Here is a 57671-nt window from a genome sequence, read left to right on the forward strand (position 1 = left end):
CGTGGCGGGCGTGCTCCTGTTGCTCGCGCGAGCCGGGTTCGCCGTCACCGACACGCACGTCACCCTGCACTTCCGGCCGCTGCCGCCACGGCGCATCGCGCGTCAGCGCATCACCGGCGTCCGACTCGTCGAGGCGGACGCCCGCACCTACGGCGGCGTCGGCCTGCGGATCGGTCGCGGCGTGCGCGCACTGATCCTCACCCCCGGACTCGGGATCGAGCTCACCGACGACCGCGGCCGCGTCACCTTCGTGCGCACCCGCCGGCCCGAAGACGCCTTGCGTGCGCTGGCGGGACGGCAGGTCCGGCCGGGAGGCTCGGGGCACGTCGAGCGCGAGCGCCTCGGCTGAGCGCACGGCCGGGTCCACTGCGCGGGCCGGGTGCGCAGGCCCGTTGCGGGCCGTCGCGGGCCGGGCGCCGGCCGTCGCGGGCCGGGCGCGGGCCGTCGCGGGCCGGGCGCGGGCCGGGCGCGGGCCGGGAATTCTGCGGGCACGCGGCGGCTTATACACGCCACTGCCGAATCTGGTCAAGCCAGGACTGGACAGCACGACTCGGCGCGAACTATGATGGCAGTTCGCGCTCCCTGGCATCCGTGTCGTCATATTGCGGTCGACGCAGAGTTCTGAGTTGGACAAGCTCAACTCGCCCTGGTGCAGCCGGACCCGTATATGGCGGCGGGTCCCGCTCACGGAGATCATCCCACACGTGCACCGACGTTCCGCGTCAGGCACGCGTCGGCGTGGTCGCAGGGCATGAACTCGCGGGGATCGCCGAGCGATCATCTACTCACCTACATGCTGCTCGTCAGTATCGGCCCGACGGGGCCTACGGAGGTCACACCCTTGGCTGCTGCGCCCAACGCATCCACCAACCCCAAGAACGGTCGCAACCACTCGCGACTCTCGTTCGCCAAGATCACGGACACCCTCACGGTTCCTGATCTGCTCGCACTCCAGACGGAGAGCTTCGACTGGCTCGTCGGCAACGACGTCTGGAAGGCCCGTCTCGCAGAGGGACAGGAGCAGGGTCGCACCGACCTCGCCCTGCACTCCGGGTTGGAGGAGATCTTCGAGGAGATCTCCCCGATCGAGGACCTCGGCGAGACCATGCAGCTCTCGTTCACGGCGCCCGAGCTCGAGGACCCCAAGTACTCGATCGACGACTGCAAGGAGCGCGGCAAGACCTACGCCGCTCCGCTGTACGTCAACGCCGAGTTCATGAACCACATGACGGGTGAGATCAAGACGCAGACGGTCTTCATGGGCGACTTCCCGCTCATGACCGAACGCGGCACGTTCATCATCAACGGCACCGAGCGCGTCGTCGTGTCGCAGCTCGTCCGTTCGCCCGGCGTGTACTTCGAGCGCCAGCAGGAGAAGACGTCCGACAAGGACATCTACTCCGCTCGCGTCATCCCCTCGCGTGGTGCGTGGCTCGAGTTCGAGATCGACAAGCGCGACCAGGTGGGCGTGCGCATCGACCGCAAGCGCAAGCAGTCGGTCACGGTCTTCCTCAAGGCGCTGGGTCTGACCAGCGAGGAGATCATGGAGGAGTTCCAGGGCTTCGCCTCGATCGAGTCGACCCTCGAGAAGGACGCCATCCTCACGAAGGAAGAGGCGCTCAAGGACATCTACCGCAAGCTGCGCCCGGGCGAGCAGGTCGCTGCCGAGGCCGCGCGTGCGCTGCTCGACAACTTCTACTTCAACTCGAAGCGTTACGACCTGGCGAAGGTGGGCCGTTACAAGGTCAACCGCAAGCTCGGGATCGACGCCCCGCTGTCCGACTCGGTGCTGACCGTCAAGGACATCGTCGCGACGATCAAGTACCTCGTGTCCCTGCACGCCGAGAAGACCACGCTGAACGGCGTGCGTGACGGCGAGCCGGTGCAGCTGCGCCTCGACGTGGACGACATCGACCACTTCGGCAACCGTCGCATCCGCGCCGTCGGCGAGCTCATCCAGAACCAGGTCCGCACGGGTCTGTCCCGCATGGAGCGCGTCGTCCGCGAGCGCATGACCACGCAGGACATCGAGGCGATCACGCCCCAGACGCTCATCAACGTGCGCCCGGTCGTCGCCGCGATCAAGGAGTTCTTCGGAACGTCCCAGCTGTCGCAGTTCATGGACCAGAACAACCCGCTCGCGGGCCTGACGCACAAGCGTCGTCTCTCGGCCCTCGGCCCGGGTGGTCTGTCCCGTGAGCGTGCCGGCGTCGAGGTCCGTGACGTCCACCCGTCGCACTACGGCCGCATGTGCCCGATCGAGACCCCGGAAGGCCCGAACATCGGCCTGATCGGCTCGCTCGCGTCGTTCGGTCGGATCAACTCGTTCGGCTTCATCGAGACCCCGTACCGTCGCGTCGTGGGCGGCGAGGTCACGAAGACCATCGACTACCTGACCGCCTCGGAAGAGGACGAGTTCGTCGTCGCGCAGGCCAACGCCCCGCTGACCGACTCGTTCCACTTCGCCGACGACAAGGTCCTCGTCCGCAAGAAGGGTGGCGAGGTCGAACTCGTCGCCAAGGGCGAGGTCGACTACATGGACGTCTCGCCGCGCCAGATGGTGTCGGTCGCGACGTCGCTCATCCCGTTCCTCGAGCACGACGACGCGAACCGCGCCCTCATGGGTGCGAACATGCAGCGTCAGGCCGTCCCGCTGCTCCGTTCCGAGTCGCCGCTCGTCGGCACCGGCATGGAGGGCTACACCGCGATCGACGCCGGTGACGTCGTCACCGCCGACAAGGCCGGTGTCGTCTCCGAGGTCTCGGCCGACGCCGTGACCCTGCAGCTCGACGAGGGTGGCACGCAGACCTTCTACCTGCGCAAGTTCGACCGCTCCAACCAGGGCACGAGCTACAACCACCGCGTGGTCGTCTCGGCCGGCGAGCGTGTGGAGCAGGGCGAGGTCATCGCCGACGGTCCCGCGACGGAGAACGGCGAGCTCGCGCTCGGCAAGAACCTCCTCGTCGCGTTCATGCCGTGGGAGGGCTACAACTACGAGGACGCGATGATCCTGTCGCAGAACCTCATCAAGGACGACACGCTCTCCTCGATCCACATCGAGGAGTACGAGGTCGACGCCCGCGACACGAAGCTCGGCAAGGAGGAGATCACCCGTGACCTCCCCAACGTCAGCCCGGACCTGCTGGCCGACCTCGACGAGCGCGGCATCATCCGTATCGGTGCCGAGGTCCGCCCCGGCGACATCCTGGTCGGCAAGGTCACGCCGAAGGGCGAGACCGAGCTCTCCGCTGAAGAGCGCCTCCTCCGCGCCATCTTCAACGAGAAGTCGCGCGAAGTCCGCGACACCTCGCTGAAGGTGCCCCACGGTGAAGAGGGCACGATCATCGGCGTCAAGGTGTTCGACTCGCAGGACGGCGACGACGAACTCGGCTCTGGTGTCAACCAGCGCGTGGTCGTCTACATCGCCCAGAAGCGCAAGATCACCGCGGGTGACAAGCTCGCCGGTCGTCACGGCAACAAGGGCGTCATCTCGACCATCCTCCCGGTCGAGGACATGCCCTTCCTCGCCGACGGCACCCCGGTCGACATCGTCCTGAACCCGCTCGGCGTCCCCGGCCGCATGAACTTCGGCCAGGTCCTCGAGATCCACCTCGGTTGGCTCGCCAAGCAGGGCTGGAACGTCGAGGGCATCCAGGAGTGGGCATCGGCCCTCCCCGAGGCAGCGCACAGCGCCGCTCCGGGCACGAAGGTCGCCACCCCGGTGTTCGACGGTGCGTACGAGCGCGAGATCGAGGGCCTCCTCGACTCGACCCTCCCGAACCGCGACGGCGAGCGCCTGATCGGCTCGTCCGGCAAGGCGCAGCTCTTCGACGGACGCTCCGGCGAGCCGTTCCCCGAGCCCGTCTCGGTCGGCTACATGTACATCCTCAAGCTGCACCACCTGGTCGACGACAAGATCCACGCTCGTTCGACGGGGCCGTACTCGATGATCACGCAGCAGCCGCTGGGTGGTAAGGCGCAGTTCGGTGGCCAGCGATTCGGTGAGATGGAGGTGTGGGCGCTCGAGGCGTACGGCGCCGCCTACGCCCTCCAGGAGCTCCTGACGATCAAGTCCGACGACATCCTCGGCCGCGTGAAGGTCTACGAGGCGATCGTCAAGGGCGAGAACATCCAGGAACCCGGCATCCCCGAGTCCTTCAAGGTCCTCATGAAGGAGATGCAGTCGCTCTGCCTGAACGTCGAGGTCCTCTCGGCCGACGGCCAGGCGGTCAGCCTGCGCGACAACGATGACGAGGTCTTCCGCGCTGCGGAGGAGCTGGGCATCAACATCTCCTCGCGGTTCGAGTCGTCGTCCGTCGACGACATCTGATCCCGCCCGTACATCGAAGCCTGAATCAAGCAAGAGAGAAGAACATTGCTCGAAGCAACTTCCTTTGACGCCATTCGGATCGGCCTCGCGACCGCCGAGGACATCCGTCAGTGGTCGTACGGCGAGGTCAAGAAGCCGGAGACCATCAACTACCGCACCCTGAAGCCCGAGAAGGACGGTCTGTTCGGCGAGCAGATCTTCGGTCCTTCCCGTGACTGGGAGTGCGCCTGCGGCAAGTACAAGCGTGTCCGGTTCAAGGGCATCGTCTGCGAGCGCTGCGGCGTCGAGGTCACCAAGTCCTCGGTCCGTCGTGAGCGCATGGGCCACATCGAGCTCGCTGCCCCCGTCACGCACATCTGGTACTTCAAGGGCGTCCCGTCGCGCCTCGGGTACCTCCTCGACATGGCGCCGAAGGACCTCGAGAAGGTCATCTACTTCGCGGCGTACATGATCATCGACATCGATGAAGAGGGCCGTCACGCGGACATGCCGGGCCTCGAGAACGAGATGCGTCTCGAGATCAAGACCCTCGAGGGCCAGCGCGACTCGATCATCGCCGACCGCCTCAAGAAGCTCGAGGACGACCTCGCAGCGCTTGAGGAAGAGGGTGCGAAGGCCGACGTCAAGCGCCGTACCAAGGACACCGCCGAGAAGGAGATGTCCCAGGTCCGCAAGTCGTTCGACGAGGACATCACCCGTCTCGAGCGTGTGTGGGAGGACTTCCGCAACCTCAAGGTGGGCGACCTCAAGCCCGAGGACGCCGTCTTCCACGAGCTCCAGGACCGGTTCGGGATCTACTTCGACGCCTACATGGGCGCCGAGGCGATCAAGCTCCGGCTCGAGGCGTTCGACCTGGCCGCCGAGGCCGAGGCGCTGCGTCTGCAGATCGCCGAGGGCAAGGGCCAGAAGAAGATCCGCGCGATCAAGCGTCTGCGCGTCGTCAGCTCCTTCCTCGCCACCGGCAACTCGCCGGCAGCGATGGTGCTCGGCGTCGTGCCGGTCATCCCGCCGGAACTGCGCCCGATGGTGCAGCTCGACGGTGGCCGTTTCGCCACGTCGGACCTCAACGACCTCTACCGTCGTGTGATCAACCGCAACAACCGTCTCCGCCGCCTGCTCGACCTCGGTGCCCCCGAGATCATCGTGAACAACGAGAAGCGCATGCTGCAGGAAGCCGTCGACGCGCTGTTCGACAACGGTCGTCGTGGACGTCCTGTCACGGGTACCGGCAACCGCGCCCTGAAGTCCCTGAGCGACATGCTCAAGGGCAAGCAGGGTCGTTTCCGCCAGAACCTGCTCGGCAAGCGCGTCGACTACTCGGGCCGTTCGGTCATCATCGTCGGCCCGCAGCTGAAGCTGCACCAGTGTGGTCTGCCCAAGCAGATGGCGCTCGAGCTCTTCAAGCCGTTCGTGATCAAGCGCCTGATCGACCTGTCGCACGCGCAGAACATCAAGTCGGCCAAGCGCATGGTCGAGCGTTCGCGTCCGCAGGTGTGGGACGTGCTCGAGGAGATCATCCGCGAGCGCCCCGTGCTGCTGAACCGTGCGCCGACGCTGCACCGTCTGGGCATCCAGGCGTTCGAGCCGCAGCTCGTCGAGGGCAAGGCCATCCAGCTCCACCCGCTCGTGTGTGCTGCGTTCAACGCGGACTTCGACGGTGACCAGATGGCCGTGCACCTGCCGCTGTCGGTGGAGGCCCAGGCCGAGGCCCGCATCCTGATGCTCGCCTCGAACAACATCCTGAAGCCGTCCGACGGCCGTCCGGTGACCCTGCCCGCACAGGACATGATCATCGGTCTGCACCACCTGACGACCGTCCGCGAGGGCGCAGTCGGTGAGGGCCGTGCGTTCTCCTCGGTCGCCGAGGCGATCCTGGCCAACGACCAGCACACGCTGCACCTCAACGCCATGGCGAAGATCCGCATGACGGGTGTCCACTTCGCCGAGGGTGAAGCTCCCGAGGGCTACGAGCAGGGCGACACCGTCCTCCTCGAGACGACCCTGGGCCGTGCGCTCTTCAACGAGACCCTCCCGGCGAACTACCCGTTCGTCCAGAAGGTCACCGACAAGGGCGTGCTGTCCGCGATCGTCAACGACCTCGCTGAGCGGTACTCCAAGACCGAGACGGCCGCTGCGCTGGACCGGATCAAGGACGCCGGCTTCTACTGGGGCACGCGCTCCGGTGTGACCGTCGCCCTGTCGGACGTCGTGACGCCTCCTCGCAAGAAGGAGATCATCGCGGGCTACGAGATCCAGGCCGCCAAGGTGCAGGGCGAGTTCGACAAGGGTCTGATCACCGACTCCGAGCGTCGCGCCGACCTGATCAAGATCTGGACCGAGGCCACCAACGAGATCGCGCAGGAGATGCGGGACAACTTCCCCGTCGACAACACGATCAACCGCATGGTGTCGTCGGGTGCTCGTGGTAACTGGCTGCAGGTCCGCAACATCGCGGGTATGCGTGGTCTGGTGAACAACCCGAAGGGCGAGATCATCGCCCGCCCGATCATCAACTCGTACCGCGAGGGCCTGACCGTGGCGGAGTACTTCATCGCCACCCACGGTGCTCGCAAGGGTCTTGCCGACACCGCGCTCCGTACCGCGGACTCCGGGTACCTCACCCGTCGTCTCGTGGACGTCTCGCAGGACGTCATCATCCGCGAGGACGACTGCGGTACGACCCGTGGCCTCGAGCTGCCGATCGCGACCGTGGACGCCGACGGCAAGCTGGTCCGCGACCCGCGCGTCGAGAACACCGTGTACTCGCGCACCCTGGCCACCGAGGCCGTGGACGCCAAGGGCACGGTCGTCGCCGAGGCTCGCGAGGACGTCGGTGACGTGCTCCTCGAGAAGCTGCTCGCAGCCGGTGTCGAGAGCATCAAGGTGCGCTCGGTCCTGACCTGCGAGTCGGCCGTCGGTGTCTGCGCGAAGTGCTACGGCCGTTCGCTCGCCACCGGCAACCTGGTCGACATCGGTGAGGCAGTCGGCATCATCGCCGCACAGTCCATCGGTGAGCCCGGTACCCAGCTGACGATGCGTACCTTCCACACGGGTGGTTCGGCCTCGGCCGACGACATCACCCAGGGTCTGCCGCGTGTCACGGAGCTCTTCGAGGCCCGTACGCCCAAGGGCGCGTCCCCGATCGCCGAGGCCCCCGGCCGCGTCGTCGTCGAGGACACGGACAAGGGCCGTCGGATCATCCTCACGCCGGACAACGGTGACGAGCCGTTCATCTACCCGGTGCTCAAGCGTGCGACGCTCCTCATCGAGGACAACCAGCACGTCGAGCTCGGCGAGCAGTTCATCGCCGGCACCGTCGACCCGAAGGAAGTCCTCCGGGTCAAGGGTGTCCGAGAGGTCCAGAAGCACCTGGTCAACGGTGTGCAGGACGTCTACGGCTCGCAGGGTGTGCCGATCCACGACAAGCACATCGAGGTCATCGTCCGTCAGATGCTCCGCAAGGTCACCGTCGTCGACCACGGCGACACCGACCTGCTGCCGGGTGAGCTCGTCGACCGGTCGCGCTACAACGCGCTGAACCGTGCGGCGCTGCAGGAGGGTCGCAAGACCGCCTCGGCTCGCCAGGAGGTCATGGGCATCACGAAGGCGTCCCTCGCGACCGAGTCGTGGCTGTCCGCCGCTTCCTTCCAGGAGACCACCCGCGTGCTCACGCAGGCGGCCATGGAGGGCAAGCAGGACCACCTCGTCGGCCTCAAGGAGAACGTCATCATCGGTAAGCTCATCCCCGCCGGGACGGGCCTCAGCCGGTACCGCGACGTGGACGTGAACGCGACGGAAGAAGCGAAGGCAGAGCGGTACCCCAACCGCATCTTCGCGGACGACTCGTCGTTCTCGGACGCCGACCTGAGCTTCGTCGACTTCGACAGCTTCTCGTCGGACGACTTCACGCCGGGCACGTACAACTGAGTCTGATGTGATCCCACGAAGGCCCCGTCTCCGCAAGGAGGCGGGGCCTTCGTCGTGTCGTCACCACGTGACGGACAGGAGGCACGGTGCCAGGCCGCCACGGGCCTCCCGGCCTGCGAGCGGTGGCGTCTAGAGCGCGCGGTCCGCGCCGTTGTCGCGTCCCGATCCGCGACCGGTCTCGTCGACGAGCGAGAACAGGCTGAGGACGTTGCCGTCGGGGTCGCGGACGTCGAACCAGTTCACGGCGCCGTCGACGCACTCGACCGGTCCGATGTCGATCCCGAGCGCGCCGATGCGAGCGTGCTGCGCCCCGACGTCGTCGACGCCGAACCGCACGCTCACCGGGTTCTCCTCGGCGGAGTCGTCCTCGTAGAGCTGGATCCAGATCCCGCCGACCTCGTACTCGGCGACACCGTCCTCGGGCTCGAGGTCCGGTTCGGTGCGCTCGAAGACGGCGCCGTACCAGAGGCAGGACGCCTCGATGTCGGTGACGGGCAGCCCCACGGTCACGCTCGTGATGTCCATGACTCATCATGGTCCCGGTCGGGCCTGCTCGTCGAGGGGTTTCCGTGACGCCCCAGCGCCGAGTGGAGCTGGCTGGATCGTGAGATGGCACTGTGGACGGATGGCGACCCTGCGCGAACGGATCACGGCCCCGGCACACCTCTCGTTCCCCACGGCGATCGGCGGGCTGACGTTCCGGGCCGCCGGGCAGGCCGACGTCGGGGCGATGCACGCCGTCGCGGTCGCGTCGGCGGCTGTCGACGACCCGCACGCCCGTCCCTCCACAGCTGACCTCGAACGGTCGTTGTCCACCGAGGGGCTGGACGTCACCAGGGACACCGTGGTGGGCGTCGATGCTGGAGGGCGTGTGCAGGCCTACGGCATCGTCATCGACGTCCCCTCCCGCGTCACCGCTGCGCGCGCCGTGCTCGACGGGGCGGTCCATCCCGACCTGCGCGGGCAGGGGATCGGACGGCAGGTACTCGCATGGCAGGTCGGCCGGGCCCGCCAGCGCCTGGCGACGCTCGACGTCGACCTGCCGGCGACGCTCGACGTCGGTGGGCGGCAGGGGTCCTCGGTGCTCCGGCTGGCGGCGCACCTCGACTTCGCGCCGGTGCGTACCTGGCTCGACATGCAGGTCGTGTTCGACGACCGCGGACCGGACGCCGGTGCCGTACCCGTCCTGGCGGACGGGCTCGTCCTGCGGCCCGTCACGGAAGACGACATCGAGCCGCTCCGGACGGCCAAGAACGACGCCTTCCGCGATCACTGGGGTTCCCAGCCGATGGTCGCGTCGGACTGGCGGGGGTTCCTCACCTCGGACAAGAGCCGGCTGGACCTGTCGCGGGTCGTCCTCGGTGCCGACGGCTCGGTCGTGGCGTTCACGATCGTCGAGGTGGAGCCCGACGGGTTCACTGCCCGGGGCCGTTCGTACGGGTACGTGCACTGGGTCGGCGTCGTGCGTGCCGCACGGGGGACGGGGCTCGCCCCGATCGTCCTCGATGCCACGCTGCAGGCGATCCGCGCCGACGGGTTGTCCGCTGCGGTGCTGCACGTCGACGCCGAGAACCCGAGCGGAGCCGGGCGCATCTACGAGCGACTCGGGTTCGTCGCCGGCGAGGTCCACGTCACCGCGTCGACGTCGCTCTGACCGTCACGTCGGGTGTCCCGGACCCCAGTTCTGGGTGCATCCGGACCCCCTCCGCCCCCTCTTTCTGGGACTGCGGCCGACGACTGCCGCAGAAGTAGCGTGGTCGAGCGCCACATCCCTGGTGGTGCGCAACCCGACCACGTCTCGCCGCGCGCGAGTCCAAGGAGGCACAGGACTCATGGCGACCCTGTCCGAGATCCTCATCCTGAACGGCGCCCTGCCGATCGAGCACCTCGACTCGATGACGGGCGACGAGGACCTGGACGAGCGCGCGATCCGCGGGCTGGTCGACCAGGGCGTCGTGAGCGAGGCGCAGTTCATCACCGCCCGCGCGGCGTCGAACAACTCCCGCACCGTCCCGTTGACCGACTACCCGGTCGACGGCACCGCGGTCTCGATCCTCCCCGCCGCGCTCTGCCGGCGGCACGGCGTCCTCGGCGTCGGGTTCGAGGGCGAGCTGCTCATCCTCGCGATGGTCAACCCCACCAACGTGCTCGCGATCGACGACGCCCGCGCTGCGTCCGGCCGACCGATCAAGCCGCTCCAGGTCGACGAGCGTGACCTGCTCACCGCGCTCGACCGCTACCTGCGTGCCGACGACGAGCTCAACGACCTGACCTCGTCGCTCGAAGAAGAAGCCTCGGTCAGCTCCTCGGCCCAGGTCGACCTGGCCGACGGTGCCCTCGACGACGTCCCGATCGTCCGCTTCGTGAACCTGCTCGTGTCGCAGGCGATCCAGGACCACGCCTCGGACATCCACATCGAGCCCGGTGAGCACGAGGTCCGGATCCGGTACCGCATCGACGGCGTGCTGCACGAGATGGCCCCGGCGCCGAAGAACATCCAGAACGGCGTCATCAGCCGTCTGAAGATCATGAGCGACATCGACATCGCCGAGCGTCGCAAGCCGCAGGACGGCCGCATGTCGGTCCGCCACGGTGGCCGCCAGATCGACCTCCGTGTGGCGACGCTGCCCACCGTGTGGGGCGAGAAGGTCGTCATGCGGATCCTCGACAACACGAACACGTCGCTGACCCTCAAGGACCTCAACCTCCTCGAGCAGAACTTCCAGGCGTACCAGCGCTCGTACTCGAAGCCGTACGGCATGATCCTGGTCACCGGGCCCACCGGCTCGGGCAAGTCCACGACGCTGTACACGACCCTGAACGCGGTCGCGAAGCCCGAGATCAACGTCATCACGGTCGAGGACCCGGTCGAGTACCGGATGGCCGGCATCAACCAGGTGCAGGTCAACCCGAAGGCGGGGCTGACCTTCGCGTCGGCGCTGCGCTCGATCCTGCGATCCGACCCCGACGTCGTGCTGCTCGGTGAGATCCGCGACCACGAGACCGCCCAGATCGCCATCGAGGCGTCCCTCACCGGGCACCTCGTGCTGTCCACCCTGCACACGAACGACGCCCCCTCGGCCGTGACCCGCCTGACCGAGATGGACATCGAGCCCTTCCTGGTCGGCTCCGCCCTGGACTCCGTCGTGGCCCAGCGTCTGGCGCGACGGCTGTGCGACCGCTGCAAGGCACCCGCCGTGTACGAGGCCGACCAGCTCCGCAGCCTCGGGTTCCTGCGACCCGGCGACGAGGTCCCGGCGTTCTTCGCCCCGATCGGCTGCGCGGTCTGCTCGAACACCGGGTACCGCGGCCGCCTCGCCCTGCACGAGGTCATGACCGTCACCGAGGAGATCGAACGCCTCGCCGTCTCGCGCGCCTCGAGCGCCGAGATCAGCCGTGTCGCCCAGGCGCAGGGGATGCTGACGCTCCGCCAGGACGGCTTCGAGAAGGTCAAGCTCGGTCTCACGAGCGTCGACGAGATCCTGCGCGTGGTCGCGTAGCCACGAGAGAGCGCAGCAGATGACCGACTCCGTGTACGACATCACGCACCCCGGCGACGAGCCCGTCGCCGGCTGGCACCCGGGCAACCCCGGCACCGAGGTGGGCTCCCGCCGTGCAGCACGTCTGGCTGCCGCCGCAGCGTCGGCCCCTCCGGAGCAGGTGTACGACCTCGGGGACGACACCGCCGGATGGCCGGCACCGTCCGGATCGCCCGTCGCCGTGCCCGTCGCGCAGCCGCTCGCCGCGCCGGCGACGCCGCCCGCCGGGGTGCCGTCGTCGATCGCGACCTACGGCTACGCCGAGGCGCCGACGCAGCAGCTGCCCGCGCCGCCTGCGGCCCCGGCACCGACCGCCACGATCGGCGGCGACATCGAGTTCTCGCGCCACGCGCGCGAGGTCGCCGACCCCGACCTCATCACCGCACTCGCCCAGGTCGTGTACCAGGGCGCGTCCGACCTGCACGTCACCGCCGACGCGCCGCCCACCGTCCGCGTCGACGGCTCGCTTCGTCCCGCAGTCCCCGGAGGCGCGTGGTCGCGCGGCAAGGTCATCGCCGCCCTCAAGACGATGCTGTCGGTCGAACAGGCCGGACAGTTCGACCAGGAACAGGAACTCGACTTCGCCTACTCGCTGTCGCCGGAGTACCGCTTCCGCGTGAACTTCTACCAGCAGCGCGGCAACTGGGGCGCGGCCTTCCGCATCATCCCCACCAAGATCAAGACGCTCAAGCAACTCGGCATCCCCGAGCACGTCGGCGACTTCGCCGGCCTGCCCCGCGGACTCGTCCTGGTCACCGGCCCGACCGGTTCCGGCAAGTCCACGACACTCGCCGCCCTCATCGACCTGGTGAACGAGAGCCGTGCCGACCACATCGTGACGGTCGAGGACCCGATCGAGTTCATGCACGAGCACAAGAAGGCGATCATCAACCAGCGCGAGGTCGGTGCCGACACGCACTCCTTCGCCGCCGCGCTGAAGCACGTGCTGCGCCAGGACCCCGACGTCATCCTGATCGGCGAGCTCCGCGACCTCGAGACCATCTCGGTCGCGCTCACCGCAGCCGAGACCGGTCACCTGGTGTTCGCCACCCTGCACACGCAGAGCGCCCCCGGCACGATCGACCGTGTCATCGACGTCTTCCCGCCACACCAGCAGGGCCAGATCCGCACGCAGCTCGCGGCGACCCTGCAGGGCGTCGTCTGCCAGACCCTGGTGGCGAAGGCCAACGGTGTCGGCCGGGTCGTCGCCACCGAGATCATGACGATCACCCCCGCCATCGGCAACCTGATCCGCGAGGGCAAGACCTACCAGATCACGTCCGCCATGCAGGCCGGTCGTGACCTGGGCATGCACACCATGGACCAGGACCTCGCCGAACTGGTCAACGTCGGCACGATCTCGCGCAAGGCCGCGATGGACAAGGTGCACGACGAAGAGGGCTTCGACCGGCTGGTGCAGCGCGTCGAGTCCCCGTCCGACTCCTCGGCAGCCGCGATCGCCGCCAGCGGGATCGACTTCGGCGACAAGTTCTCCGGAGGCTACTGATGTCCCTCGCATTCGACTACCGCGGGCGCGACGGTGCCGGCAAGCTCGTCAAGGGCCGTCTCGACGCCTCGTCCGAAGGAGCGGTCGTCCAGCGGCTCCGGGGCATGGGTGTCTCGCCGATCGCGATCACGGAGTCCAAGGCCGGCACGGGGCTGCAGACCGAGATCAAGATCCCGGGCTTCGACAAGGGCGTCGGTCTCAAGGACCTCGCGATCATGTCGCGCCAGGCCTCGACGATGCTCACCTCGGGACTCTCGCTGCTGCGCGCGCTGTCGATCCTCGCCGACCAGACCGAGAGCAAGAAACTCAAGGAGATCCTCGGCAAGGTCCGCGACGACGTCGAGCGCGGCGTCTCGTTCTCCGACGCGGTGGCGAAGTACCCGGTCGAGTTCCCGCCGATCATGATCAACATGATCCGTGCGGGAGAGACCGGCGGGTTCCTCGACGAGGCCATGGACTCCATCGCCACGAACTTCGAGAAGGAGCACAAGCTCCGCTCGACGATCAAGTCGGCGATGACCTACCCCGTGGTCGTGCTGTGCATGTCACTGGCCGCGGTCGTCATCATGCTCGTGTTCATCGTGCCGATCTTCCAGGGCATGTTCGAGTCGCTCGGCGGGCAGCTCCCGTTGCCGACCCTGATGCTCGTCTACCTGTCCCACGCGATGGTGTACGTCGGACCGTTCCTCGCGGTCGCCGTGGCCGTCGGCTGGTTCTGGTGGCGCGCGAACAAGAACACCGACCGTGTGCGTCGGGTGATCGATCCGCTCCGGATGCGCCTTCCGGTGTTCGGTCAACTCAACCGCAAGATCGTGATGGCCCGGTTCGCGCGCAACCTGTCGAACATGATCGGGGCCGGCGTGCCCATTCTCGAGGCATTGCAGATCGCCGGACAGGTGTCGAACAACTTCGTCGTCGAGCAGGCATTGGGGCGCGTTTCTGAAGCGGTTCGGAAGGGGGAATCAATCGCCGCCCCGCTCGAGCGGGAATCGGTCTTCCCGACGATGGTGACGCAGATGATCGCCGTCGGTGAGGACGCCGGTTCGATGGAATTGATGCTCGAGCGGATCGCGGTCTTCTACGACAACGAGGTCGAGGCATCGACAGAAGCGCTGACCTCGCTGATCGAACCGCTGCTCATCGGGTTCCTCGGGGTGGTGGTCGGAGGCATGATCGTCGCGCTCTACCTGCCGATCTTCGAGATATCGTCGCTCGTCAAGTAGCGAACCACCAACACGGGCCACCCTCCGACGGGGGTGGCCCGTGCTGTTCCACCCCCGGTACTGGGGGTATTTCGCACCCCGGATCACCCCCGTTCTCGGGATTCTGCACCGAACCTCGTGTGAATACGCTCGTCACCGGCGGCCGAGCAAGTGCCGGACACTTTCCCCATCACATTCCCGAAAGAATGGAAACACCATGTACTTCGCTCTCATGGGCAAGCTGAACGCTCGCCGCAAGGGTCTTCTCGAAGAGAACGAGAAGGGCTTCACGCTCATCGAGCTCCTCGTCGTCGTGATCATCATCGGTATCCTCGCTGCGATCGCCATCCCGGTGTACCTGGGCATCACGAACAACGCTAAGGAATCGAGCACAAAGTCGGACATCACCAACTTCAAGACCGCGGTGATCAGCATCCAGTCGACCAGCGGTTCGTTCCCCGCCGCAGGGACGTACAACGGAACCACCGCGCTCACCACGGCGTTGAAGGGTGCCGGGGCGAGCCTCGGCAGCGACACGTCGTCGATCGTCTACACGATCGGCGGCACCACCGCTGCGCCGACGTTCAAGATCGTCGGCACCAGCTCGACCAACAGCACCTTCTGCACGTCGGACACCTCCGGCGTCGTCAGCGGTTCGACCTGCTGACCTGCCGTCCAGCGACGAGCCGTGACGTCCGTCACGGCTCGTCGCGACCACCGCTCCGACAGAGAGGCAGAACGTGTTGCTGCGCATCGTCGACCGCCTCCGGGCGGCTCGTGAGTCCGAAGAGGGCTTCTCGATCATCGAGGTGATGGTCGCGATGACCGTCTTCGCGATGATCGCCGCGGGTGTCGCAGCGGGCATCGTCTCCACGCTCTACCTCACGCAGGACAACCGTTCGCGCGAAGCGGCGCTCAACCTGGCGAACCAGGCGCTGGACGCGGCACGCAGCACGAAGGACGTCTTCACGCTCGACGACGACACGACGCTGCAGTCGGTCGGCAACCAGGCCTATACGATCAAGCAGACCACCAACTGGATCAACTCGGACGGCTCAGACAACTCGTGCGGCGCGGGCTCAGGGGTCCTCGCCTACAAGCGCGTGTCGATCACCGTCTCCTGGACGAGTGGGACGTCGCCGCGCCAGAAGAACGTCGTGCTCGACACCCTGATCTCCCCTTCCGCTGCGGTGTCGAGCGCGAGCGCGTCCACGATCGTGGTCGGGGTCCAGACCGCGACAGGCGGACCGAACTCCGGCGTCGCCGTGACGATCACGCCCGTGTCCGGCGGCGCGACCGGCTTGTCGAACCCGCCAGCGGTGACCGATACGAACGGGTGCAGCTACGCGGTCGGGGTCACTCCGGGAACCTACAAGGTGACGATCGCGAAGGCCGGGAACATCGACAAGGACGGAGCCACCGCCCCGTCGTCGTCGGTGGCGACCACCGCCGGTGGCGTCGGCAACGCGACCTTCCTCTACGACCAGGCGATCACCGTCACGGCCGGTGCGCCGCTGAACCTCAAGGACGGCGTCACAGCGAAGCTGCCGACGTCGCTCCCGATGACCTACCGCTACGACGACACGGTGAAGACGTTCACCACCACGTCCACCGTGCTCTTCCCGTACCAGTGGACCGCGATCGCTGGCGCGTACACCTCGACGTGCAAGGACGTCGACCCGACGGCGTGGCCCACGGCGAGCAATCTGACGACATCGCCGAACATCTTCAACGGGGCCGACGGCTCCACGCCCGGGTACAACCCGACGACCGCGCTCACCGCGACCGCGCGCGCTCCCATGGGGGTGTTCGACGTGAAGATGGGCGGCGTGGACACCGTCCTCGTCGCGACGGTCAAGAACACGGCGGCGGTGACCAACGGCGATCCCGGATGCGCACCGTCGACGACGTACACCTTCACCGGCATGACGCCCTCGGCCGCGACGACGATCGCACTGCCGTTCGGCACGTGGACGCTGCGCGGGACGACCGTACTCGGTGGCGTGCTGAGCAGCAACACGCAGACCATCGCCTCGAACCCGAACGTGTCGAACCTCAAGGTCTCCTCGAGCGGCAACGTCGTGACGCTCGACCCCCGAACGGTGCCGACCTCGTGATCGGCCGGATCCGCCGAGTCCTCGACCGCGCCCGTACCGACCAACGGGGTATCACGCTCGTCGAGCTCATCGTGGGCATGAGTCTCTCGCTCCTCGTGCTGACGATCGCGGGCTCCTTCCTCGTCGCGTCCCAGAAGGCCTCCGTGACGGCGAGCTCGATCAGTCAGAACACGCGAGCTGCGTCGACAGCCATGAACGAGATGGGCCGCATGCTCCGGGCGGCGACGGACAACCCGGTGCCGACCGGCGACGACTCGCAGTTCGCCTTCCAGTACGCCAGCGCGACGTCGATCCGGTTCTTCGCCTACGTGAACCTCGACTCGACGCTCTCCCAGCCAGTCCAGGTCCAGCTGACGCTCGACCCGGCGACGAAGCGGATCACCGAGACGACGTGGAAGGGCACCGCGGTGTCCGGGAACTCCTCGTACTTCTCGTTCCCCCTCGCCCTCGGAGCGACACTGCCGTCGTCTCCGACGTCGAAACGCACGCTGGTGTCCTCAGCAGTGAACAGCGTCGCGTTCTCGTTCACCGACGCGTCGAACAACGTGCTCGGAACGCTGGCGTCGCCGGTCGCGGTGACGGACCTGCCGAACATCCGTTCGGTCAGCGTGACGCTGACGGTCGGGTCGAGTACGACGGACCCGAACGCCGTGACCCTGACCAACAGGGCCAGCATGCCGAACATCGTGATGGGAGCCTCCTCGTGATCCGACTCCTCCACGTGATCCGTTCCCGGGACGACGAGCGGGGTGTCGCCCTCGTCGCCGTCGTGGGGATCGGCATGGTCGTGATGATCCTGGTCGCGACGATGGTCGCGATCGCGACGTCCGGCGCGAGGGTCACCTCGACGGACCGGTCGTGGAACCGGGCCATCGCAGCCGCGTACGCCGGCGTCGCCGACTACCAGTCGCGGCTCAACGCCGACAACACGTACGGCAACTACGGGCAGTCGAGCGCACCGTTCAGCGCCGCGTCGAGCAGTACCTTCAGCAAGGGCACCGGCGGCAACGCGGCGTTCAACTACCAGGCCGGTCAGCAGTGGGTGTCCGTTCCCACCGGAGACGGCTCCGCGGGCGACTCGTCGTTCCGGTATGCCGTCGACAACAGCAAGCTCTCCTCGCAGGGTGTGATCCGGGTGCAGTCGACCGGACGCTCCGGCACGACGACCAGGACCGTCGTTGCCAACGTCCGACCGGACGGGTTCTCGAACTACCTCTACTTCACCAACTTCGAGTCCGGCGACCCGACCGTCACGAACGAGAAGGGCGTCGGGACGCTGCCGTGCACCTCGGTGTACCGACCGGTTGCGACGTCGTCGACCTGCGACCAGATCCAGTTCGGCGGCGGCGACGTGCTCGAGGGGCCGGTGCGCTCGAACGACCAGCTCAAGGTGTGCGGCGCGCAGTTCAAGAGCACGGTCCAGAGCGTCTACGGCGTGAGCAGCAGCGGGTGCACGCTCGGCCGGTACGCCTCGAACCCGACGACGTCGTCGACCTTGACCCCGCCGGCCACGATCGGTGACCTGCGCGACTACACGCGTTCCGACCTGGCCAGCACCACCAGCACCGTCGAGGGAGCCGGCTGCATCTACACCGGGCCGACGAAGATCACGTTCAACGGTGACGGCACGATGACGGTGCGCTCGCCGATGACGATCGCGACGCAGGTCACCGGAGCGACCGCGACACCGGGGGCGCAGATCACCGGTGTGAACAGTGACACGTCGGCAGCCGCGGCCAAGTGCGGTGCGCCCACCGACCTCCGGAGCGCCGGCGGGGCTCGAGTCACGATCCCGAAGAACAACCTGATCTTCGTGCAGAACGAGCCGAGTGCACGTGCGGCCGGGACCACCCCGGACCCGAACTACTGGAAGGGCAACGCCACCCTCAAGAACGTCGCGACGGCGTGTGATGCGACCTCGGCCGCGAGCACCGCGACCACCCTGAAGCCGAACGGCGTCGGTTTCCCGTTCGTCGGATCTTCGGCGAGCAACTCCGAGACCGACCCCACCGCTGGCGGCGGCACGTCCGTGACGGCGCCGTACGGCTGCGATCGCGGCGACGCGTTCGTGCAGGGCACGGTCGACAAGGCGGTCACCATCGCCGCCGAGAACTACCTCTACGTCACCGGTGACATCCGGTACCCGACGACCCGGTCTGCTTCCACCGTCCTCGGGCTGATCGGCCAGCGTGCGGTCTGGGTGTGGAACCCGGTCAACACGAACAACGCGGCCATCCTGTCGAACGATCGCGAGATCGACGCGGCGATCCTCTCGAACACCGGCACGTTCGTCGTGCAGAACTGGACACGGGGTTCGTCGAACGGCCGGGGGACCCTCACGGTCAAGGGATCGATCGCGCAGAACTTCCGCGGTGCGGTCGGTCTGGCGAGCGGGCAGGGCTACACGAAGGCGTACACGTTCGACTCGAGCCTGGCGACCTACACGCCGCCGAAGTTCCCGCAGCCGACCGTGACGACGTACCGCGTCGCCACCCAGGTCGAGTCGAAGACGGCGTACGACTCGAACGGAGCGCCGATCTCGTGATCAGCGCCGTCCCGGCCCTCGCAGCGTTCGTCGCTGCGTTCGGAGCGGTCTTCGGGCTCGCCGTCGGTTCGTTCCTCAACGTCGTCGTCCATCGGGTCCCGGCCGGCATGTCCGTCGTCGCGCCCGCGTCCGCGTGCCCGAAGTGCGGGCGCGCGATCCGGGGGTTCGACAACGTTCCGTTGGTGTCCTGGCTGGTGCTCCGTGGCCGGTGCCGTGACTGCGCCGAACCCATCTCGGTCCGCTACCCGGTCGTCGAGGCATCGACGGCGGTGCTGTTCGTCGCGGTGATCGTCCGGTTCCTGCCGCGGGCCGGTGCGCCCGGTGCGGTCATCGCAGGCCAGACGGTCCTGCTCGTCGCCCTGCTCTTCGTCATGGCGGTGAGCGTCGCGTTGGCGCTCATCGACATCGACACGCACACGTTGCCGAACCGGATCGTCCTGCCGATGTACCCGGTGCTGGTCGTGCTGCTCGCCGCCTCGAGCGTCCTGACCGGCGATTGGGCTGCGATGCTCCGCGGGCTGCTCGGTCTCGTGATCCTCGGTGGCGTGTACCTGGTCCTCGCGATCGCGGCACCACGGGGGATGGGATTCGGGGACGTGAAGCTCGCCGGTGCCCTGGGGCTCCTGCTGGCGTACCTCGGATGGGGACCCCTCGCTGTGGGTGCTTTCGGAGCGTTCCTCCTCGGCGGTACCTTCGGGATCGTCCTCCTCCTGACCAGGCGTGCGGGTCGCTCGACGGGGATCCCGTTCGGCCCGTGGATGCTCCTCGGCGCGTGGGTGGGCGCGTTCTCCGGGGTCCCGATCTGGAACGCCTACCTCCGACTCCTCGGTCTCACCTGACGAACCGGGCTGACACCCTCTGAGCCCGGCTCGACCGGAAGGAACACGACATGACCAAGAACATCGTCGGCATCGACATCGGTGCCGAGACGATCCGCGCGGTGGAGGTCGCCGACGCCGAGAAGGCGAACCCGACGATCGTCCGTGTCGCCGAGGTGCCGGTCCCGAAGGACGCGACGAAGCAGGGCGAGGTCCTCGAGGCGAACACGGTCGCGGCGGCGTTCCGCGAGCTCTGGTCGATCGGCCGCTTCCGGACCAAGGACGTCGTCCTGGGCATGGGGAACCAGCGCGTCCTCTCACGTGACCTCACCGTGCCGAAGGCGCCGCTCGCGCAGATCCGCGAGTCGCTCCCCTTCCAGGTCCAGGACATGCTCCCCGTCCCGGTCGTGGACGCGATCCTCGACTTCTACCCGGTGTCCGAGGGTGTCGGCGAGTCCGGACCGGTCGTGCACGGCTTGCTCGTCGCTGCGATCAAGGACGCGGTCCTCGCGAACGTCCGCGCTGCGGAGCTGGCCGGACTGCGCCCGGTGGGTGTCGACCTGATCCCGTTCGCCCTGTCACGGGTCCTGGCACCCCGGGTCGACGGCGCCGGAACGGTCGCGATCGTCGACTGCGGCGGCAACACGACGTCGGTCGTGATCGCCAACGACGGGGTGCCCATGTTCGTGCGCATCATCCCGACGGGTGGCGACCACGTGACGAAGACGATCGCCACCCGGCTCGAGGTCTCCCTCGCCGAAGCCGAGGCGATCAAGCGGCACTTCGGTCTGGTCGGTCGAGCGCAGACGCCGGACGACGCCCGTGCCGTGGCCGTCACGCGTGAGACCGTCGGCGAACTGCTCACCAGCGTGCGGAACACGGTGACCTACTACGCCAACACCCGGCCTGCCGATGTCGTGCGGGGAATCGTGCTCGTCGGCGGCGGTGCGGCACTCCCCGGCTTCCGGGAGAGCCTCGGCGACGTCTCCGGCCTGCCGGTCGCCGTCGGGGACCCCTTCGTGTCCGCGCGGACGTCGCGCGGCATCACCCCGGAACTCCTCCGGGAGCGGTCGGCTTCCATCTCGGTCGCCTGGAGCCTCGCGGTCGGAGGCCGAGCAGCATGACCAAGATGATCGACACCACCTCGACCGACCGACGGCGACCTTTCCGGGCGACTCCAGGCCGCAGTGCAGACGCCGCTCCCCGCACGGCGAGAGCCGGCGCGAAGTCGCGTGTCCTGGTGGTCGGAGGACCGCCGCGGGTGGACCTGCTCCCCGTCGAGGTCCACGTCAGGCGGCGGCAGCGCGCAACGGTCCGGCGCGCGTGGGCGGGCGTGCTGGTCGTCGCGATCGCGGTCGGACTGGCGACGGCGTGGGCGATGACGGACCGCATGTCTGCCGAGCAGGACCTGGCCGCGGCCCAGAGCGAGACGGCGACGCTCGCCAAGCAACAGGGCCAGTACCGGGACGTCCGGGTGACCGAGTCCGAGAGCGCGTTGCTGCAGAGCGCGCAGACGGTCGGCGGGTCGACGGAGATCGACTGGGCGGCGACGCTCGCGTCGGTGCGTTCGAGACTGCCGGCCGGGGTGCAGATCACCGGACTGACGATCGACTCCGCCGGAGCCGAGGAAGCCTACGCGCAGTCGGACGACCCGCTGCAGGGGCAACGCATCGCGACGCTCACCTTCGACGCCTCGAGCGACGCCCTGCCCTCGATCCCGGACTGGCTGACCGCAGTCGGCGGGGTCACCGGGTTCGTCGATGCGAACGCCAACTCGGTCGCGCGGTCGCAGGACGGCGGCGGGTACGCGGTCAACATGACCATCCACCTCGACGAGAAGGCGTTCGACGGCCGGTACGCCGCCGACGACGCGAAGAAGGACTGACCATGTCTCGCAACCGCATGAGCCTCTTGCTCGCCGTCCTCGCGATGGCGGTCGTCGCCGTCGGCGGGTTCTTCCTCGCGGTCCAGCCGCAGCTCGCCCAGACGGCTGCGGCGCACACCCAGACGGCGTCCGTCGAGCAGACGAACGACACCAGCCGGAGCGAGCTCGCACGCCTGCGCGAGCAGGCGGCGGACCTGCCAGCCATGAAGCGCGAGCTGTCGACCCGTGCGGCCTCGGTGCCGGACACCGCTCGGCTGTCGGCGTTCATCGACGAGCTCAACACCATCGCCGCGGCTTCCGGGATGCAGGTCTCGTCGTTCACGGCGAGCGATGCGACGGCGTACTCGCCAGCGGTCACGGCGGAGCCCGCGGCTGCGGGGCAGGGCGCTGCAACGCCGTCGGCATCGCCGTCCGCGACGGCCGGAGCGGCGCCGTCCGCCCCGCAGGCGCCGAGCCTCGTCACGGACGCGGCGGTCACCGGCCAGAACTTCTCGGTGATCCCCGTCACCGTCGCGGTCGACGGCTCGTTCGACCAGGCGCTGCAGTTCGTCAAGGGAGTCCAGGGTGGCGATCGACTGTTCCTCATCACGACGATCTCCTCCGCGGAGAAGAGCGGCGAGGACGGAACCGCCAGCAGCAGCAGTTCGTGGACCTTCGGCGGATCGATCTACGTGCTCGATCGTTCCGCAGACGGGGCCGCCACGTCCACGGCGACAACCTCCGCGAACGGCTGATCCGCCCCCCTCCCACTGGCGTGTGACGCGCCACGCCGATCCCTCTTCCGCGACACCCGTCGGTGTGCGTACGATGCTCACGACGCCGTGATCGCGGCTGCTCATCTCCCTCTCGAACGGTCGGCTCGAACCGGCCGTTCCCGTCGTGCCCGGAGTCGCGCGTGTTGGTCGGAATCGTGGAATTCCTTGGTTGGTTCGGCGCTGTAACCGTGTTGGCAGGTTACATTCTCTTCTCGACGGGGAAGCTCCCGAACGGGCCGGTATACCAGCTCTTCAACCTCGTGGGTGGCCTGGCCGTCGCCGTCAACGTGGCCGCGCACCACGCGGTGCCGTCGACCATCGTCAACGGCATCTGGGCGATCGTCGCCGTGGTCGTCCTGGTGAAGATGGGACGCGCCCGTCGCGCGGCGAAGCGGGGCGAGCCGGCGGCCTCCGAGGCGACCGTCCTGCACGCCGAGCCGGCGTCCACCACCGGCGTCCTGCCGATCATCGGCCCCGCCCTGCGTGACCACGAGCCGGAGGAGCCCTCCGAGGCGGACGCAGCCCCGGGCCTCCAGACCGCACCGACCACCAGCACGACGCAGGTCGCTCCGATGACCGAGACCGTCCCGATCATCACCGCGACGATCGCACTGGCCCTGGTCGCCGCAGCGCAGGGGCACGTGGAGCGTGCGGACACCGCGGACAGCGCAAGCGCCACCGAAGGCGCCGACGACGCGGAGCGGACCGAAGCCACCCGCTGACCGTCCCGTCGGCGATACGATCACCTCATGTCCCGGTGGTTGATCGCGACGATGACGTCCGTCCTCTTCATCGCGCTCGTCGTCGCCGTCGCGGGGTTCGAAGCGCTCCTCGCCGACGTCGAGGCGATCGCGCAGCCGGACGCGACCCCGTACCTCGGCCCGGCCATGGTGGTCGGCGCCGCCGCGGTGGTGTTCCTCGCGACCGCGGTCGGCGCGCGCGAGGGCAACCCCGGTGTCACCGGCCTGGTCGCCGCCGCGACCGCCTACCTGGTGATGCTCGGCGTCGGCGCCGTCGGCTACGCGGCGATCCGCCGCGACCTGACCGAGCTCCTCGTCTTCCCGGCCGGCTACGCACTCGGGCCGTTCGTGGTCGGGTCCGTCGTGGTGGCGCTCCTGTCGGTGATCGGCGGGATCTCCATGGCCCGGCACCAGGCCCGGACGACGGACCGGACGCCCGCTGCCGGGCAGCGGCAGGAGACCACCGTCTCGGGAGACGACACCGTCGGGCGGTAGTCTTCCCGGGCACGACGCACACGCAACGGGGGAACGATGAGCGACCAGCACACGCCGGATCCGGACCAGCAGGACGGCTGGGGAGCCGTGCCGTCGGTGGCGTCGATCCGCGGGACGCAGGAGACGCCCGCCGCCGCGCAGAACGCGCAGGCCGGGTCGAGCGCGCACGGCGCGCAGTACGCACCGTCCGGCTCGCGCGCTCCGCGCCGGAAGCTCCGTCGTGGCCAGCTCATCGGGATCATCTCGGGCGGCACCGCCGTCGTGCTGCTGCTCGTCGCCGGTGTCGTCGGGTTCTCGGTCGGCTCCGCCACCCACTCGGCCGACCGACCCGTGCGGGCCTTCCTCGACGACCTGACCGCGGGCAAGGTCGCCGACGCCCTCGACGCGGCCGGCATCGACCGGACGAAGTCGGACGTGCTCCTGACCGACGACGCGTACGCGAAGGCGACCGCGAAGGTCACCGGTTACCGGGTGGCTGCGACGCGGACGGACGGCGACACCGCCACCGTCCGCGCCTACCTGCGCCAGGCCGGCCGTGACGTGGCGGCGACCTTCACGCTCGACAAGACCGGCACCGACTGGGGCGTGTTCCCGGTGTGGGAGCTGCAGGCGCCGGAGCTCGGCAGCGTCGACGTCAGCGTCCGGGGGCCGTCCGGCGCCGCGGTGCAGGTCGCGGGCACGTCGACGAAGACCTCGAAGGACGGCACGGTCGGTCTCCGCGCGCTCCCCGGCACCTACGCGGTCACGTACGACGGCGGCAAGTGGACGAAGGCCACGGGCGGCAGCGCCGTCGTGGGAGGGTTCGGTGGCAGCGCCTCGACGCCCGTGCAGATCACCGCGACGCTCACGAGCGCGGGGGACCAGGCGGCGAAGCGGGCCGTGGACGCCTGGGTGGACGGCTGCATCGCCTCGGACGACGCCGCACCGGCCGGGTGCAGCTTCTACGCGTACGGCGAGAACCCCGCGTACACGTACACGAACGAGAAGTGGACGCTCGAGTCGCGGCCGACCGTCGCCGTCGGCAGCTGGACCACGAACGGCTGGCTCGTCTCCACCACGACGTTCGGCCGGGCCACCTTCACGGCGGACATCGCCGGCGCCGGCGGCACCGGGACGGCCACCGCCGGGCCGCTCAACGTGAACGCCAGCGGGTACATCACGGGGTTCTCGAGCTCGGGGGCGACGTTCCGGTCGGCGGTCGGCAACGGCTCCTCGGACACCGGCTCATGACGGTGTCCGGCGTGGTGCCGGCCCGGATTGATTTCGTCCCGTTACGCGGGTAGTCTCTTCTGGGTGTGCGCCCTCGGGCGCGCCCGAAAAGTCCGGCGGGCGAGATCGCCCAGTCGGACCACTCCGTCCCCCGCAAGTTCCTCCGCCGTCAGGCGGTCATCAGCGTGGGACGAGGAAGTCGGCGGATCGCGCCGGCCAGAGAGCACGAGCGAAGAACCAGGAGAACAGTTGCCTACTATTCAGCAGCTGGTTCGCAAGGGTCGTACGCCGAAGGTCACCAAGACCAAGGCGCCCGCCCTGAAGGCGAACCCCCAGCAGCGTGGTGTGTGCACCCGCGTCTACACCACCACCCCGAAGAAGCCGAACTCCGCACTGCGCAAGGTCGCTCGTGTGAAGCTCTCGAACGGCACCGAGGTCACGGCGTACATCCCCGGTGAGGGCCACAACCTCCAGGAGCACTCGATGGTGCTCGTCCGTGGCGGTCGTGTGAAGGACCTCCCCGGTGTGCGCTACAAGATCATCCGTGGCGCCCTGGACACCCAGGCCGTGAAGAACCGTAAGCAGGCTCGTAGCCGCTACGGCGCGAAGAAGGGTTGAGTTAGATGCCTCGTAAGGGTCCCGCCCCCAAGCGTCCCGTCGTCGCCGACCCGGTCTACGGTGCGCCGATCGTCAGCCAGCTCGTCAACAAGATCCTGCTCGACGGCAAGAAGGGCCTCGCTGAGCGCATCGTCTACGGTGCACTCGAGGGCGTCACTGCCAAGAACCAGCAGGATGCTGTCGTCACGCTCAAGAAGGCGCTCGACAACGTCCGTCCGACCCTCGAGGTCCGCAGCCGCCGCGTCGGTGGCTCGACCTACCAGGTCCCGGTCGAGGTCAAGCCGCACCGCGCGAACACCCTCGCGCTCCGCTGGCTGACCTCGTACGCCAAGGCCCGTCGCGAGAAGACGATGACCGAGCGTCTCATGAACGAGATCCTCGACGCGTCGAACGGTCTCGGTGCCGCGGTCAAGCGCCGCGAGGACACGCACAAGATGGCCGAGTCGAACAAGGCCTTCGCCCACTACCGCTGGTAGTCCCGGCACCGTCCGGGCACCGGTGGTCAAGAACCCCGGCGCCCGGACGGCCGCCAACCTCTCCTACAACTCTTCCGGAGGAACCCTGTGGCACAGGACGTGCTCACCGACCTGAACAAGGTCCGCAACATCGGCATCATGGCGCACATCGATGCCGGCAAGACCACGACGACCGAGCGCATCCTGTTCTACACGGGCATCACGCACAAGATCGGTGAGGTCCACGACGGCGCTGCCACGATGGACTGGATGGCGCAGGAGCAGGAGCGCGGCATCACGATCACGTCGGCCGCGACGACCTGCTTCTGGGACAACAACCAGATCAACATCATCGACACCCCCGGTCACGTGGACTTCACGGTCGAGGTGGAGCGTTCGCTCCGCGTCCTCGACGGTGCGGTCGCCGTTTTCGACGGCAAGGAGGGCGTCGAGCCCCAGTCCGAGACCGTGTGGCGTCAGGCCGACAAGTACAACGTCCCGCGCATCTGCTTCGTCAACAAGATGGACAAGCTCGGCGCGGACTTCTACTACACCGTCGACACGATCATCAACCGCCTCGGTGCGGAGCCCCTCGTGCTCCAGCTGCCGATCGGTTCGGAGAGCTCGTTCGAAGGCGTCGTCGACCTCGTCCAGATGCGTGCACTCACCTGGCGCGGCGACGCCAAGGGTGATGTCGCGATGGGTGCGAAGTACGAGATCGAAGAGATCCCGGCCGACCTGCAGGACCGCGCCGCCGAGTACCGCGAGAAGCTCATCGAGCGCGTGGCCGAGGCGGACGATGTCCTCATGGAGCGTTACCTCGAGGGCGACACCGACTTCTCGGTCGACGAGATCAAGGCCGCGATCCGCGCCCTCACCGTGAGCAGCACGCTCTACCCGGTGCTGTGCGGTTCCGCGTTCAAGAACCGCGGTGTCCAGCCGATGCTCGACGCCGTCATCGACTACCTCCCGTCCCCGCTCGACGTGCCGCCGATGATCGGCCACGACGTCAAGGACGAGGAGAAGGAGATCATCCGCAAGCCCGACGCGTCGGAGCCGTTCTCGGCTCTCGCGTTCAAGGTCGCGGTGCACCCCTTCTTCGGTCGCCTCACCTACGTCCGCGTGTACTCCGGCTCGATCGAGTCCGGCGCACAGGTCATCAACTCGACCAAGGGCAAGAAGGAGCGCATCGGCAAGATCTTCCAGATGCACTCCAACAAGGAGAACCCGGTCGCCAACGTGACCGCTGGCCACATCTACGCGGTCATCGGCCTCAAGGACACCACCACCGGTGACACCCTGTGCGACCCGACCAACCAGGTCGTCCTCGAGTCGATGACGTTCCCGGAGCCGGTCATCGAGGTCGCGATCGAGCCGAACACGAAGGCTGACCAGGAGAAGCTCTCCACGGCCATCCAGAAGCTCGCCGAAGAGGACCCGACGTTCCGCGTCGAGCTCAACGCCGAGACCGGTCAGACGACGATCAAGGGGATGGGCGAGCTCCACCTCGACATCCTCGTCGACCGTATGAAGCGCGAGTTCCACGTCGAGGCGAGCGTCGGCAAGCCCCAGGTGGCCTACCGCGAGACCCTCACGAAGATCGTCGAGCGGTACGACTACACCCACAAGAAGCAGACCGGTGGGTCCGGCCAGTTCGCGAAGGTGCAGATCGCCCTCGAGCCGATGGAGGTCACGAGCGAGAAGGTCTACGAGTTCGTCAACGCGACCTCCGGTGGCCGTGTCCCGCGCGAGTACATCCCGTCGGTCGACGCCGGCATCCAGGACGCCATGCAGGTCGGCATCCTCGCGGGCTACCCGACCGTCGGCGTGAAGGCCATCCTCAAGGACGGCGCGGCGCACGACGTCGACTCGTCCGAGATGGCGTTCAAGATCGCCGGTTCCATCGCCTACAAGGAAGCGGCTCGCAAGGCCGGTCCGGCGATCCTCGAGCCGATCATGGCCGTCGAGGTCCGTACTCCTGAGGAGTACATGGGCGACGTCATCGGTGACCTGAACTCCCGTCGTGGCCAGATCGCCTCGATGGAGGACGCCTCGGGCGTCAAGGTGGTCCGCGCGAGCGTGCCGCTGTCCGAGATGTTCGGCTACGTCGGCGACCTGCGGTCGAAGACCTCTGGTCGTGCGGTCTACTCGATGACCTTCGAGACCTACAGCCAGGTCCCGGCCAAGGTCGCCGAGGAGATCATCGCGAAGAACGCGGGGGAGTGACGCTCGAGCGTCTCTCCACAGGCGGGGGTGCCCGGCGACGGGCCCCTCGCCACCAAGTAAAGTAAAGACACACACCGCGCATCAACGGTCGCGAGCCCATCCAGGGCCGGCCGGGGATGACGCTTCCGAGTCCTGAGGAGGACCCACAGTGGCCAAGGCCAAGTTCGAGCGCACCAAGCCGCACGTCAACATCGGAACCATCGGTCACGTCGACCACGGCAAGACCACGCTCACGGCGGCGATCACCAAGGTTCTGCACGACCAGTACCCGGACCTCAACGAGGCCCGTGACTTCGCGCAGATCGACAACGCTCCCGAGGAGCGCCAGCGCGGCATCACGATCAACATCTCGCACGTCGAGTACCAGACCGAGAAGCGTCACTACGCGCACGTCGACGCCCCCGGTCACGCCGACTACGTGAAGAACATGATCACGGGTGCGGCGCAGATGGACGGCGCGATCCTCGTGGTCGCCGCCACCGACGGCCCGATGCCCCAGACGCGTGAGCACGTGCTGCTCGCCCGCCAGGTCGGCGTCCCCTACATCGTCGTCGCGCTGAACAAGTCCGACATGGTGGACGACGAGGAGATCCTGGAGCTCGTCGAGCTCGAGGTCCGCGAGCTCCTCGGCTCGCAGCAGTTCGACGAGGACGCCCCCGTCGTGCAGGTCTCGGCGCTCAAGGCGCTCGAGGGCGACGAGAAGTGGGTCAAGTCGGTCCAGGACCTCATGGCCCAGGTCGACGAGCACGTGCCGGACCCGGTGCGCGCCACCGACCAGCCGTTCCTGATGCCGATCGAGGACGTCTTCACGATCACCGGTCGTGGCACGGTCGTCACCGGTCGCGTCGAGCGTGGCACGCTCAACCTGAACGAGGAGGTCGAGATCGTCGGCATCCGCGCGACGCAGAAGACCACCGTCACGGGCATCGAGATGTTCCGCAAGCTGCTCGACCAGGCGGTCGCCGGTGACAACACCGGTCTGCTCATCCGTGGCCTCAAGCGCGAGGACGTGGAGCGCGGCCAGGTCGTCGTCAAGCCGGGTTCGGTCACGCCGCACACCGAGTTCCAGGCGAACGCGTACATCCTGACCAAGGAAGAGGGCGGGCGTCACAACCCGTTCTACGCGAACTACCGCCCGCAGTTCTACTTCCGCACCACGGACGTCACCGGCGTCATCACGCTGCCCGAGGGCACCGAGATGGTCATGCCCGGTGACACCGTCGCCATGACGGTCGAGCTGATCCAGCCGATCGCCATGGAAGAGGGCCTCCGTTTCGCCATCCGTGAGGGTGGTCGTACGGTCGGTGCCGGTACGGTCGAGAAGATCGTCAAGTAACTCCGGTTACCTGCCTCAGCGGGGTCGAGCCTTCGGGCTCGGCCCCGCTTTGTCGTTGCCCTACGGGCGTGGTACCGCCCACGAGTCACTGTCGGTCGCTCACGGGCCTGGCGGGCGGCGGACGGGAGGCCCGGGGTACGCCCGCCACGTCGGCGCCGGTCCGCCCCGTGCGGCGTCCCAGGCATCGGGGAGTTGGCTCGGACGGGTGACCCGTCTGCGCCGTTCCACGACCTCCGGTCGCGGCTACCACCGTGTCCGGAGCGGACGTGGCTTCTCGTACCGCGACCCTGACGGTGCGACCGTCACGGATGCCGCGGTGCGTCAGCGGCTCGAGGACCTCGTCATACCGCCGGCCTGGGACGACGTCTGGATCTCGCCGTACGAGAACGGGCACGTCCTCGCGACCGGGATCGACGGCGCCGGCCGTCGCCAGTACATGTACCACCCGTCGTGGCGCGAGCGGATGGACCGGATCAAGTACGACCGCGCGCTCGCACTCGCGGAGTCGTTGCCGGTCGCACGGCGCGGGGTGACGCAGGACCTCCGGCGACCGGAACCGGATCGCCGCCGAGCGCTGGCCGCGGCGTTCCGGATGCTCGACCAGGGCTCGCTGCGAGTCGGTTCAGAGCGGTACGCCAGCGAGCACGGCAGCCGAGGGCTGTCGACCCTGCTGTGCGCGCACGCCCACGTCTCCGGTGACGACATCGAGCTCGACTTCCCCGGCAAGAGCGGGCAGGAGTGGTCGTCGTCGATCCACGACGCCGACCTCGCGACGGTGATCGCCGGCATGAAGCGCCGCGGGCCGAACGCCCGACTGCTGTCGTTCCGCGAACGCCGCGGTGAGGAGTGGGAGCCGTTGTCCGCCGAGGACATCAACGCCTACGTCAAGGAGCGTGCGGGTGACGACTTCACGGCGAAGGACTTCCGCACCCTGCACGGAACGGTGGCGGCAGCCGTCGACCTGGCGCAGACCGGTCCGCTGTCGTCGCAGGCGAAGCGGAAGCGTGCGGTGTCCCATGCCGTGAAGGCCGCGAGCGAGGAGCTCGGCAACACCCCGACGGTGTGCCGGCAGAGCTACATCGACCCGCGGCTGCTCGACGCCTACGAACACGGCGAGACCATCGATCCGGCCCGGATCCACGCCGCCGAGTCCGAGGTCCGGGCGCTGCTCTACCGACAATGACCCCGGGAGCGTCCGGATGACGTAGCGTTGGTCGACGTGCCGGACCACCCCACACGGCACGGAAGGACCCACAACAGTCGTGACTGACGAGTGCATCCACGGTTTCCCCACCGAGCTCTGCGACATCTGCGCGCCCCGGCAGCGTGAGGAGTCGGCGATCCCAGCCGCTCCGGCGCCACGGCGGACCCGCATCACCACCAACCTGCGCGTCGACCCGCCGGCCTCCGGCCCCGGGACGTCGCTGCGTTCGCCGACGTCCCTCCGGTCGTCGTCGGCCGACCTGCCCGAGGCTCGGGTGTTCGCGTCGCTGCGTGCGCACCACGTGACCCACATCGACAACCTCGACGGCATCGTCGGGTCCGGCGCCATCCTGGCGGCGGACCAGGCCGAGCCCGCCGTCGACGTCAGCAGCCCCGAGACCCGAGCCGCTCGCGCCGAGGCCGAAGCACCCGACGGCAGCACCATCGCGAGCCACGTCCCCTTCACCCTGTCGCCGGATGCCGTCCGGTGGGACGAACTCCGCACCGGCGCCGTGGGGGAGCGGTGGTCCGACGCCGCCCGACGCACGCGCGCGGTGGACTACGTCGTGCTCGTCGTCCCGGTCTCGGCGTTCGGTGACTCGGTGGTCGTCGCCGACCAGGACGCCGACGCCGATGACGTCCGGTTCGCCGTCGGCCCCGACGCCGGGACGAACCTGATCCGCCGCACCGACTTCTCCGACCCCGAGATGCTCGGACTCGAGCTCCTCGCGGGGCCGAGCGTGCCGTTCTCGTCCGTCGCGGTGATCGGCGTCCCGAACGACAAGGCCCGTCAGACGGTCCGTGCGGTGCTCGCCGACCACGGCGGCCACGCGCCGCGCGTGGCGGTCTTCCCGCCGTGGTTCGTCCCCCCGGTGACGGCCGAGTAACCGTCTCCACGAGCGCCCTCCGGACCATCTCCGGAGGGCGCTCCGCGTTGCGGCGGCGACCCGTGCCTCCAGGCCGTTCGATCCGCGTGGATCCGGGGAAGCGACCCGGTGTCGACACGCCCGGCAAATCGCGACACGCCCGGGTTGCACGTGGGCTCGGGACATGCGAGACTTGTCCGGTTCCGAATTCCCCGCGGGTGCGAGTCCGCAGGATCACTGCTCTGGCAGTGCACAACCCCCCTGTTCAGCAGGGCTGGGTTGGGCCGCAGGCAGCAGAACACGACTCCCCGAGGTCATGACGGACGCGACACTGTTGCGCCCGGAGTGCGAGGAAGTCGATTGCCCACGCTGGACGGCCAAGGTCGCCCGCGCGGTTGACAGGTGAACAGCGGTCATCCCCAGCGGATGCGGCCGGTTGGTTCAGGAAAACAGCACGGTCTGCAGCAATGCGGAGCCGAGCGGCGTCAGGCGGCCTGCGGGTGCGCGGCGCAGAGAGAGGACAAGAGACACATGGCGGGACAGAAGATCCGCATCCGGCTCAAGTCGTATGACCACGAGGTCATCGACACGTCGGCCCGGAAGATCGTCGACACGGTGACCCGTGCCGGTGCGACCGTGGTCGGCCCGGTGCCACTCCCCACCGAGAAGAACGTGATCGCAGTGATCCGTTCCCCTCACAAGTACAAGGACTCGCGCGAGCACTTCGAGAAGCGCACGCACAAGCGGGTCATCGACATCGTCGACCCGACGCCGAAGGCCGTCGACTCGCTCATGCGACTCGACCTGCCGGCAGACGTCAACATCGAGATCAAGCTGTAAGGGGGCTGACCAATGGCGAACTCAACCAAGACCGTCAAGGGCCTCCTCGGCAAGAAGCTCGGGATGACCCAGGTGTGGGACGAGAACAACAAGTTCATCCCCGTCACCGTGATCGAGGTCGGCCCGAACGTGGTCACCCAGATCCGCAACGCTGAGCGCGACGGCTACGAGGCGATCCAGATCGCCGCCGGTGCCATCGACCCGCGCAAGGTCAACAAGCCGGCCGCCGGCCACTTCGAGGCCGCTGGCGTGACCCCGCGTCGCACCCTCACCGAGATCCGGACCAACGACTCCGCTGAGTACACGCTCGGCCAGGAGCTCACCGTGGACGGCACGTTCACGGCGGGCCAGAAGGTCGACGTCGTCGGTACCTCCAAGGGCAAGGGCTTCGCCGGTGTCATGAAGCGCCACGGCTTCCACGGCGTCGGCGCCTCGCACGGTGCACACCGCAACCACCGCAAGCCCGGCTCGATCGGTGCTTCCTCGACCCCGTCGCGTGTCTTCAAGGGCATGCGCATGGCCGGTCGTATGGGTGGCGACCGTGTGACCGTCCTCAACCTCACGGTGCACGCCGTCGACGCCGAGAAGGGTCTGCTGCTCGTCAAGGGCGCCGTCCCCGGTGCTCGCGGCCGCTCCGTCTTCGTCCGCACCGCCGTGAAGGGTAAGTGATCATGGCCACCACGACCGCAACCACGATCGACGTCCTCGACGCATCGGGTGTCAAGTCCGGCACCGTCGAGCTGCCCGCAGCTCTCTTCGACGTCGAGACCAACGTCCCGCTGATCCACCAGGTCGTCACCGCGCAGCTCGCAGCCGCGCGTCAGGGCACCCACAAGACCAAGAACCGCGGCGAAGTCCGCGGTGCCGGTCGCAAGCCGTTCAAGCAGAAGGGCACCGGCCGCGCCCGTCAGGGTTCCGTCCGTGCTCCCGAGCACACCGGTGGTGGCGTCGTCCACGGACCGACCCCCCGCGACTACTCGCAGCGCACCCCCAAGAAGATGATCGCCGCAGCGCTGCTCGGCTCGCTCTCGGACCGCGCCCGCGGTGGCCGCATCTCGGCTGTCGACGGCTTCGTCGAGGCCGACGTGCCGTCGACCAAGGTCGCTCGCACGCTCCTCGAGAAGGTCGCGCCCGTCAAGCACGTGCTGATCGTGCTCGAGTCGAACGACGAGCTGACGCTCAAGTCGATCCGCAACCTGCCGAACGTCCACGCGCTCTCGTACGGCCAGCTGAACGCCTACGACGTCCTCAAGTCGGACGCCGTCGTCTTCAGCAAGAGCGCCCTCGACGCCTTCATCGCGTCGAAGACCGCGAAGGAGATCACCGCATGAGCGGCTTCAACAAGGACCCGCGCGACGTCATCATCTCGCCGGTCGTCTCGGAGAAGAGCTACGCGCTCATCGACCAGGGCAAGTACACGTTCATCGTGGACCCCCGTTCGAACAAGACCGAGATCAAGCTCGCCATCGAGAAGATCTTCGAAGTCAAGGTCGCGAGCATCAACACGCTGAACCGCCCGGGCAAGACCCGTCGCACCAAGTTCGGTCTCGGCAAGCGCAAGGACACCAAGCGCGCCATCGTGACGCTCAAGTCCGGTTCGATCGACATCTTCACGGCTGTCGGCTGAGGACCAGAGGGATAAATCATGGCTATTCGTAACTACAAGCCGACGACCCCCGGTCGTCGCGGCTCGTCGGTCGCCGACTTCGCTGAGATCACCCGTTCGACTCCGGAGAAGTCCCTGCTTCGTCCGCTGCCGAAGACCGGTGGTCGCAACAGCTCCGGCCGCATCACCACGCGTCACATCGGTGGTGGCCACAAGCGCCAGTACCGCGTGATCGACTTCCGTCGCTCCGACAAGGACGGCGTGGACGCCAAGGTCGCTCACATCGAGTACGACCCCAACCGCACTGCGCGCATCGCGCTCCTGCACTACGTGGACGGCACGAAGCGGTACATCATCGCGCCGAACAAGCTCAAGCAGGGCGACGTCATCGAGCAGGGCCCCGGCGCCGACATCAAGCCCGGCAACAACCTGCCGCTGCGCAACATCCCCGTGGGTACCGTCGTGCACGCCATCGAGCTCCGCCCCGGTGGCGGCGCGAAGATGGCCCGCTCGGCCGGCGCCTCGGTGCGTCTCGTCGCCAAGGACGGCCCCTACGCGCAGCTCCGTCTGCCGTCGGGCGAGGTCCGCAACGTCGACGCACGCTGCCGCGCCACGATCGGCGAGGTCGGCAACGCCGAGCAGTCGAACATCAACTGGGGCAAGGCCGGCCGCATGCGCTGGAAGGGCGTCCGCCCGACCGTGCGTGGTGTCGCGATGAACCCGGTCGACCACCCCCACGGTGGTGGCGAGGGCAAGACCTCCGGTGGTCGTCACCCGGTCAGCCCCTGGGGCCAGGCCGAGGGTCGCACGCGCAAGCCGAACAAGCCGAGCGACAAGCTCATCGTCCGTCGCCGTAACGCCGGCAAGAAGCGCAAGTAGGAGTTCAGAAGATGCCACGCAGTCTGAAGAAGGGCCCCTTCGTCGACGAGCACCTGCTCCGCAAGGTCGTCACGCAGAACGAGGCCAACACCAAGAACGTGATCCGTACCTGGTCGCGACGGTCGATGATCGTCCCGAACATGCTCGGGCACACCATCGCGGTGCACGACGGCCGCAAGCACATCCCGGTGTTCGTCACCGAGTCGATGGTCGGTCACAAGCTCGGCGAGTTCGCGCCGACCCGCACCTTCCGTGGTCACGTGAAGGACGACAAGAAGGGCCGTCGCCGCTAACGCGGGGACGCAGAGGAGGAACGAAATGGTGGAGTCGATCGCACGCGTGCGACACATCCGCGTCACGCCTCAGAAGGCCCGTCGCGTCATCGAGCTGATCCGCGGCAAGCAGGCCCACGAGGCGCTCGCCATCCTGAAGTTCGCCCCCCAGGGCGCTTCGGAGCCCGTGTACAAGCTGGTCGCCTCGGCGATCGCGAACGCCCGGGTGAAGGCTGACTCGACGAACAGCTTCCTCGACGAGCGCGACCTCTACGTGAGCCGCGTCTTCGTCGACGAGGGAACGACCCTGAAGCGGTTCCAGCCGCGCGCCCAGGGCCGGGCCTTCCGCATCAACAAGCGCACCAGCCACATCACGGTCGTCCTCGCGACGCCGGAAGAGGCCGAGGCTGCCGCGACGAGCAAGAAGGCGAGCAACTAATGGGCCAGAAGGTCAACCCGTACGGCTTCCGTCTCGGGATCACGACGGACCACGTCTCGCACTGGTTCACCGACAGCAAGAAGGCCGGTCAGCGCTACGCCGACTACGTGGCCGAGGACATCAAGGTGCGCGAGTACCTGAAGAAGACCCTCGACCGCGCCGGTGTCGCCCGCATCGAGCTCGAGCGCACCCGTGACCGTGTCCGCGTGGACATCCACACGGCGCGTCCGGGCATCGTCATCGGCCGCCGCGGCGCCGAGGCGGAGCGCGTTCGCGGTGAGCTCGAGAAGCTCACCAAGAAGCAGATCCAGCTGAACATCCTCGAGGTCAAGAACCCCGAGACCGAGGCCCAGCTCGTCGCGCAGGGCATCGCCGAGCAGCTCTCCGCTCGTGTCGCGTTCCGTCGCGCCATGCGCAAGGGCCTGCAGGGTGCACAGCGCGCCGGCGCCAAGGGTGTCCGCATCCAGGTGTCGGGTCGTCTCGGCGGCGCCGAGATGTCCCGTTCGGAGTTCTACCGCGAAGGCCGTGTGCCGCTGCACACCCTCCGCGCGAACATCGACTACGGCTTCTACGAGGCCCGGACCACGTTCGGCCGCATCGGCGTGAAGGTCTGGATCTACAAGGGCGACATCACGAACAAGGAGCTCGCTCGCGAGCAGGCGAACCAGCGTTCGTCGCGCCCCGAGCGTCGTGGCGGCCCGCGCGGTGAGCGTGGCGACCGTGGCGGCGACCGTCGTGGCGGCGACCGCGGTGACCGCCGCCCGCAGCAGGCCCCGCAGGACGCGCCGGCCGGCGCAGGAGTTGAGGCGTAACCATGCTTATTCCCCGTCGAGTCAAGCACCGTAAGCAGCACCACCCGAAGCGTTCGGGTCAGGCAACCGGTGGTACCAAGGTCAGCTTCGGCGACTACGGCATCCAGGCCCTCACCCCGGCGTACGTGACCAACCGTCAGATCGAGTCCGCTCGTATCGCCATGACGCGTCACATCAAGCGTGGCGGCAAGGTCTGGATCAACATCTACCCGGACCGTCCGCTCACGAAGAAGCCGGCTGAGACCCGCATGGGTTCCGGTAAGGGCTCGCCCGAGTGGTGGGTCGCCAACGTCAAGCCGGGTCGTGTGCTCTTCGAGCTCTCCGGCGTCACCGAGGACATCGCCCGCGAGGCGCTGACCCGTGCAATCCACAAGCTGCCCCTCAAGGCACGCATCATCAAGCGCGAGGAGGGCGACGCATAATGGCGATCGGTTCCAAGGAGCTCCGTCCGACGGAGCTCGACACGTTCGAGAACGAGCGTCTCGCTGACGAGCTGAAGAAGGCCAAGGAGGAACTCTTCAACCTCCGCTTCCAGTCGGCCACCGGCCAGCTGGAGAGCCACGGTCGTCTCCGTGCCGTCAAGCGCGACATCGCTCGCATCTACACCGTCCTCCGCGAGCGCGAGCTCGGCATCCGTGCCACTCCCGCGCCCGTCGAGACCGCCACCAAGGCCAAGAAGACGACGAAGAAGGCTGACAAGCCGGCTGAGTCGACCGAGGCCGAGACCGCCGAGGAGAAGTAATGGCGAACGAAGAGAAGACCTCCGCCGCCCTCACTCGCGGCTACCGCAAGACGCGTCGCGGCTACGTGACCAGCGACAAGATGGACAAGACCATCGTGGTCGAGGTCGAGGACCGCGTGAAGCACGCGCTCTACGGCAAGATCATCCGTCGCACGTCCAAGGTGAAGGCCCACGACGAGCTCGGCACCGCTGGTGTCGGCGACCTCGTCGTGATCAGCGAGACCCGTCCCCTCAGCGCTTCCAAGCGCTGGCGCCTGGTCGAGATCCTCGAGAAGGCCAAGTAGGCCTCGGCCTGCTTCGGAATAGGAGACAGCAGTGATTCAGCAGGAATCCCGCCTGAAGATCGCCGACAACACGGGTGCCAAGGAGATCTTGACCATCCGCGTGCTCGGTGGTTCGGGTCGTCGCTACGCCGGTCTCGGTGACGTCATCGTCGCCACGGTGAAGGACGCCATCCCCGGCGGCAACGTGAAGAAGGGTGACGTCGTCAAGGCGGTCATCGTTCGCACCAAGAAGGAGACCCGTCGTCAGGACGGCTCCTACATCAAGTTCGACGAGAACGCGGCAGTGATCCTCAAGGCCGACGGCGACCCGCGCGGCACGCGCATCTTCGGTCCGGTCGGTCGCGAGCTCCGTGACAAGAAGTTCATGAAGATCATCTCGCTCGCGCCGGAGGTGCTGTAAGCCATGGCGAACATCAAGAAGGGTGACCTCGTCCAGGTCATCACGGGCGCGACGCAGGAGCGTGGCGGCGACCGTGGCAAGCAGGGCAAGGTCATCGAGGTCCTCAAGGACAAGCAGCGCGTCGTCGTCGAGGGCGTGAACTTCGTCACGAAGCACGTCCGCGTCGGCCAGACGCAGCGCGGCTCGAAGACGGGTGGCATCGAGAAGCGCGAAGCCTCGATCCACGTGTCGAACGTCGCTCTCGTCGACCCGAAGACGAAGAAGCCGACCCGCGTCGGCTTCCGTACCGAAGAGGTGGAGAAGGGCGGGGTCAAGAAGACCGTCCGTGTCCGCTACGCCAAGAAGTCAGGTGAGACGCTCTGATGACTGACACGACTGCAACGACTGAGGCCCCCAAGGCCCAGCCGCGCCTCAAGCAGAAGTACAAGGACGAGATCAAGGCCACGCTCACCGAGCAGTTCGGCTACGCGAACGTCAACCAGGTCCCCGGCCTGGTCAAGGTCGTCGTGAACACCGGTGTCGGCGAGGCCGCTCGTGACTCGAAGATCATCGAGGGGGCCATCAAGGACCTCACGGCGATCACGGGTCAGAAGCCCCAGGTCAACATCGCTCGCAAGTCCATCGCGCAGTTCAAGCTGCGCGAGGGTCAGGCGATCGGTGCGCACGTCACCCTCCGTGGTGACCGCGCCTGGGAGTTCCTCGACCGCCTGATCTCCCTCGCACTGCCCCGCATCCGCGACTTCCGCGGTCTCAGCGACAAGCAGTTCGACGGCAACGGCAACTACACGTTCGGTCTCTCGGAGCAGTCCGTGTTCCACGAGATCGACCAGGACCGCATCGACCGTGTCCGCGGCTTCGACATCACTGTCGTCACCACCGCGAAGACGGACGACGAGGGACGCGCGCTGCTCCGTCAGCTCGGCTTCCCGTTCCGCTCCAACGAGCAGACGGTCTAAACTACTTCGGGCGGTGCGGGCCGGAGGATTCACGTCCTCCGGCCCGCACGCACGAACACACCGATCCTGGGGAACCGCCCCGGGATCACTCGATCGCTCAGGTCGGCATTCGTGGAACGGGTGTCGAAACCAGGCGAGAAATGGACGAACATCATGACGATGACCGATCCGGTCGCAGACATGCTGACCAGATTGCGGAACGCGAACTCCGCGCACCACGACGCCGTCGCGCTCCCGAGCTCCAAGCTCAAGAAGAACATCGCCGACATCCTCAAGCGTGAGGGCTACATCAGCGAGTGGAAGGTGGAGGACGCCCGAGTCGGGCAGACCCTCACCATCGACCTGAAGTACGGCCCCGAGCGCGAGCGTTCGATCGCCGGCATCAAGCGCGTGTCGAAGCCGGGCCTCCGGGTCTACGCGAAGTCGACGGAGATCCCCCAGGTCCTCGGTGGCCTCGGCGTGGCGATCCTCTCGACCTCGTCCGGGCTGCTGACCGACCGCGAAGCCGAGCAGAAGGGCGTGGGTGGGGAAGTCCTCGCCTACGTGTGGTGATCGACAATGTCACGAATCGGACGTCTTCCCATCGACATCCCCGCCGGCGTGACCGTCTCCGTTGACGGTCAGAGCGTGGCGGTCAAGGGCCCGAAGGGCGAGCTCGCGCTCGTCATCGCGGAGCCCATCCAGGCCAAGGTCGAGGAGAACCAGGTTCTCGTCACCCGTCCGGACGACGAGCGCGAGTCGCGTTCGCTCCACGGCCTGACTCGTACCCTCATCGCCAACAACATCATCGGCGTGACCCAGGGCTACACCAAGGGCCTCGAGGTCGTCGGCACCGGTTACCGCGTGCAGGCGAAGGGCTCGAACCTCGAGTTCGCGCTCGGGTACTCCCACTCGATCACGGTCGAGCCGCCCGCGGGCATCAGCTTCGCGGTCGAGGGCAACAACAAGGTCACGGTCGCCGGCATCGACAAGCAGGCAGTCGGCGAAGTGGCGGCGAACATCCGGAAGCTCCGGAAGCCCGAGCCGTACAAGGGCAAGGGTGTCCGTTACGCCGGCGAGAACGTGCGCCGCAAGGCCGGAAAGTCAGGTAAGTGATCATGGGACTCCTCAAGACACGAGGCAAGAGCAAGGCGGCCGCCAAGGCGCGTCGTCACAACCGTCTCCGCAAGAAGATCACCGGCACCGAGGCTCGTCCCCGTCTCGCCGTCACCCGCTCGTCGCGTCACGTGTTCGTGCAGGTCATCGACGACGCGAAGGGTCACACCCTCGCAAGCGCCTCGACGATGGAGGCAGACCTCCGCTCGTTCGACGGCGACAAGACCGCCAAGGCCCGTCGCGTCGGTGAGCTCCTCGCCGAGCGCGCGAAGTCGGCTGGCGTCGAGGCCGTGGTCTTCGACCGCGGTGGCAGCAAGTACGCCGGTCGCGTCGCCGCGATCGCCGATGGTGCCCGTGAAGGAGGGCTGAACCTGTGAGCGACAACGCGAACACCAACGAAGACGCCAAGACCGAGGCCGTCGAGGCCACGGACGCCGTCGAGACCACCGAGGCGAGCACGGAGGCCCCCGAGGCCACCGAGGCAACCGCTGAGGGCACCGACACCGCCGCGAAGGGCAAGGAGGCGGAGGCACCTGCCGTCGCCGAGCGTCCCGTCGAGACCGCTGCTGGTTCCGCATCGAACAACCGCGACTCGGCTGACAACCGTGGCCGTCGTGGTGGCGGTCGTGACCGTCAGCAGGGCCGCGACCGCAACAACCGCGGTGGCGACAGCCAGTTCCTCGAGCGCGTGGTGACCATCAACCGCGTGTCGAAGGTCGTCAAGGGTGGTCGTCGCTTCAGCTTCACGGCGCTCGTCGTCGTGGGTGACGGCAACGGCCTCGTGGGCGTCGGCTACGGCAAGGCCAAGGAGGTCCCCACGGCGATCTCCAAGGGTGTCGAAGAGGCGAAGAAGAACTTCTTCCGCGTCCCCCGCGTCGGCAACACCATCCCGCACCCCGTGCAGGGTGAAGCCGCTGCCGGCGTCGTGCTCCTGCGTCCGGCCGGTCCGGGTACCGGTGTCATCGCCGGCGGTCCCGTCCGTGCCGTGCTCGAGTGCGCCGGCATCCACGACGTCCTGAGCAAGTCGCTCGGTTCGTCGAACACCATCAACATCGTGCACGCGACCGTCGAGGCTCTGAAGCAGCTCGAGGAGCCCCGCGCCGTCGCGAGCCGTCGTGGCCTCGACGTCGAGCGGGTCGTCCCGGCTCGTCTGCTCCAGGCCGAGGCCGCAGCACTGCGTGCCGCGACCGAGAAGGCAGGTGCGTGATGGCGACGCTGAAGATCACGCAGATCAAGTCCGTTATCAGCGAGAAGCAGTACCAGCGCGACACGCTCCGCAGCCTGGGTCTCAAGCGCATCGGCCGCACGGTCGAGCGTGAGGACAACGCCCAGAACCGCGGGTACATCGCAACGGTGGCGCACCTCGTGAAGGTCGAGGAGGTCGACGCATGAGCGACGAGAAGAACGAGCGCGTGCAGGTGCTGAAGCTGCACCACCTCCGCCCCGCAGAGGGCGCCAAGAAGGACCGCACCCGTGTGGGTCGCGGTGAGGGCTCGAAGGGCAAGACCGCTGGGCGTGGTACCAAGGGCACGAAGGCCCGTTACCAGGTCCGGGTCGGCTTCGAGGGTGGGCAGATGCCGCTGCACATGCGCACCCCGAAGCTCCGCGGGTTCAAGAACCCGTTCCGGGTCGAGTACCAGGTCGTGAACCTGGACAAGATCTCGGAGCTCTACCCCGATGGTGGCGACGTCACCGTTGCGGGCCTGGTCGCCAAGGGCGCCGTCCGCAAGAACGAGAAGGTCAAGGTTCTCGGTCAGGGTGACATCACCGTGAAGATCACGGTCACGGTCGACAAGGTCTCGGCGTCCGCCGCTGAGAAGATCGTGGCTGCTGGCGGCACCGTCTCCCAGTAACCCCCGTCGGCGGCCCGTGCGTTTGCGCACGGGCCGCCGTTACGGTTTCCTTGACAGTGGCCGGCATCCGCCAGCCTGGTCGGCTCTGCCGACCGACACCGGAACGGCCGCGATCGACGGCCCCGGTCCCAGAAGTTCGGAGTCCTCGTGTTCAGAGCGGTCGCGCGCATCATGCGCACCCCTGATCTTCGCAAGAAGATCGGCTTCACCCTCGCGATCATCGCGCTGTTCCGCCTCGGGTCGTACATCCCGGCACCGTTCGTCGACTACGCGGCCGTGCAGAGCTGTCTCGCCAGCGCCTCGTCGTCCGGCGGTCTCTACGACCTGATCAACCTGTTCTCCGGCGGCGCGCTGCTGAAGCTCTCGGTCTTCGCGCTCGGCATCATGCCGTACATCACGTCGTCGATCATCGTGCAGCTCCTGCGCGTGGTCATCCCGCACTTCGACTCCCTATACAAGGAGGGCCAGTCCGGTCAGGCCAAGCTGACGCAGTACACGCGCTACCTCACGATCGCGCTGGGCGTGCTGCAGTCCACCACCCTGATCACGGTCGCCCGCTCGGGTGCCCTCTTCGGCACGAACGCGTCGTCCTCCTGCTCGTCGATCATCTCGAACGACAGCTGGTACGCGATCATGCTCATGGTCGTCACGCTGACCGCCGGTACCGGCCTCATCATGTGGATGGGTGAGCTCGTCACCGAGCGCGGCATCGGCAACGGCATGTCGCTCCTCATCTTCACGTCGATCGCGGCGCAGTTCCCGTCGGCGCTCTGGGCCATCGAGCAGTCGCAGTCGTTCGAGCTCTTCCTGTTCGTCATCCTGGTCGGGCTGGTCATCATGATGGCCGTCGTGTTCGTCGAGCAGTCGCAGCGGCGGATCCCGGTCCAGTACGCCAAGCGCATGGTCGGCCGACGCACGTACGGCGGCAACAACACGTACATCCCGATCAAGGTGAACATGGCCGGCGTCGTGCCCGTCATCTTCGCGTCGTCGCTGCTGTACCTGCCGGCCCTGGTCGCGCAGTTCAACAAGCCCTCGGACGGCTCCGAGCCCGCGGCGTGGGTCACCTGGATCGAGAACAACCTCGTCTCCGGCGACAACTTGTTCTACATGGTGCTGTACTTCCTGCTCATCGTCGGGTTCACGTACTTCTACGTGGCGATCACCTTCAACCCCGAAGAGGTCGCCGACAACATGAAGAAGTACGGCGGATTCATCCCCGGCATCCGTGCCGGTCGCCCGACGGCCGAGTACCTCGACTACGTCCTCACCCGGGTGACGCTGCCCGGCTCGCTCTACCTCGGTTTCATCGCGCTCATCCCGCTGGCAGCACTGGCGCTGTTCGGCGCGAACCAGAACTTCCCGTTCGGTGGCGCGAGCATCCTGATCATCGTGGGTGTCGGCCTCGAGACCGTGAAGCAGATCGACTCGCAGCTGCAGCAGCGTCACTACGAAGGGCTTCTCCGTTGAGCGCACGTCTCATCATCGTCGGACCCCCCGGAGCGGGGAAGGGCACCCAGGCCGGCCGGATCGCCGAGTCCTTCGGGATCCCGGCCGTCTCGACGGGCGACATCTTCCGCAAGAACGTCGCAGAGGGCACGCCGCTCGGTGTGCAGGCCAAGGCGATCATGGACGCCGGCGACTACGTGCCGGACTCCCTGACGAACGAGCTCGTGAAGTCCCGCCTGAACGAGGCGGACGCAGCCGAGGGGTTCCTGCTCGACGGGTACCCCCGGACGGTCGGGCAGGTCGAGTACCTCGACGCGCTGCTCGCCGAGCAGGGCACCGGGATCGACGCGGTCGTGCAGCTCGTCGCCGACCAGGACGAGCTCGTCGGCCGGTTGCTCAAGCGTGCCGAGCAGCAGGGCCGCAGTGACGACAACGAGGAGACGATCCGTCGTCGCCAGCAGGTCTACACCGAGCAGACCGCCCCGATCGTCGGCGCCTACGGCGAACGCGGTCTCGTGCTCGACGTCGACGGCCTCGGCGCGATCGACGAGGTCGGCGACCGCATCCAGGCTGCGCTGTCGGCTCGCGGGCTCACCGCGGGCGTCTGACCCGGCGTGGTCCGTTTCCGGAAGCCCTCGATCTACAAGACGCCGGACGAGCTCCGCGCCATGGTGCGCCCCGGGCTGCTGACCGCCGAGGCGCTCGACGCCGTGCGGGCGGCGATCCGTCCCGGCATCACGACGGGCGAGCTCGACGCGATCGCCGAGCGGACGATCCGCGACGGCGGCGGGATCCCGAACTTCCAGCTGGTGCCGGGCTACCGGCACACGCTGTGCGTGTCCGTGAACGACGAGATCGTGCACGGCATCCCCGGTGAGCGAGTGCTCGCTCCCGGTGACATCGTCTCGGTGGACGCCGGTGCCGAGGTCGACGGCTGGAACGGCGACAGCGCGTTCACCACGGTCGTCCCCGGTGGCGACGCCGAGGTGTCCGCAGCGCGCCAGACGCTCTGCGACACCACGGAACGCTCGCTCTGGCACGGCATCGCGGCGCTCGCCCACGCGAAGAACCTGCACGAGGTCGGTTCCGCGGTCGAGGACGCCATCGACGAGACCGGTGCGTGGGGCATCGTCGAGGACTACACGGGGCACGGCATCGGTCGCTCCATGCACGAGGACCCGCCGGTCTTCAACTACCGCGTCCGCGGTGCCGGTCCGGCGGTGAAGCCCGGCCTGGTGGTCGCCATCGAGCCGATGGTCACCGCGGGCACGATCGACAGCTCGACGGACGACGACGACTGGACCGTCCGCACGATGGACGGCAAGGACGCCGCGCACTGGGAACACAGCGTCGCGGTGCACGCCGACGGCGTGTGGGTCCTGACGGCCGCCGACGGCGGCGCTGCGGGCCTGGCCCCGCTGGGCGTGACGCCCGTCCCGATCCCGTAGGACGGGCCTCCAGTCCGACACGCCACTGCCGGCCGTGCACCCCGACCGGGAGGCGCGGCGCGGCTCCGTCGCGCAGCGTGCGCCTGGCAGTCCCACGTCCACGGCCGCGCGAGACGCCGTCGGAATCGGCGGCGTCTCGTGCGTTCGGGGGTGTCGTGCCCGGACGACGGCGTCTCGCGACGCGGTCAGTTGCCGACCGAGCAGGTCTGCTCGGAGGCGCTCTGCCCGGTGATCGACGACGGCAGCGGGGTCGACGTCGCCGTGCTCGTGGCGGACGAGCTCGGTGCGGACGACGTCCCCGACGATGCGCCGCCCGACGCGGGCGACGACGACGTGTCGGACGGCGTGGTGCCGGTCGACGGTGCGGTCGTCGCGGCGCCCCCGGCGGTCGGCGACTCCTCGGACGCGCGCCCCGTGCTCGAGTCGCTCAGCGAGGACTTCACGTCGTTCTGCAGCGCCACGTTGAGCGTGTGGGCGGTCTCCTGGTCGACGATCACCCGCGCGCTGTCGTCGGGGTCGTCGGCGACCGGGTACTGCACGAAGAGCATGTTGGCGGTGCTCATGCCGCGCAGTGCCGAGGCGAGGCCGACGAGGGTGCGGGCCTGTGCCAGGCCGTCCGACAGGGTCATGTTCGACAGTGCCGCGCCAGCGAGCTTGTAGAGCGTGATGGGGTTCGACAGTGTCCCGTCGGAGGTGACCTTGCGGAGCAGCGCCGACAGGAACACCTGCTGCGAGCTGATCCGGGCCAGGTCGCTGCCGTCGCCGACGCCGTGGCGGGTGCGCAGGAACGCGAGGGCGTCGGAGCCCTCGAGGTTGTGGGAGCCGGCGGTGAGGTGCAGACCGGTGAAGGTGTCGTCGATGGGCTCCGCGACGCAGACGTCGACGCCGCCCAGGGCGTTCGACATCTCGATCACGCCGTCGAAGGTGATGAGCCCGGCGTACGGGATGCTCAGGCCGGTGAGGTTCTCGACGGTGTCGACGACGCACGAGACGCCGCCGTTGCCGAGCGCCGTGTTGAACATGGCGGAGGTCGAGGCCGGGTAGGTCGTCCCGCTCGCGGGGTTGGTGCAGGCCGGGATCGGGACCATCAGGTCACGGGGGAAGCTGACCGCGGTGAGCTGCTGGTGGTCCTGCGAGACGTGGATGAGCATCGTGACGTCGTTGCGGGCGCCCTCGACGTCCTCGTCGGAGTCGAACTGGCCGACGCGGGTGTCGCTGCCGATGAGCAGGATGTTCGCACCGCCCTTGATCGCGGTGATGTCGGCGGTCTTCGCGGTGCTCTGGTCGTCGGTGCTGAGCTGCACGGTCTGCGGCGCGGTCGCCAGCTGGGCGCCGGCGATGGCGGCGACGCTCGTCCCGCTCACGAGCACGACGGCCAGCGCTGAGGCCACGACAGCCACGAGCGTGGTCCAGCCGCGACGGCGGGCCTGCTTGCCGTGTGTGGCGAAGGGGCGTCGTGTGGCGTCGGGCACGTGGTCTCCGTTCGGTGGTCCGCGCGAGGTACGTCGGCGGCGGACGTGGCTGCGGAGCAACGCTACGGTCCGGGCAGGGGCGTCGGCCCGGAGCGCGCCGTCAAACCACTGTGGAACACTCAGGCATGCCGCCGGAAGCCCCAGGTGAGGGGGCGTGCCGTGCCTGCACTTGGCAATTGCGGGTTTACCACATAAGATCGATCTTTGGTGTGTCATGCCCTCTCGGGTGTGGCGACCGACCCGCAGACCGGTTCGGGGATCACACCTGTTCCACAACCAAGCGACAGTGAGGCTATGGCCAAGAAAGACGGCGTCATCGAGATCGAAGGCTCGGTGCTCGAAGCTCTGCCCAACGCGATGTTCCGCGTTGAGCTGACGAACGGACACAAGGTCCTCGCGCACATCTCCGGGAAGATGCGCCAGCACTACATCCGCATCCTCCCCGAGGACCGCGTGATCGTGGAGCTGAGCCCGTACGACCTGACCCGCGGCCGGATCGTCTACCGCTACAAGTGATCCGCGAGCTGGAAAGGAACGGCTCGGCAATCCTGCCGCGCACGAAGCCAGCGAGCACGAGGAAAGAACAATGAAGGTCAACCCCAGCGTCAAGCCCATGTGCGAGCACTGCCGAGTGATCCGCCGCAAGGGCCGCGTCATGGTGATCTGCAAGAGCAACCCGCGTCACAAGCAGCGCCAGGGCTAGTCCCCGGCGCGTGACCGGCACCGACGCTGTCCCTCGGACAGCCGGCTGCTCGAGCACGACCCACAACTGAAGATCGACAACGCAGTACCAGAACCCGGTCGCACGACGACCGGGGGACACCTCGGGTCGGAGGCCCGGGCACCGGTACTGCTCCACACCTCCATCGACAACAGGAGCAGCCATCACATGGCACGTCTAGCAGGCGTCGACATCCCGCGCGAGAAGCGCGTGGAGATCGCACTCACGTACATCTACGGCGTCGGCCGTACCCGCGCGGTCCAGGCACTCGCCGAGACCGGTATCTCCGGTGACATCCGCGTCAAGGACCTGACCGACGACCAGCTCGTCGCCCTCCGTGACTTCATCGAGGGCAACTTCAAGGTGGAGGGTGACCTCCGCCGCGAGGTGGCAGCCGACATCCGTCGCAAGGTCGAGATCGGTAGCTACGAGGGTCTTCGCCACCGTCGTGGTCTCCCGGTGCGCGGTCAGCGCACCAAGACCAACGCGCGTACCCGCAAGGGACCGAAGCGCACCGTGGCAGGCAAGAAGAAGGCTCGATAGGAGACCCCGATGGCTACCCCCAAGACTGCCGCGCGCAAGCCGCGCCGCAAGGAGAAGAAGAACGTCGCAGTGGGCCAGGCCCACATCAAGAGCACGTTCAACAACACGATCGTCAGCATCACCGACCCGTCGGGTGCCGTCCTCAGCTGGGCGTCTTCGGGTGCCGTCGGCTTCAAGGGTTCGCGCAAGTCGACGCCGTTCGCGGCGCAGCTCGCTGCCGAGTCCGCTGCGCGTCAGGCGCAGGAGCACGGCGTCAAGAAGGTCGACGTCTTCGTGAAGGGTCCGGGTTCGGGCCGCGAGACCGCGATCCGTTCGCTCCAGGCCGCTGGCCTCGAGGTCGGCTCGATCAACGACGTCACTCCGCAGGCGCACAACGGTTGCCGCCCGCCGAAGCGTCGTCGCGTCTGACGCGAGGAGCAACCGGCCGCGCCCTGCTCGTCCCCTGACGGGGTCGGGCAGGGCCCGCGGCCATTCCTGGTCGTTCGATCGCGCACATCGGTGCGCGTGATCACAACTCAACAGACCCGTCGGGGCCCACGCGGCCCCGTCGTACCGCCAAGTGTCATATAGCGGACACTTCGCCGAAAGGAATCCCACAGTGCTCATTGCACAGCGCCCCACCCTGACCGAGGAGTCGATCTCCGAGCACCGCTCGCGCTTCGTCATCGAGCCGCTCGAGCCGGGCTTCGGTTACACCCTCGGCAACTCGCTGCGCCGCACGCTCCTCTCCTCGATCCCCGGCGCGGCTGTCACCAGCATCCGCATCGACGGTGTCCTCCACGAATTCAGCACCGTTCCCGGTGTGAAGGAAGACGTCACCGAGATCATCCTCAACATCAAGAGCCTCGTCGTCTCCAGCGAGCACGACGAGCCGATCACCGCGTACCTGCGCAAGCAGGGTGCCGGTCAGGTCACCGCAGCGGACATCTCCGCTCCGGCCGGCGTCGAGATCCACAACCCGGAACTCGTCATCGCGACCCTGAACGACACCGCGCGGTTCGAGCTCGAGCTCACGATCGAGCGCGGCCGCGGCTACGTCTCGGCCACGCAGAACCGTTCCGAGTTCTCCGAGGCCGGTCAGATCCCGATCGACTCGATCTACTCGCCGGTCCTCAAGGTCACCTACCGCGTCGAGGCGACGCGTGCCGGTGAGCGCACGGACTTCGACCGCCTGGTCGTCGACGTCGAGTCGAAGCCGGCGATCACGCCGCGCGACGCCATCGCGTCGGCCGGTCGCACGCTGGTCGAGCTGTTCGGGCTCGCTCGCGAGCTCAACACGGCCGCAGAGGGCATCGAGATCGGCCCCGCGCCGGTCGACGCTGTCCTGTCGAACGAGCTGCAGACCCCGATCGAGGACCTCGACCTGTCGGTCCGCAGCTACAACTGCCTGAAGCGCGAGGGCATCAACACGGTGTCCGAGCTCGTCGCCCTGTCGGAGACGCAGCTCATGAACATCCGCAACTTCGGTCAGAAGTCGGTGGACGAGGTCAAGGACAAGCTCACCGAGCTCGGCCTGTCCCTCAAGGACACCGTCCCCGGATTCGACGGCGCCCACTTCTACAGCGGGTACGACGAGGACGAGTCCAACAACTGATCTCGCGCTCACGCGCAAGCGCGCTGACACCGCGCGCACCACTTTCACCACTGGAGAACTGACATGCCGAAGCCCACCAAGGGCCCCCGCCTCGGTGGCGGTCCCGCTCACGAGCGCCTGCTCCTGAGCAACCTCGCCAACGCCCTCTTCACGCACGGTCGCATCACGACCACCGAGACGAAGGCCAAGCGCCTCCGTCCGGTCGCCGAGCGGCTCATCACGTTCGCGAAGCGCGGCGACCTGCACGCTCGTCGTCGGGTCATCGCGACCCTGCGCGACAAGTCCGTCGTGCACACGCTGTTCACGGAGATCGCCCCGCAGGTCGAGGACCGTCAGGGCGGCTACACCCGCATCACGAAGCTCGGCTTCCGCAAGGGCGACAACGCCCCGCTGGCGTCGATCGAGCTCGTCCTCGAGCCGGTGTCGGGCACGCCCGCCCCGGTGAAGCGCACCGCGGCTCCGGCCGCCGCCGCTCCGGTCGAGGAGCCGGCTGCCGACGAGACCACCGAGGAGGCCCCGGTCGATGAGACCGAGACCACCGAGGAGTCCGCGCCGGTCGAGTCGGAGACCGAGACCGAGGCTGCCGCCGAGGTCGAGGCCGACGCCGCCGAGAAGAGCGACGACACCAAGTAGGACCCCGCGTCACCACGACGAAGCCCCCGCGACCCAGGTCGCGGGGGCTTCGTCGCGTTCGGGAGCGCTACCCCTGCACCCCGACGTCCGGAGAACGCAGGACCGTCGCCTTCCCAGTGCGTGCCCCGTAGCGTGTCCGCCCGACAGGGAGAGTCACCACATGGAGTTCCAACACATCGCGGGCGTCGGTCGCCGCGCGTGGCGGTGGAGCCGCACGTCCGGCACACAGCCGCGACTGCTGCACGCAGCCAAGGCCGCCGGCGCCGCGGCACTGGCCTGGTTCATCGCCAGGCACGTGCCCGGGGTCGCGTCCGACTACCCGTACTACGCACCGCTCGGGGCGATCGTCGCGATGCAGACGACGGTCTACGCGGGGCTGCGCAACGGCATCCAGACGCTCGTCGGCATCCTGCTCGGCATCGCCGTCGCGGGCTTCACGATGATCGTGGGCGACCCGGGGATCCTCGCCGTGGCCCTGGCGGTCGGCATCGGGGTGCTCGTCGGCGGGTTCCGGGTGCTCGGTGAGGGCAGCACCTGGGTCTCGACGGCGGCGTTGTTCGTGCTCCTCGTCGGCGGGGCGAACGCCGAGGGCTACTCGTTCGGGTACCTGGTGCAGATGGCCGTCGGCGTCGTCGTCGGTCTGCTCGTGAACTTCCTGGTGTTCCCTCCGCTGCACTTCTGGGACGCCGAACGTCGGATCGACGAGGTGAACGCCGTCTTGGCCGAGCACTTCGAAGGCCTCGCCCGGGTACTCGAGAGCGGGGAGCGCGACGAGGACGCCTGGAACCGGCAGCAGGACAAGCTCGACCGCGCGATCGCCGATGTGCGCGCGCGGGTGTCCGTCGCCCACGAGAGCCGGAAGATCAACCCCCGCGGGGCGCTCCGAGGGTCACGGGCCCGGCTCCAGCAGGACGGGGCACGCTTCCGGGCGCTCGAACGGGTCGCCTGGTACACGACGGACCTCACCGAGCTCGTCGCCCGGTCGGGTCCGGTGTCCTCGAACCTCGGTCGTCCGGACCCGGCGTTCACCGAACCGCTCACCGAGGCGATCCGGCAACTCGCCTGTGTGATCCGCGGGGAGTGCCCCGAGGACGAAGGCGACAAGGCGATCGAGCGACTCGAGCAGGCGCTCGACGCCTCGCGCGAGAACCCCTCACACGTCGCGGTGACGGCGTCCGCGCTCGTGGCCCTCCGCGGCATCGTGGAGTCCGAGCGTCGTGCGACGGACAACCTCGACACCCGCACGGGGCCGTCGGCGTTCCACCGTCCGCGCGGCTGACGCGAGGACCCTGTGACACCGGCGCTCCGTAGACTCGCACCGTGACCGTCCCGCCCCGCATCGCCGTCCTCGGACCGGTCACGGTGACGGGTGCGGACGGCCGGCAGTCGCCCGTGCCCGGAGCGCTCGCTCGGGCGTTCCTGACGGCGCTGGTGCTCGCGCGCGGCCACGCCCTGACCACCGAGTCCCTGATCGACGACCTCTGGCCGGACGCGCAGCCGCGGGGTGCGCGTGCGGCGCTGCAGACGCTCGTGTCCCGACTGCGCCGGAGCGTGGCGGACGGCCTCGTGGTGTCGACGAGCACCGGGTACGCGCTGGGCGGCGACCCCGAGGACGTCGACCTCGCCCGTGCCGCGCGTGCGGTGGGCGCGACGGAGCCGGCAGCGGTCCGTGCCGCCCTCGACCTCTGGCGTGGTGACCCGGGCGCCGACGTCGACGGCGACCTGGGCGCGGCGCTCGCGGACCGTGCGGCAGCCCTCCGGCGGACGCTCCGGCGCGCGCTCGGCGGCGCCCTGCTCGACGAGGGCGACGCCGACGAGGCCGCCGCGCTCTGGGCGGCAGAGGCCGTCGCCAACCCCTACGACGAGGTCGCGGTCGCCGGTTCGATGCGAGCCCTTGCCGCAGCCGGCCGCACGAGCGAGGCCATCGCCGCCTTCGCGGCGCACCGTGACCGCCTCGCCGACGAACTCGGCGCCGACCCCTCGGCCGACCTGGTCCGCCTCAACGCCGAGTTGCTGCGCCGATCCGGCCCCGCAACGGGCAGCGTCCGCCGCGTCGGCCTGCGTGCTGCGCCGAACACGTTGGTCGGGAGGGAGGCCGACCTCGCCGCCGTCTCGGACCTGCTGTCCGCCGGACGGCTGGTCACGATCCTCGGAGCGGGTGGGCTGGGGAAGACCCGCCTGGCGCAGGCGGTCGCCGCCGGCCTGCCTTCGACACACGGCGTCGTCGTGGTCGAACTCGCGCCGCTCGCCTCGGCCGACGACATCGTGCCGGCCCTCGGCGCGCTGCTCGGCATCGCCGAGTTCCGCTCCACCCGATCGCTCCGGGACGCCGTCGCGGCCGACCTGCGCACCCGGGTCGTGCGGGCGCTCGCCGACGGGCCGACCGTGCTCGTCCTGGACAACTGCGAGCACCTGGTGGCCGAGGTCGCCGCCTTCGCCGCGGACCTGCTCGCGACCGTGCCCGCCCTGCGGATCCTGACGACGTCGCGCGCGCCGCTCGCCATCGCCGGCGAGGTCGTGGCTCCCCTCGCACCCCTGCCCGTCGAGGCCGACGGGGCGGCCGTCCGGCTCTTCACCGAGCGGGCGCGGGCCGCACGACCCGGAGCCGTGCTGCCGGTGGACACGGTGCGCCGGATCTGCACGCGGCTCGACGGGTCACCGCTGGCCATCGAGCTCGCGGCCGCACGCATCCGGGGGATGAGCGCCGACGAGATCGAGCGCCGGTTGGACGACCGGTTCGCGCTGCTGCGCGGCGGTGACCGGAGCGCCCCGGAGCGGCACCGCACCCTGCTCGCCGTGATCGAGTGGAGCTGGCGTCTGCTCGACGACGGGGCCCAGGACCTGCTGACGCGTCTGGCCCTCTTCCCGGACGGACTCGCGGTCGACGCCGTCGAGGCGGTCGCGGCCCCGGACCGCCGGGCGGACGCGCTCGACGACCTCGCCGAGCTCGTGGAGCAGTCGCTCGTGCAGCTCGTCGAACACGAGGGTGAGCCCGTGCGGTACCGGCTGCTCGAGACCGTGCGGGAGTTCGGTGCGGCCCGGCTGGGGGACCGCGGCGCCACCGAGGCCGTCCGTGCGGCCATGATCGGCTGGGGCCGGGGGTTCGCGGCCGAGCGCAACCTGCTCACGATCACGGGTTCCGCACAGCTCGAGCGGTTCCGCGAGGTCGCCCGCGAATCCGACAACCTCGTCACGCTGCTCCGCTGGAGCCTGGCTGCTGACGACACCGCGGCGGTCGCGCACCTGTTCGCGGCCCTCGGCGGCTACTGGTCGCTGCGCGGTGCCCACGGTGAGGTCGTCGCACTCGGCCCCGAGGTCGTCCCGGTCCTGCGCCGTACCGGACCGGCGGCCGAGGACCGTGCCGCGACCGTGCTCGGACTCGTCGTCACCGGCGGGTCGTCAGCGTTCAGCGACAAGCGCACCGCAGCCCTGGCCGTGTCGACCCTGCGCCGCGTGATGCGCGACGGCACCACCGGGTTCGCGGTGCTCGACGCCCAGGCAGCGCTGCTCCTCACCCTGGGGCGACCGGCCGACGGGTACGCCCTGCTCGCCCGCTACCGCGACGACCCGGAGCCCGGTGTCGCCTGCCTGGCGAACATGCTCAGCGCGCCGCTCGCCGAGAACGACGGGGAGTCCGCCGTCGCCCTGCGGTACGCGACCCGCGCCGAGAGGCTCTCGCGGTCGAGCGACGACGCCTGGACGACCGGGTCGATCGCCGTCACCATGACCCAGCTCCTGGCGCAGACCGGTCGGCACGCCGACGCCCTGCGGTCCGCCGAGGTCGCCCGCGAGCAACTCGAACGGTTCGGGGCCGACGACGACCTGTACGAGATCGGCTGGACCGTCGGGCTCTGCGCCGCGAGCACCGGCGACGTCGTGCGTGCCCGGCAGGTCGCCGACGACCTGCAGCACCGTCCGGTCGAGGCCCGCGGCGGGTTCGACGGGGACCGGGTGCAGATCGGCGTGCTCGCGATGGCCATCGGTGCGGAGTGCTCGCGCTGGGAAGGAGCCCTCGACGACGCGGCGGCGGAGTACGCCCGCGCCTGGGACTCCGTGCTGCCCCTGCGGAAGCAGACGCCGCACTGGACGCTCATGGCGGGCTCGGCGCGGATCGCGGCGCGGGACGAGGCGACGGTGCGCCGGTCCGACGGAGCCGTGACGGGCCTCCCGGTCGACGACGTGGCGGTCGCGAGACGCCTGCGCGTCGGCGCGCTCGTGATGCTGCGCGTCCACCCGTGGTGGCTGGACCTGCCCGTGATCGGGACTGCCCTGCTCGGGCTGGCGCTCGCCGCCGCCCGCGACGGACGGCCGGAGCACGCCGCTCGCTGCTGGGGGCTGGCGACCCGACTCGGTTCGCGGCAGGACTTCGGCGTGCTCGCGCACACGCGGATGCGGTCGGTGCTGGCCGACGCCCTCGGCGACGCGGTGCTGGCGGACGCCGAGACGGCCTCGGCCGGATCGAACCGGACCGAGGCCGTCTCGCAGGCGCGGCTCCTGCTCGAGGAGCTGCGGTTCCGCGTGCGCTGACCGGCGCCCGTCAGGCCTTGCGCATGTACGCGCGGACCGTCAGCGGCGCGAACACCGCGACCACGACCGCTGCGCCGAGCAGGCTGATCCAGAGGTCGACGCCCACCGTGCCGTGGTTCACGAGCTCGCGGACCGCCGTGATCAGGTGCGAGATCGGGTTGACCTCGGAGAACCAGCGCAGCCAGTCCGGCAGGGTGTCCGCCGGCACGAACGCGTTCGACAGGAACGTCAGCGGGAACAGCACCATGTTGGAGATGCCGGAGACGCTCGACGCCGTCCGCGCGACGACGCCGAAGTACGCGAAGATCCAGCTGATCGCCCAAGCGACGACGATGACCAGCAACCCGGCCAGGACGACCGCGCCGAAGCCGCCGGCCGGACGCAGCCCCATGATGATGCCGACCGTGAAGGTGATCGTGGTGGCGATCGCGTACCGGACGGTGTCGGCGAGCAGCGCACCCGCGAGCGGGGCGATCCGGGCGATGGGCAGGGACTTGAAGCGGTCGAAGACGCCCTTGTCCATGTCCTCGCGCAGCTGCACGCCCGTGACGATCGACGACGTGATGTTCGTCTGCACCAGGATGCCGGGGATGATGATCGGCAGGTAGCTCGCGACGTCACCCGCGATCGCACCACCGAAGATGTACGTGAACATCACGGTGAAGATGATCGGCATCAGGGTGACGTCGAACAGCTGCTCCGGGGTGCGCCGGACCTTGATCAGGCCGCGGTACGCCATCGTGAGCGACTGCCGGACGGTGGCGCCGAGCCCGGTCGCACCGACGCCGGGGCGCGGGGTGATCCGGGGCGCAGCGGTGCCCGTGGTGGTGATGGTGGTCATGCGATGGCCCCTGCGAGTTCGCGGTCGGTGCTGTCGTTGTCGTCGTCGGTGGTCGCCGGTGCGCCGGTGATCGTCAGGAAGACCTCGTCGAGGGTGGGCTTCTGCACGCTCATCTCGGTGAGGGTGATGCCGGCCTCGCGGAACGACACCAGCAGGTCCGTCACGCGGTCGGGGTCCGACATCGGCGCGGTGAGACGCGAGCCCTCGGGGCTGGCCACCGCGTCGACGCCGAGGGTGTTCCGGACGATCGTGCGTGCGGCGTCGAGCCGGAGCGCATCGGTCAGACGGAGCTGCAGCGACGAACTGCCGATCGAGGCCTTCAGTTCGTCGCTCGTGCCCTCGGCGACGACCTTGCCGTGGTCGATGACCGCGATGCGGTCGGCGAGCTGGTCCGCCTCGTCCAGGTACTGTGTCGTCAGCAGCACAGTCGAGCCCGTCGCCACGAGCTCGCGGATGGTGTCCCACATCTGCGCACGGGTCCGGGGGTCGAGCCCCGTGGTCGGCTCGTCGAGGAAGATCAGCGGCGGCTGCGCGATGAGGCTCGCAGCCAGGTCGAGCCGGCGACGCATGCCACCGGAGAAGGCCTTGAGCGGGCGCGACGCGGCCTCGGTCAGCCCGAAGCGCTCGAGCAGCTCCACGGCCTTCCGCTTCGAGTCGGCGCGGGACAACCCGAGCAGGCGCGCGAAGATCACCAGGTTCTCGGTCGCGCTGAGGGTCTCGTCGACGCTGGCGTACTGGCCCGTCACCCCGATCAGGGTGCGGACGGTCTGCGCCTCGCGCCGGACGTCGTGCCCGAAGATCCGGGCCTCGCCGCCGTCCGCCTTGAGCAGGGTCGCGAGCATGGAGATGGTGGTGGTCTTGCCGGCGCCGTTGGGACCGAGCACGCCGTAGACCGTGCCGGCCTCCACACGGAGGTCGACACCGTCCACTGCGCGGTTCGTCCCGAAGGTCTTCACGAGGCCGGAGGCCTCCACCGCGAGCGGTGTCGTGTTCATCGAAGGGTCCTTTCGTCGATGTCGAGGACGATGGTGCCGCGGGGCGCTCACGCGGCACTGACGTGGCGCTGACATCGGTGGACAGCGCGCGTCAGCCGGGTGCTGTGCAGGACGGACGGGAGGCGCGGTGCAGCCCCGGTACGGTGGTCGCGTGGACGAGACGGCGGGCCTGCAGGGCGGCGGCGAGGCTGCCGGGATCCGGCTGCGGCTGGACATCGCGTACGACGGGGCCGCGTTCTCCGGGTGGGCACGGCAGCCCGGGCTGCGGACGGTGCAGGGCGCGCTCGAGGCCGCCCTCGCCACCGTCTTCACCCGGTGGGGCGAACCGCCACTGCTCACCGTCGCCGGACGCACCGACGCCGGCGTGCACGCCACCGGACAGGTCGCCCACCTCGACCTGTCCGCCGAACAGTGGGACGCGCTCAGCGCCAAGCGTGGCTCGGGGCGCTCGCCGCTGGACGGCCTCGTCAAACGCGTGAACGGCATCGCGGCACCAGAGGGCGACGTCGTCGTCACCCGGGCATCGGTCGCGCCGGACGGGTTCGACGCCCGGTTCTCGCCGCTCTGGCGACGGTACGAGTACCGGATCGCGGACGCCGACGCCCCGCGCGATCCACGTCGGCGCGGGTACACGGTCTGGCACGGGGCGAGCCTCGACCCGGCAGCGATGGAGCGCGGTGCGCTGACGCTGTTGGGGCTGCACGACTTCGCGACGTTCTGCAAGCCGCGCGAGGGCGCGACGACCATCCGGACATTGCAGGAGTTCCGCTGGGACCGCGAGCCGGACGGGGTGCTGGTGGCGCGCCTCCAGGCCGATGCGTTCTGCCACTCCATGGTGCGCGCGATGGTGGGGGCGACCATCGCCGTCGGCGAGGGGCGGTTCGGGCCGGAACGGCTCGAGGAGCTCCGCGTCGCCGAGACGCGGACGAGCGCGTTCAAGACGGCGCCGGCGAAGGGGCTGACGCTGACCGAGGTGGGGTACCCGGCGGATGGGGAGCTCGCGGGTCGAGCGGAGCAGACGCGGGCGCGGCGGGAGTGAACGCCCGGTCCTGGTGTTGCCGAGAGCAATCATTTACCTCGACGCAACCTGAGGGACTCCGCAGGTCGGTAGCGTGCGGGCATGCCCAACTCCCTCGGGCGCACTCTGCTGTGCGCCACGGCTGCCGAACGGCCTGGTCCGCCAGGGCACGGCGGACACCGACGACAACGGCGCGGACTTCTCGGTGACGACGACCCTGACGCCGCGGAACGCCGCGGGCGAGACGGCTGCGCCGACCGATCCGACGGAGCCCACCGACCCGACGGAGCCGACGGACCCCGGCGCCCCCGCCGAGGCCGTGACCATCGCGCAACTGCAGGGCACCACGGACACCTCGCCCTACGCCGGCAAGACCGTCACCACCGACGGTGTCGTCACCGCGGTCTACGCGTCCGGCGGCTTCAACGGCTACACGATCCAGACCCCGGGGACCGGCGGTGCGATCGACCTCGGCACCC

At 68.6% G+C, this 57671-nt stretch carries 61 protein-coding genes (2 of these 61 only partly in view); 57 read left to right on the top strand and 4 right to left on the bottom strand.

Annotated elements, in window-relative coordinates; translation table 11 throughout:
• From OGL88_RS01735 to rpoC, 3 genes are all read left to right on the top strand, one after another.
• Positions 1–349 carry the 3' portion of a hypothetical protein gene (locus OGL88_RS01735; RefSeq protein WP_263089367.1) on the top strand. Its footprint begins 263 nt before the window's first position, so only the last 349 of its 612 coding nucleotides appear in the window; its start codon lies beyond the left edge, outside the window; it ends in the stop codon at positions 347–349.
• A 492-nt stretch (positions 350–841) separates the two neighbouring features.
• Positions 842–4330, top strand: coding sequence for a DNA-directed RNA polymerase subunit beta (rpoB, locus tag OGL88_RS01740; RefSeq protein ID WP_263055016.1), 3489 nt, complete (start codon positions 842–844; stop codon positions 4328–4330).
• Positions 4331–4375: 45 nt separating this feature from the next.
• Positions 4376–8257, top strand: a complete 3882-nt coding sequence (gene rpoC, locus OGL88_RS01745) for a DNA-directed RNA polymerase subunit beta' (RefSeq protein WP_205463341.1) — start codon at positions 4376–4378, stop codon at positions 8255–8257.
• 129 nt (positions 8258–8386) lie between these two features.
• Here rpoC and OGL88_RS01750 read toward each other — a convergent pair whose 3' ends face one another.
• A complete protein-coding gene (locus OGL88_RS01750) occupies positions 8387–8782 on the bottom strand; it encodes a VOC family protein (protein ID WP_111083488.1) in 396 nt (131 codons plus the stop codon).
• A 100-nt stretch (positions 8783–8882) separates the two neighbouring features.
• On the opposite strand from OGL88_RS01750, the gene OGL88_RS01755 reads away from it, so the two are divergent.
• The 44 genes from OGL88_RS01755 to map all read left to right on the top strand — a co-directional run bounded on the left by OGL88_RS01755 (position 8883) and on the right by map (position 44848).
• Entirely contained in the window at positions 8883–9911 is a 1029-nt protein-coding gene (locus OGL88_RS01755) for a GNAT family N-acetyltransferase (RefSeq protein WP_263055017.1), read from the top strand.
• 178 nt (positions 9912–10089) lie between these two features.
• Positions 10090–11757 carry a GspE/PulE family protein gene (locus OGL88_RS01760; RefSeq protein ID WP_205463338.1) on the top strand — a complete coding sequence of 556 codons (1668 nt, stop codon included), beginning with the start codon at positions 10090–10092 and terminating at the stop codon, positions 11755–11757.
• 19 nt (positions 11758–11776) lie between these two features.
• Positions 11777–13303: a type IV pilus twitching motility protein PilT gene (locus tag OGL88_RS01765; RefSeq protein ID WP_276582678.1), complete on the top strand. Its 1527-nt coding sequence runs from the start codon at positions 11777–11779 to the stop codon at positions 13301–13303.
• On the top strand, positions 13303–14526 hold the full coding sequence (locus tag OGL88_RS01770) for a type II secretion system F family protein (RefSeq protein ID WP_263055018.1): 1224 nt from the start codon (positions 13303–13305) through the stop codon (positions 14524–14526). The genes OGL88_RS01765 and OGL88_RS01770 overlap by 1 nt, the downstream gene beginning before the upstream one ends.
• A gap of 196 nt (positions 14527–14722) precedes the next feature.
• The gene (locus tag OGL88_RS17715; protein WP_131845938.1) at positions 14723–15172 is read left to right on the top strand and encodes a type II secretion system protein; all 450 of its coding nucleotides are present in this window, start codon (positions 14723–14725) and stop codon (positions 15170–15172) included.
• Between the two features lie 73 nt (positions 15173–15245).
• Entirely contained in the window at positions 15246–16622 is a 1377-nt protein-coding gene (locus OGL88_RS01780) for a type IV pilus modification PilV family protein (protein ID WP_263055019.1), read from the top strand.
• The gene (locus tag OGL88_RS01785; protein WP_263055020.1) at positions 16619–17329 is read left to right on the top strand and encodes a PulJ/GspJ family protein; all 711 of its coding nucleotides are present in this window, start codon (positions 16619–16621) and stop codon (positions 17327–17329) included. The genes OGL88_RS01780 and OGL88_RS01785 overlap by 4 nt, the downstream gene beginning before the upstream one ends.
• Positions 17326–19167, top strand: a complete 1842-nt coding sequence (locus OGL88_RS01790) for a hypothetical protein (protein WP_263055021.1) — start codon at positions 17326–17328, stop codon at positions 19165–19167. The genes OGL88_RS01785 and OGL88_RS01790 overlap by 4 nt, the downstream gene beginning before the upstream one ends.
• Positions 19164–20006, top strand: coding sequence for a prepilin peptidase (locus tag OGL88_RS01795; RefSeq protein WP_263055022.1), 843 nt, complete (start codon positions 19164–19166; stop codon positions 20004–20006). Before OGL88_RS01790 ends, OGL88_RS01795 begins: the two co-directional genes overlap by 4 nt.
• Positions 20007–20056: 50 nt before the next feature.
• Positions 20057–21109, top strand: coding sequence for a type IV pilus assembly protein PilM (pilM, locus tag OGL88_RS01800; RefSeq protein WP_263055023.1), 1053 nt, complete (start codon positions 20057–20059; stop codon positions 21107–21109).
• A gap of 137 nt (positions 21110–21246) precedes the next feature.
• Positions 21247–21870, top strand: coding sequence for a hypothetical protein (locus tag OGL88_RS01805; protein WP_263089368.1), 624 nt, complete (start codon positions 21247–21249; stop codon positions 21868–21870).
• A 17-nt stretch (positions 21871–21887) separates the two neighbouring features.
• Positions 21888–22604 (top strand): hypothetical protein, encoded by a 717-nt coding sequence (locus OGL88_RS01810; RefSeq protein ID WP_263089369.1) that lies wholly within the window; start codon positions 21888–21890, stop codon positions 22602–22604.
• Between the two features lie 176 nt (positions 22605–22780).
• A complete protein-coding gene (locus OGL88_RS01815; RefSeq protein WP_441315709.1) occupies positions 22781–23347 on the top strand; it encodes a CBU_0592 family membrane protein in 567 nt (188 codons plus the stop codon).
• Between the two features lie 27 nt (positions 23348–23374).
• Positions 23375–23860, top strand: coding sequence for a DUF6121 family protein (locus OGL88_RS01820; protein WP_263055027.1), 486 nt, complete (start codon positions 23375–23377; stop codon positions 23858–23860).
• Positions 23861–23896: 36 nt separating this feature from the next.
• Entirely contained in the window at positions 23897–25090 is a 1194-nt protein-coding gene (locus OGL88_RS01825; RefSeq protein ID WP_263055028.1) for a hypothetical protein, read from the top strand.
• Positions 25091–25318: 228 nt separating this feature from the next.
• Positions 25319–25687, top strand: coding sequence for a 30S ribosomal protein S12 (gene rpsL, locus OGL88_RS01830; protein WP_017885540.1), 369 nt, complete (start codon positions 25319–25321; stop codon positions 25685–25687).
• 5 nt (positions 25688–25692) lie between these two features.
• Complete coding sequence (gene rpsG / locus OGL88_RS01835; RefSeq protein WP_055950927.1) at positions 25693–26163, top strand: 30S ribosomal protein S7; 471 nt, start codon at positions 25693–25695, stop codon at positions 26161–26163.
• Between the two features lie 87 nt (positions 26164–26250).
• Complete coding sequence (fusA, locus tag OGL88_RS01840; protein WP_111083473.1) at positions 26251–28368, top strand: elongation factor G; 2118 nt, start codon at positions 26251–26253, stop codon at positions 28366–28368.
• 148 nt (positions 28369–28516) lie between these two features.
• On the top strand, positions 28517–29704 hold the full coding sequence (gene tuf, locus OGL88_RS01845) for an elongation factor Tu (protein WP_111083472.1): 1188 nt from the start codon (positions 28517–28519) through the stop codon (positions 29702–29704).
• 205 nt (positions 29705–29909) lie between these two features.
• Entirely contained in the window at positions 29910–30887 is a 978-nt protein-coding gene (locus OGL88_RS01850; protein WP_263089371.1) for a DNA topoisomerase IB, read from the top strand.
• Positions 30888–30966: 79 nt separating this feature from the next.
• Positions 30967–31794: a DarT ssDNA thymidine ADP-ribosyltransferase family protein gene (locus OGL88_RS01855; protein ID WP_123293140.1), complete on the top strand. Its 828-nt coding sequence runs from the start codon at positions 30967–30969 to the stop codon at positions 31792–31794.
• A gap of 510 nt (positions 31795–32304) precedes the next feature.
• Positions 32305–32613 carry a 30S ribosomal protein S10 gene (gene rpsJ, locus OGL88_RS01860; RefSeq protein WP_017885534.1) on the top strand — a complete coding sequence of 103 codons (309 nt, stop codon included), beginning with the start codon at positions 32305–32307 and terminating at the stop codon, positions 32611–32613.
• A 12-nt stretch (positions 32614–32625) separates the two neighbouring features.
• Positions 32626–33282, top strand: a complete 657-nt coding sequence (gene rplC / locus OGL88_RS01865) for a 50S ribosomal protein L3 (protein WP_027466731.1) — start codon at positions 32626–32628, stop codon at positions 33280–33282.
• A 2-nt stretch (positions 33283–33284) separates the two neighbouring features.
• Positions 33285–33944 carry a 50S ribosomal protein L4 gene (gene rplD / locus OGL88_RS01870; RefSeq protein ID WP_111083469.1) on the top strand — a complete coding sequence of 220 codons (660 nt, stop codon included), beginning with the start codon at positions 33285–33287 and terminating at the stop codon, positions 33942–33944.
• Complete coding sequence (gene rplW, locus OGL88_RS01875) at positions 33941–34240, top strand: 50S ribosomal protein L23 (RefSeq protein ID WP_111083468.1); 300 nt, start codon at positions 33941–33943, stop codon at positions 34238–34240. Before rplD ends, rplW begins: the two co-directional genes overlap by 4 nt.
• Before the next feature lie 18 nt (positions 34241–34258).
• Positions 34259–35098: a 50S ribosomal protein L2 gene (rplB, locus tag OGL88_RS01880; protein WP_111083467.1), complete on the top strand. Its 840-nt coding sequence runs from the start codon at positions 34259–34261 to the stop codon at positions 35096–35098.
• Between the two features lie 11 nt (positions 35099–35109).
• Positions 35110–35391 carry a 30S ribosomal protein S19 gene (gene rpsS, locus OGL88_RS01885; RefSeq protein WP_017885529.1) on the top strand — a complete coding sequence of 94 codons (282 nt, stop codon included), beginning with the start codon at positions 35110–35112 and terminating at the stop codon, positions 35389–35391.
• A 25-nt stretch (positions 35392–35416) separates the two neighbouring features.
• Positions 35417–35809 (top strand): 50S ribosomal protein L22, encoded by a 393-nt coding sequence (rplV, locus tag OGL88_RS01890; protein WP_111083466.1) that lies wholly within the window; start codon positions 35417–35419, stop codon positions 35807–35809.
• Positions 35809–36621, top strand: coding sequence for a 30S ribosomal protein S3 (rpsC, locus tag OGL88_RS01895; RefSeq protein WP_017885527.1), 813 nt, complete (start codon positions 35809–35811; stop codon positions 36619–36621). The genes rplV and rpsC overlap by 1 nt, the downstream gene beginning before the upstream one ends.
• Before the next feature lie 2 nt (positions 36622–36623).
• Complete coding sequence (rplP, locus tag OGL88_RS01900) at positions 36624–37043, top strand: 50S ribosomal protein L16 (RefSeq protein ID WP_111083465.1); 420 nt, start codon at positions 36624–36626, stop codon at positions 37041–37043.
• Positions 37043–37363 carry a 50S ribosomal protein L29 gene (rpmC, locus tag OGL88_RS01905; RefSeq protein WP_111083464.1) on the top strand — a complete coding sequence of 107 codons (321 nt, stop codon included), beginning with the start codon at positions 37043–37045 and terminating at the stop codon, positions 37361–37363. The genes rplP and rpmC overlap by 1 nt, the downstream gene beginning before the upstream one ends.
• A complete protein-coding gene (gene rpsQ / locus OGL88_RS01910) occupies positions 37363–37647 on the top strand; it encodes a 30S ribosomal protein S17 (RefSeq protein ID WP_111083463.1) in 285 nt (94 codons plus the stop codon). Before rpmC ends, rpsQ begins: the two co-directional genes overlap by 1 nt.
• 31 nt (positions 37648–37678) lie before the next feature.
• Positions 37679–38047, top strand: a complete 369-nt coding sequence (gene rplN, locus OGL88_RS01915; protein ID WP_111083462.1) for a 50S ribosomal protein L14 — start codon at positions 37679–37681, stop codon at positions 38045–38047.
• A gap of 3 nt (positions 38048–38050) precedes the next feature.
• Entirely contained in the window at positions 38051–38410 is a 360-nt protein-coding gene (gene rplX / locus OGL88_RS01920) for a 50S ribosomal protein L24 (protein WP_263055030.1), read from the top strand.
• Complete coding sequence (rplE, locus tag OGL88_RS01925) at positions 38410–39003, top strand: 50S ribosomal protein L5 (protein ID WP_111083460.1); 594 nt, start codon at positions 38410–38412, stop codon at positions 39001–39003. Before rplX ends, rplE begins: the two co-directional genes overlap by 1 nt.
• 153 nt (positions 39004–39156) lie before the next feature.
• Positions 39157–39555: a 30S ribosomal protein S8 gene (rpsH, locus tag OGL88_RS01930; protein ID WP_017885519.1), complete on the top strand. Its 399-nt coding sequence runs from the start codon at positions 39157–39159 to the stop codon at positions 39553–39555.
• 6 nt (positions 39556–39561) lie between these two features.
• A complete protein-coding gene (gene rplF / locus OGL88_RS01935) occupies positions 39562–40098 on the top strand; it encodes a 50S ribosomal protein L6 (RefSeq protein ID WP_111083459.1) in 537 nt (178 codons plus the stop codon).
• Positions 40099–40100: 2 nt separating this feature from the next.
• Positions 40101–40475 (top strand): 50S ribosomal protein L18, encoded by a 375-nt coding sequence (rplR, locus tag OGL88_RS01940; protein WP_031259041.1) that lies wholly within the window; start codon positions 40101–40103, stop codon positions 40473–40475.
• Entirely contained in the window at positions 40472–41305 is an 834-nt protein-coding gene (rpsE, locus tag OGL88_RS01945; RefSeq protein ID WP_263089372.1) for a 30S ribosomal protein S5, read from the top strand. Before rplR ends, rpsE begins: the two co-directional genes overlap by 4 nt.
• Positions 41305–41490: a 50S ribosomal protein L30 gene (gene rpmD / locus OGL88_RS01950; protein ID WP_173168934.1), complete on the top strand. Its 186-nt coding sequence runs from the start codon at positions 41305–41307 to the stop codon at positions 41488–41490. The genes rpsE and rpmD overlap by 1 nt, the downstream gene beginning before the upstream one ends.
• Positions 41487–41951, top strand: a complete 465-nt coding sequence (gene rplO / locus OGL88_RS01955) for a 50S ribosomal protein L15 (RefSeq protein ID WP_027466723.1) — start codon at positions 41487–41489, stop codon at positions 41949–41951. The genes rpmD and rplO overlap by 4 nt, the downstream gene beginning before the upstream one ends.
• A gap of 147 nt (positions 41952–42098) precedes the next feature.
• A complete protein-coding gene (gene secY, locus OGL88_RS01960; RefSeq protein WP_111083457.1) occupies positions 42099–43421 on the top strand; it encodes a preprotein translocase subunit SecY in 1323 nt (440 codons plus the stop codon).
• Positions 43418–44008, top strand: a complete 591-nt coding sequence (locus OGL88_RS01965; RefSeq protein ID WP_123339470.1) for an adenylate kinase — start codon at positions 43418–43420, stop codon at positions 44006–44008. The genes secY and OGL88_RS01965 overlap by 4 nt, the downstream gene beginning before the upstream one ends.
• A 60-nt stretch (positions 44009–44068) precedes the next feature.
• Entirely contained in the window at positions 44069–44848 is a 780-nt protein-coding gene (map, locus tag OGL88_RS01970; protein ID WP_374114414.1) for a type I methionyl aminopeptidase, read from the top strand.
• A 185-nt stretch (positions 44849–45033) separates the two neighbouring features.
• Here map and OGL88_RS01975 read toward each other — a convergent pair whose 3' ends face one another.
• Positions 45034–46320, bottom strand: a complete 1287-nt coding sequence (locus OGL88_RS01975; protein WP_263055032.1) for an LCP family protein — start codon at positions 46318–46320, stop codon at positions 45034–45036.
• A 294-nt stretch (positions 46321–46614) separates the two neighbouring features.
• Here OGL88_RS01975 and infA point away from each other — a divergent pair, with 294 nt between their 5' ends.
• From infA to OGL88_RS02015, 8 genes are all read left to right on the top strand, one after another.
• Positions 46615–46836 carry a translation initiation factor IF-1 gene (infA, locus tag OGL88_RS01980; protein ID WP_017885509.1) on the top strand — a complete coding sequence of 74 codons (222 nt, stop codon included), beginning with the start codon at positions 46615–46617 and terminating at the stop codon, positions 46834–46836.
• Between the two features lie 70 nt (positions 46837–46906).
• Positions 46907–47023 (top strand): 50S ribosomal protein L36, encoded by a 117-nt coding sequence (gene rpmJ, locus OGL88_RS01985; RefSeq protein ID WP_071276701.1) that lies wholly within the window; start codon positions 46907–46909, stop codon positions 47021–47023.
• A gap of 186 nt (positions 47024–47209) precedes the next feature.
• On the top strand, positions 47210–47584 hold the full coding sequence (gene rpsM, locus OGL88_RS01990) for a 30S ribosomal protein S13 (RefSeq protein WP_058728274.1): 375 nt from the start codon (positions 47210–47212) through the stop codon (positions 47582–47584).
• Between the two features lie 9 nt (positions 47585–47593).
• Complete coding sequence (gene rpsK / locus OGL88_RS01995) at positions 47594–47992, top strand: 30S ribosomal protein S11 (protein WP_017885507.1); 399 nt, start codon at positions 47594–47596, stop codon at positions 47990–47992.
• 190 nt (positions 47993–48182) lie between these two features.
• A complete protein-coding gene (locus OGL88_RS02000) occupies positions 48183–49178 on the top strand; it encodes a DNA-directed RNA polymerase subunit alpha (protein ID WP_071259847.1) in 996 nt (331 codons plus the stop codon).
• Positions 49179–49241: 63 nt separating this feature from the next.
• Entirely contained in the window at positions 49242–49811 is a 570-nt protein-coding gene (gene rplQ / locus OGL88_RS02005; RefSeq protein WP_205463321.1) for a 50S ribosomal protein L17, read from the top strand.
• A 160-nt stretch (positions 49812–49971) separates the two neighbouring features.
• Positions 49972–51090 (top strand): FUSC family protein, encoded by a 1119-nt coding sequence (locus tag OGL88_RS02010; RefSeq protein WP_263055033.1) that lies wholly within the window; start codon positions 49972–49974, stop codon positions 51088–51090.
• A gap of 41 nt (positions 51091–51131) precedes the next feature.
• Positions 51132–54338: a BTAD domain-containing putative transcriptional regulator gene (locus tag OGL88_RS02015; RefSeq protein WP_263055034.1), complete on the top strand. Its 3207-nt coding sequence runs from the start codon at positions 51132–51134 to the stop codon at positions 54336–54338.
• Positions 54339–54348: 10 nt separating this feature from the next.
• Here the strand turns inward: OGL88_RS02015 and OGL88_RS02020 are convergent, their stop codons facing one another.
• Both OGL88_RS02020 and OGL88_RS02025 read right to left on the bottom strand, forming a co-directional pair.
• Positions 54349–55179 carry an ABC transporter permease gene (locus tag OGL88_RS02020; RefSeq protein WP_123293152.1) on the bottom strand — a complete coding sequence of 277 codons (831 nt, stop codon included), beginning with the start codon at positions 55177–55179 and terminating at the stop codon, positions 54349–54351.
• Positions 55176–56174: an ATP-binding cassette domain-containing protein gene (locus tag OGL88_RS02025; RefSeq protein WP_263055035.1), complete on the bottom strand. Its 999-nt coding sequence runs from the start codon at positions 56172–56174 to the stop codon at positions 55176–55178. The genes OGL88_RS02020 and OGL88_RS02025 overlap by 4 nt, the downstream gene beginning before the upstream one ends.
• Positions 56175–56325: 151 nt before the next feature.
• On the opposite strand from OGL88_RS02025, the gene truA reads away from it, so the two are divergent.
• Both truA and OGL88_RS02035 read left to right on the top strand, forming a co-directional pair.
• A complete protein-coding gene (truA, locus tag OGL88_RS02030; protein WP_263055036.1) occupies positions 56326–57213 on the top strand; it encodes a tRNA pseudouridine(38-40) synthase TruA in 888 nt (295 codons plus the stop codon).
• A gap of 73 nt (positions 57214–57286) precedes the next feature.
• A protein-coding gene (locus OGL88_RS02035; RefSeq protein WP_263089373.1) for an ExeM/NucH family extracellular endonuclease crosses the window boundary here: on the top strand, positions 57287–57671 show its start. 2216 nt of this gene lie beyond the right edge of the window; only the first 385 of its 2601 coding nucleotides appear in the window; its start codon is at positions 57287–57289; its stop codon lies beyond the right edge, outside the window.

The sequence above is a fragment of the Curtobacterium sp. RIT-PI-V genome (assembly GCF_025642935.1).
Taxonomy (GTDB): domain Bacteria; phylum Actinomycetota; class Actinomycetes; order Actinomycetales; family Microbacteriaceae; genus Curtobacterium.

What these genes read in the sequence shown, in the direction of transcription:
- OGL88_RS02025 (WP_263055035.1), bottom strand. Translation starts at nt 56,174, where the DNA reads ATGAACACGACACCGCTCGCGGTGGAGGCCTCCGGCCTCGTGAAGACC.
- OGL88_RS01760 (WP_205463338.1), top strand. Translation starts at nt 10,090, where the DNA reads ATGGCGACCCTGTCCGAGATCCTCATCCTGAACGGCGCCCTGCCGATC.
- OGL88_RS01820 (WP_263055027.1), top strand. Translation starts at nt 23,375, where the DNA reads ATGTCCCGGTGGTTGATCGCGACGATGACGTCCGTCCTCTTCATCGCG.
- rpsQ (WP_111083463.1), top strand. Translation starts at nt 37,363, where the DNA reads ATGGCGAACGAAGAGAAGACCTCCGCCGCCCTCACTCGCGGCTACCGC.
- rpsS (WP_017885529.1), top strand. Translation starts at nt 35,110, where the DNA reads ATGCCACGCAGTCTGAAGAAGGGCCCCTTCGTCGACGAGCACCTGCTC.
- rpsM (WP_058728274.1), top strand. Translation starts at nt 47,210, where the DNA reads ATGGCACGTCTAGCAGGCGTCGACATCCCGCGCGAGAAGCGCGTGGAG.
- OGL88_RS01825 (WP_263055028.1), top strand. Translation starts at nt 23,897, where the DNA reads ATGAGCGACCAGCACACGCCGGATCCGGACCAGCAGGACGGCTGGGGA.
- rplE (WP_111083460.1), top strand. Translation starts at nt 38,410, where the DNA reads ATGACTGACACGACTGCAACGACTGAGGCCCCCAAGGCCCAGCCGCGC.
- rpsH (WP_017885519.1), top strand. Translation starts at nt 39,157, where the DNA reads ATGACGATGACCGATCCGGTCGCAGACATGCTGACCAGATTGCGGAAC.
- rplF (WP_111083459.1), top strand. Translation starts at nt 39,562, where the DNA reads ATGTCACGAATCGGACGTCTTCCCATCGACATCCCCGCCGGCGTGACC.
- rpsG (WP_055950927.1), top strand. Translation starts at nt 25,693, where the DNA reads ATGCCTCGTAAGGGTCCCGCCCCCAAGCGTCCCGTCGTCGCCGACCCG.
- rpmD (WP_173168934.1), top strand. Translation starts at nt 41,305, where the DNA reads ATGGCGACGCTGAAGATCACGCAGATCAAGTCCGTTATCAGCGAGAAG.
- OGL88_RS01750 (WP_111083488.1), bottom strand. Translation starts at nt 8,782, where the DNA reads ATGGACATCACGAGCGTGACCGTGGGGCTGCCCGTCACCGACATCGAG.
- OGL88_RS17715 (WP_131845938.1), top strand. Translation starts at nt 14,723, where the DNA reads ATGTACTTCGCTCTCATGGGCAAGCTGAACGCTCGCCGCAAGGGTCTT.
- rplV (WP_111083466.1), top strand. Translation starts at nt 35,417, where the DNA reads ATGGTGGAGTCGATCGCACGCGTGCGACACATCCGCGTCACGCCTCAG.
- rplQ (WP_205463321.1), top strand. Translation starts at nt 49,242, where the DNA reads ATGCCGAAGCCCACCAAGGGCCCCCGCCTCGGTGGCGGTCCCGCTCAC.
- rpsJ (WP_017885534.1), top strand. Translation starts at nt 32,305, where the DNA reads ATGGCGGGACAGAAGATCCGCATCCGGCTCAAGTCGTATGACCACGAG.
- infA (WP_017885509.1), top strand. Translation starts at nt 46,615, where the DNA reads ATGGCCAAGAAAGACGGCGTCATCGAGATCGAAGGCTCGGTGCTCGAA.
- rplB (WP_111083467.1), top strand. Translation starts at nt 34,259, where the DNA reads ATGGCTATTCGTAACTACAAGCCGACGACCCCCGGTCGTCGCGGCTCG.
- OGL88_RS02020 (WP_123293152.1), bottom strand. Translation starts at nt 55,179, where the DNA reads ATGACCACCATCACCACCACGGGCACCGCTGCGCCCCGGATCACCCCG.
- rplW (WP_111083468.1), top strand. Translation starts at nt 33,941, where the DNA reads ATGAGCGGCTTCAACAAGGACCCGCGCGACGTCATCATCTCGCCGGTC.
- OGL88_RS01810 (WP_263089369.1), top strand. Translation starts at nt 21,888, where the DNA reads ATGAGCCTCTTGCTCGCCGTCCTCGCGATGGCGGTCGTCGCCGTCGGC.
- map (WP_374114414.1), top strand. Translation starts at nt 44,069, where the DNA reads ATGGTGCGCCCCGGGCTGCTGACCGCCGAGGCGCTCGACGCCGTGCGG.
- rpmC (WP_111083464.1), top strand. Translation starts at nt 37,043, where the DNA reads ATGGCGATCGGTTCCAAGGAGCTCCGTCCGACGGAGCTCGACACGTTC.
- rplO (WP_027466723.1), top strand. Translation starts at nt 41,487, where the DNA reads ATGAGCGACGAGAAGAACGAGCGCGTGCAGGTGCTGAAGCTGCACCAC.
- pilM (WP_263055023.1), top strand. Translation starts at nt 20,057, where the DNA reads ATGACCAAGAACATCGTCGGCATCGACATCGGTGCCGAGACGATCCGC.
- rplC (WP_027466731.1), top strand. Translation starts at nt 32,626, where the DNA reads ATGGCGAACTCAACCAAGACCGTCAAGGGCCTCCTCGGCAAGAAGCTC.
- OGL88_RS01770 (WP_263055018.1), top strand. Translation starts at nt 13,303, where the DNA reads ATGTCCCTCGCATTCGACTACCGCGGGCGCGACGGTGCCGGCAAGCTC.
- OGL88_RS01765 (WP_276582678.1), top strand. Translation starts at nt 11,777, where the DNA reads ATGACCGACTCCGTGTACGACATCACGCACCCCGGCGACGAGCCCGTC.
- rplR (WP_031259041.1), top strand. Translation starts at nt 40,101, where the DNA reads ATGGGACTCCTCAAGACACGAGGCAAGAGCAAGGCGGCCGCCAAGGCG.
- rpmJ (WP_071276701.1), top strand. Translation starts at nt 46,907, where the DNA reads ATGAAGGTCAACCCCAGCGTCAAGCCCATGTGCGAGCACTGCCGAGTG.
- rplX (WP_263055030.1), top strand. Translation starts at nt 38,051, where the DNA reads ATGGCGAACATCAAGAAGGGTGACCTCGTCCAGGTCATCACGGGCGCG.
- rplD (WP_111083469.1), top strand. Translation starts at nt 33,285, where the DNA reads ATGGCCACCACGACCGCAACCACGATCGACGTCCTCGACGCATCGGGT.
- OGL88_RS02010 (WP_263055033.1), top strand. Translation starts at nt 49,972, where the DNA reads ATGGAGTTCCAACACATCGCGGGCGTCGGTCGCCGCGCGTGGCGGTGG.
- rplP (WP_111083465.1), top strand. Translation starts at nt 36,624, where the DNA reads ATGCTTATTCCCCGTCGAGTCAAGCACCGTAAGCAGCACCACCCGAAG.
- rpsC (WP_017885527.1), top strand. Translation starts at nt 35,809, where the DNA reads ATGGGCCAGAAGGTCAACCCGTACGGCTTCCGTCTCGGGATCACGACG.
- rpsK (WP_017885507.1), top strand. Translation starts at nt 47,594, where the DNA reads ATGGCTACCCCCAAGACTGCCGCGCGCAAGCCGCGCCGCAAGGAGAAG.
- OGL88_RS01755 (WP_263055017.1), top strand. Translation starts at nt 8,883, where the DNA reads ATGGCGACCCTGCGCGAACGGATCACGGCCCCGGCACACCTCTCGTTC.